Source organism: Weissella paramesenteroides ATCC 33313 (genome assembly GCF_000160575.1).
Taxonomy (GTDB): Bacteria; Bacillota; Bacilli; order Lactobacillales; family Lactobacillaceae; genus Weissella; species Weissella paramesenteroides.
Map to the genome: position 1 here is coordinate 57,672 of NZ_GG697130.1, position 49,217 is coordinate 106,888.

68 protein-coding genes, 2 tRNA genes and 1 pseudogene (1 of these 71 only partly in view) are annotated in these 49,217 nt (G+C 37.3%); 12 read left to right on the forward strand and 59 right to left on the reverse strand.

Going from position 1 to position 49,217, the window contains the following annotated elements:
• The 17 genes from HMPREF0877_RS06150 to HMPREF0877_RS06230 form a co-directional block, all read right to left on the reverse strand.
• A protein-coding gene (locus tag HMPREF0877_RS06150; RefSeq protein ID WP_002828424.1) for a phage tail spike protein crosses the window boundary here: on the reverse strand, positions 1 to 1,438 show its beginning. It extends 3,413 nt beyond the left edge of the window; 1,438 of the gene's 4,851 nt are visible here — the first part of the coding sequence; it begins with the start codon at positions 1,436 to 1,438; its stop codon lies off the left edge, out of view.
• Positions 1,435 to 2,241 (reverse strand): distal tail protein Dit, encoded by an 807-nt coding sequence (locus tag HMPREF0877_RS06155; protein WP_002828426.1) that lies wholly within the window; start codon positions 2,239 to 2,241, stop codon positions 1,435 to 1,437. The genes HMPREF0877_RS06150 and HMPREF0877_RS06155 overlap by 4 nt, the downstream gene beginning before the upstream one ends.
• A gap of 18 nt (positions 2,242 to 2,259) precedes the next feature.
• Positions 2,260 to 5,757, reverse strand: a complete 3,498-nt coding sequence (locus HMPREF0877_RS06160) for a phage tail tape measure protein (protein WP_002828427.1) — start codon at positions 5,755 to 5,757, stop codon at positions 2,260 to 2,262.
• On the reverse strand, positions 5,758 to 6,072 hold the full coding sequence (locus tag HMPREF0877_RS06165; protein ID WP_040760812.1) for a hypothetical protein: 315 nt from the start codon (positions 6,070 to 6,072) through the stop codon (positions 5,758 to 5,760).
• Between the two features lie 110 nt (positions 6,073 to 6,182).
• Entirely contained in the window at positions 6,183 to 6,521 is a 339-nt protein-coding gene (locus HMPREF0877_RS06170; protein ID WP_002828430.1) for a tail assembly chaperone, read from the reverse strand.
• Between the two features lie 123 nt (positions 6,522 to 6,644).
• Complete coding sequence (locus HMPREF0877_RS06175; RefSeq protein ID WP_002828431.1) at positions 6,645 to 7,208, reverse strand: phage major tail protein, TP901-1 family; 564 nt, start codon at positions 7,206 to 7,208, stop codon at positions 6,645 to 6,647.
• A 15-nt stretch (positions 7,209 to 7,223) separates the two neighbouring features.
• Positions 7,224 to 7,619 carry a gp17 family tail completion protein gene (locus tag HMPREF0877_RS06180; RefSeq protein WP_002828432.1) on the reverse strand — a complete coding sequence of 132 codons (396 nt, stop codon included), beginning with the start codon at positions 7,617 to 7,619 and terminating at the stop codon, positions 7,224 to 7,226.
• Positions 7,616 to 7,990 carry an HK97-gp10 family putative phage morphogenesis protein gene (locus HMPREF0877_RS06185; RefSeq protein ID WP_002828433.1) on the reverse strand — a complete coding sequence of 125 codons (375 nt, stop codon included), beginning with the start codon at positions 7,988 to 7,990 and terminating at the stop codon, positions 7,616 to 7,618. The genes HMPREF0877_RS06180 and HMPREF0877_RS06185 overlap by 4 nt, the downstream gene beginning before the upstream one ends.
• Positions 7,980 to 8,294, reverse strand: a complete 315-nt coding sequence (locus tag HMPREF0877_RS06190; RefSeq protein WP_002828435.1) for a hypothetical protein — start codon at positions 8,292 to 8,294, stop codon at positions 7,980 to 7,982. Before HMPREF0877_RS06190 ends, HMPREF0877_RS06185 begins: the two co-directional genes overlap by 11 nt.
• Before the next feature lie 9 nt (positions 8,295 to 8,303).
• On the reverse strand, positions 8,304 to 8,648 hold the full coding sequence (locus tag HMPREF0877_RS06195) for a phage head-tail connector protein (RefSeq protein WP_002828436.1): 345 nt from the start codon (positions 8,646 to 8,648) through the stop codon (positions 8,304 to 8,306).
• A 17-nt stretch (positions 8,649 to 8,665) separates the two neighbouring features.
• A complete protein-coding gene (locus HMPREF0877_RS06200) occupies positions 8,666 to 8,947 on the reverse strand; it encodes a hypothetical protein (protein ID WP_002828437.1) in 282 nt (93 codons plus the stop codon).
• Positions 8,948 to 9,012: 65 nt separating this feature from the next.
• A complete protein-coding gene (locus tag HMPREF0877_RS06205; protein WP_002828438.1) occupies positions 9,013 to 9,840 on the reverse strand; it encodes a N4-gp56 family major capsid protein in 828 nt (275 codons plus the stop codon).
• Positions 9,841 to 9,843: 3 nt separating this feature from the next.
• Positions 9,844 to 10,440: a DUF4355 domain-containing protein gene (locus tag HMPREF0877_RS06210; protein WP_002828439.1), complete on the reverse strand. Its 597-nt coding sequence runs from the start codon at positions 10,438 to 10,440 to the stop codon at positions 9,844 to 9,846.
• Positions 10,441 to 10,607: 167 nt separating this feature from the next.
• A complete protein-coding gene (locus tag HMPREF0877_RS06215) occupies positions 10,608 to 11,573 on the reverse strand; it encodes a minor capsid protein (RefSeq protein WP_002828440.1) in 966 nt (321 codons plus the stop codon).
• A complete protein-coding gene (locus HMPREF0877_RS06220) occupies positions 11,563 to 13,056 on the reverse strand; it encodes a phage portal protein (RefSeq protein WP_002828441.1) in 1,494 nt (497 codons plus the stop codon). The genes HMPREF0877_RS06215 and HMPREF0877_RS06220 overlap by 11 nt, the downstream gene beginning before the upstream one ends.
• 10 nt (positions 13,057 to 13,066) lie before the next feature.
• A complete protein-coding gene (locus HMPREF0877_RS06225; protein ID WP_002828443.1) occupies positions 13,067 to 14,356 on the reverse strand; it encodes a PBSX family phage terminase large subunit in 1,290 nt (429 codons plus the stop codon).
• The gene (locus HMPREF0877_RS06230) at positions 14,349 to 14,855 is read right to left on the reverse strand and encodes a terminase small subunit (RefSeq protein ID WP_002828445.1); all 507 of its coding nucleotides are present in this window, start codon (positions 14,853 to 14,855) and stop codon (positions 14,349 to 14,351) included. Before HMPREF0877_RS06230 ends, HMPREF0877_RS06225 begins: the two co-directional genes overlap by 8 nt.
• Before the next feature lie 178 nt (positions 14,856 to 15,033).
• Here HMPREF0877_RS06230 and HMPREF0877_RS06235 point away from each other — a divergent pair, with 178 nt between their 5' ends.
• A complete protein-coding gene (locus HMPREF0877_RS06235) occupies positions 15,034 to 15,243 on the forward strand; it encodes a hypothetical protein (RefSeq protein ID WP_002828447.1) in 210 nt (69 codons plus the stop codon).
• Positions 15,244 to 15,442: 199 nt separating this feature from the next.
• Here HMPREF0877_RS06235 and HMPREF0877_RS06240 read toward each other — a convergent pair whose 3' ends face one another.
• The 5 genes from HMPREF0877_RS06240 to HMPREF0877_RS09855 all read right to left on the reverse strand — a co-directional run bounded on the left by HMPREF0877_RS06240 (position 15,443) and on the right by HMPREF0877_RS09855 (position 17,932).
• Positions 15,443 to 16,015: a hypothetical protein gene (locus HMPREF0877_RS06240; protein WP_002828448.1), complete on the reverse strand. Its 573-nt coding sequence runs from the start codon at positions 16,013 to 16,015 to the stop codon at positions 15,443 to 15,445.
• A 576-nt stretch (positions 16,016 to 16,591) separates the two neighbouring features.
• Positions 16,592 to 16,798, reverse strand: coding sequence for a CsbD family protein (locus HMPREF0877_RS06245; protein WP_002828449.1), 207 nt, complete (start codon positions 16,796 to 16,798; stop codon positions 16,592 to 16,594).
• A gap of 98 nt (positions 16,799 to 16,896) precedes the next feature.
• A complete protein-coding gene (locus HMPREF0877_RS06250) occupies positions 16,897 to 17,142 on the reverse strand; it encodes a GlsB/YeaQ/YmgE family stress response membrane protein (RefSeq protein ID WP_002828450.1) in 246 nt (81 codons plus the stop codon).
• A gap of 160 nt (positions 17,143 to 17,302) precedes the next feature.
• Positions 17,303 to 17,386, reverse strand: a tRNA-Ser gene (locus HMPREF0877_RS10130).
• An 84-nt stretch (positions 17,387 to 17,470) separates the two neighbouring features.
• Entirely contained in the window at positions 17,471 to 17,932 is a 462-nt protein-coding gene (locus HMPREF0877_RS09855) for a DUF722 domain-containing protein (protein WP_002828451.1), read from the reverse strand.
• Between the two features lie 183 nt (positions 17,933 to 18,115).
• Between HMPREF0877_RS09855 and HMPREF0877_RS06260 the strand changes: the two genes are divergently transcribed.
• A complete protein-coding gene (locus HMPREF0877_RS06260; RefSeq protein ID WP_002828452.1) occupies positions 18,116 to 19,774 on the forward strand; it encodes a glycosyltransferase family protein in 1,659 nt (552 codons plus the stop codon).
• Positions 19,775 to 19,933: 159 nt separating this feature from the next.
• On the opposite strand, the gene HMPREF0877_RS06265 is transcribed toward HMPREF0877_RS06260, so the two are convergent.
• From HMPREF0877_RS06265 to HMPREF0877_RS06335, 15 genes and pseudogenes are all read right to left on the reverse strand, one after another.
• Positions 19,934 to 20,389 (reverse strand): GAF domain-containing protein, encoded by a 456-nt coding sequence (locus tag HMPREF0877_RS06265; RefSeq protein WP_040760818.1) that lies wholly within the window; start codon positions 20,387 to 20,389, stop codon positions 19,934 to 19,936.
• 67 nt (positions 20,390 to 20,456) lie between these two features.
• Positions 20,457 to 21,152 carry a nicotinamide riboside transporter PnuC gene (gene pnuC / locus HMPREF0877_RS06270; RefSeq protein WP_002828454.1) on the reverse strand — a complete coding sequence of 232 codons (696 nt, stop codon included), beginning with the start codon at positions 21,150 to 21,152 and terminating at the stop codon, positions 20,457 to 20,459.
• A 124-nt stretch (positions 21,153 to 21,276) separates the two neighbouring features.
• Positions 21,277 to 21,462 (reverse strand): hypothetical protein, encoded by a 186-nt coding sequence (locus tag HMPREF0877_RS06275; RefSeq protein ID WP_002828455.1) that lies wholly within the window; start codon positions 21,460 to 21,462, stop codon positions 21,277 to 21,279.
• Positions 21,462 to 22,088, reverse strand: coding sequence for a hypothetical protein (locus HMPREF0877_RS06280; protein WP_002828456.1), 627 nt, complete (start codon positions 22,086 to 22,088; stop codon positions 21,462 to 21,464). The genes HMPREF0877_RS06275 and HMPREF0877_RS06280 overlap by 1 nt, the downstream gene beginning before the upstream one ends.
• On the reverse strand, positions 22,088 to 22,333 hold the full coding sequence (locus HMPREF0877_RS06285) for a hypothetical protein (RefSeq protein WP_002828457.1): 246 nt from the start codon (positions 22,331 to 22,333) through the stop codon (positions 22,088 to 22,090). Before HMPREF0877_RS06285 ends, HMPREF0877_RS06280 begins: the two co-directional genes overlap by 1 nt.
• A 37-nt stretch (positions 22,334 to 22,370) precedes the next feature.
• The gene (locus HMPREF0877_RS06290; protein WP_002828458.1) at positions 22,371 to 22,808 is read right to left on the reverse strand and encodes a hypothetical protein; all 438 of its coding nucleotides are present in this window, start codon (positions 22,806 to 22,808) and stop codon (positions 22,371 to 22,373) included.
• Positions 22,808 to 23,332 carry a DnaD domain protein gene (locus tag HMPREF0877_RS06295; protein WP_167528796.1) on the reverse strand — a complete coding sequence of 175 codons (525 nt, stop codon included), beginning with the start codon at positions 23,330 to 23,332 and terminating at the stop codon, positions 22,808 to 22,810. Before HMPREF0877_RS06295 ends, HMPREF0877_RS06290 begins: the two co-directional genes overlap by 1 nt.
• Before the next feature lie 101 nt (positions 23,333 to 23,433).
• Positions 23,434 to 23,847, reverse strand: a pseudogene (locus tag HMPREF0877_RS06300) (conserved phage C-terminal domain-containing protein); the annotation flags it as partial.
• A gap of 8 nt (positions 23,848 to 23,855) precedes the next feature.
• Positions 23,856 to 24,410 (reverse strand): single-stranded DNA-binding protein, encoded by a 555-nt coding sequence (gene ssb / locus HMPREF0877_RS06305; RefSeq protein WP_002828461.1) that lies wholly within the window; start codon positions 24,408 to 24,410, stop codon positions 23,856 to 23,858.
• Entirely contained in the window at positions 24,373 to 25,083 is a 711-nt protein-coding gene (locus tag HMPREF0877_RS06310) for a putative HNHc nuclease (RefSeq protein ID WP_002828462.1), read from the reverse strand. The genes ssb and HMPREF0877_RS06310 overlap by 38 nt, the downstream gene beginning before the upstream one ends.
• A complete protein-coding gene (locus HMPREF0877_RS06315; RefSeq protein ID WP_002828463.1) occupies positions 25,083 to 25,724 on the reverse strand; it encodes an ERF family protein in 642 nt (213 codons plus the stop codon). The genes HMPREF0877_RS06310 and HMPREF0877_RS06315 overlap by 1 nt, the downstream gene beginning before the upstream one ends.
• Positions 25,721 to 25,909: a hypothetical protein gene (locus HMPREF0877_RS06320; protein ID WP_002828464.1), complete on the reverse strand. Its 189-nt coding sequence runs from the start codon at positions 25,907 to 25,909 to the stop codon at positions 25,721 to 25,723. The genes HMPREF0877_RS06315 and HMPREF0877_RS06320 overlap by 4 nt, the downstream gene beginning before the upstream one ends.
• Before the next feature lie 65 nt (positions 25,910 to 25,974).
• Entirely contained in the window at positions 25,975 to 26,181 is a 207-nt protein-coding gene (locus tag HMPREF0877_RS06325; RefSeq protein WP_002828465.1) for a helix-turn-helix domain-containing protein, read from the reverse strand.
• A gap of 3 nt (positions 26,182 to 26,184) precedes the next feature.
• Positions 26,185 to 26,544, reverse strand: coding sequence for a hypothetical protein (locus HMPREF0877_RS06330; RefSeq protein WP_040760822.1), 360 nt, complete (start codon positions 26,542 to 26,544; stop codon positions 26,185 to 26,187).
• Positions 26,545 to 26,567: 23 nt separating this feature from the next.
• Positions 26,568 to 26,774: a helix-turn-helix domain-containing protein gene (locus HMPREF0877_RS06335; RefSeq protein ID WP_002828467.1), complete on the reverse strand. Its 207-nt coding sequence runs from the start codon at positions 26,772 to 26,774 to the stop codon at positions 26,568 to 26,570.
• A gap of 121 nt (positions 26,775 to 26,895) precedes the next feature.
• On the opposite strand from HMPREF0877_RS06335, the gene HMPREF0877_RS09995 reads away from it, so the two are divergent.
• Complete coding sequence (locus HMPREF0877_RS09995) at positions 26,896 to 27,060, forward strand: YjzC family protein (protein WP_002828469.1); 165 nt, start codon at positions 26,896 to 26,898, stop codon at positions 27,058 to 27,060.
• A gap of 187 nt (positions 27,061 to 27,247) precedes the next feature.
• On the opposite strand, the gene HMPREF0877_RS06340 is transcribed toward HMPREF0877_RS09995, so the two are convergent.
• Both HMPREF0877_RS06340 and HMPREF0877_RS06345 read right to left on the reverse strand, forming a co-directional pair.
• Positions 27,248 to 27,469 (reverse strand): hypothetical protein, encoded by a 222-nt coding sequence (locus HMPREF0877_RS06340; RefSeq protein ID WP_002828470.1) that lies wholly within the window; start codon positions 27,467 to 27,469, stop codon positions 27,248 to 27,250.
• Between the two features lies 1 nt (position 27,470).
• Positions 27,471 to 27,665, reverse strand: coding sequence for a hypothetical protein (locus tag HMPREF0877_RS06345; protein ID WP_002828472.1), 195 nt, complete (start codon positions 27,663 to 27,665; stop codon positions 27,471 to 27,473).
• A gap of 117 nt (positions 27,666 to 27,782) precedes the next feature.
• Here HMPREF0877_RS06345 and HMPREF0877_RS06350 point away from each other — a divergent pair, with 117 nt between their 5' ends.
• Entirely contained in the window at positions 27,783 to 27,995 is a 213-nt protein-coding gene (locus tag HMPREF0877_RS06350; protein WP_002828473.1) for a hypothetical protein, read from the forward strand.
• Between the two features lie 405 nt (positions 27,996 to 28,400).
• Complete coding sequence (locus tag HMPREF0877_RS06360) at positions 28,401 to 28,643, forward strand: hypothetical protein (protein WP_040760830.1); 243 nt, start codon at positions 28,401 to 28,403, stop codon at positions 28,641 to 28,643.
• A gap of 37 nt (positions 28,644 to 28,680) precedes the next feature.
• Here the strand turns inward: HMPREF0877_RS06360 and HMPREF0877_RS06365 are convergent, their stop codons facing one another.
• Both HMPREF0877_RS06365 and HMPREF0877_RS06370 read right to left on the reverse strand, forming a co-directional pair.
• Positions 28,681 to 29,418, reverse strand: a complete 738-nt coding sequence (locus HMPREF0877_RS06365) for a Rha family transcriptional regulator (protein WP_002828476.1) — start codon at positions 29,416 to 29,418, stop codon at positions 28,681 to 28,683.
• A gap of 18 nt (positions 29,419 to 29,436) precedes the next feature.
• Positions 29,437 to 29,664, reverse strand: a complete 228-nt coding sequence (locus HMPREF0877_RS06370) for a helix-turn-helix domain-containing protein (RefSeq protein WP_040760834.1) — start codon at positions 29,662 to 29,664, stop codon at positions 29,437 to 29,439.
• Positions 29,665 to 29,928: 264 nt separating this feature from the next.
• Here HMPREF0877_RS06370 and HMPREF0877_RS06375 point away from each other — a divergent pair, with 264 nt between their 5' ends.
• The 3 genes from HMPREF0877_RS06375 to HMPREF0877_RS06385 all read left to right on the forward strand — a co-directional run bounded on the left by HMPREF0877_RS06375 (position 29,929) and on the right by HMPREF0877_RS06385 (position 31,457).
• Positions 29,929 to 30,285 carry a helix-turn-helix domain-containing protein gene (locus tag HMPREF0877_RS06375; RefSeq protein ID WP_002828478.1) on the forward strand — a complete coding sequence of 119 codons (357 nt, stop codon included), beginning with the start codon at positions 29,929 to 29,931 and terminating at the stop codon, positions 30,283 to 30,285.
• Positions 30,286 to 30,355: 70 nt separating this feature from the next.
• Positions 30,356 to 30,841: a DUF4231 domain-containing protein gene (locus tag HMPREF0877_RS06380; RefSeq protein WP_002828479.1), complete on the forward strand. Its 486-nt coding sequence runs from the start codon at positions 30,356 to 30,358 to the stop codon at positions 30,839 to 30,841.
• A gap of 1 nt (position 30,842) precedes the next feature.
• The gene (locus tag HMPREF0877_RS06385) at positions 30,843 to 31,457 is read left to right on the forward strand and encodes a TIR domain-containing protein (RefSeq protein ID WP_040760837.1); all 615 of its coding nucleotides are present in this window, start codon (positions 30,843 to 30,845) and stop codon (positions 31,455 to 31,457) included.
• A gap of 11 nt (positions 31,458 to 31,468) precedes the next feature.
• Here HMPREF0877_RS06385 and HMPREF0877_RS06390 read toward each other — a convergent pair whose 3' ends face one another.
• Positions 31,469 to 31,669 carry a hypothetical protein gene (locus HMPREF0877_RS06390; RefSeq protein ID WP_040760907.1) on the reverse strand — a complete coding sequence of 67 codons (201 nt, stop codon included), beginning with the start codon at positions 31,667 to 31,669 and terminating at the stop codon, positions 31,469 to 31,471.
• Positions 31,670 to 31,927: 258 nt separating this feature from the next.
• Between HMPREF0877_RS06390 and HMPREF0877_RS06395 the strand changes: the two genes are divergently transcribed.
• Positions 31,928 to 33,004 carry a site-specific integrase gene (locus HMPREF0877_RS06395; protein WP_002828483.1) on the forward strand — a complete coding sequence of 359 codons (1,077 nt, stop codon included), beginning with the start codon at positions 31,928 to 31,930 and terminating at the stop codon, positions 33,002 to 33,004.
• 152 nt (positions 33,005 to 33,156) lie between these two features.
• On the opposite strand, the gene HMPREF0877_RS06400 is transcribed toward HMPREF0877_RS06395, so the two are convergent.
• The 5 genes from HMPREF0877_RS06400 to HMPREF0877_RS06420 form a co-directional block, all read right to left on the reverse strand.
• A tRNA-Leu gene (locus HMPREF0877_RS06400) sits at positions 33,157 to 33,240 on the reverse strand.
• Positions 33,241 to 33,298: 58 nt separating this feature from the next.
• Positions 33,299 to 33,805 (reverse strand): antibiotic biosynthesis monooxygenase family protein, encoded by a 507-nt coding sequence (locus tag HMPREF0877_RS06405; protein ID WP_002828484.1) that lies wholly within the window; start codon positions 33,803 to 33,805, stop codon positions 33,299 to 33,301.
• A gap of 93 nt (positions 33,806 to 33,898) precedes the next feature.
• A complete protein-coding gene (locus HMPREF0877_RS06410) occupies positions 33,899 to 34,627 on the reverse strand; it encodes a CPBP family intramembrane glutamic endopeptidase (RefSeq protein ID WP_002828485.1) in 729 nt (242 codons plus the stop codon).
• Positions 34,614 to 34,820 carry a hypothetical protein gene (locus HMPREF0877_RS06415; RefSeq protein ID WP_040760843.1) on the reverse strand — a complete coding sequence of 69 codons (207 nt, stop codon included), beginning with the start codon at positions 34,818 to 34,820 and terminating at the stop codon, positions 34,614 to 34,616. The genes HMPREF0877_RS06410 and HMPREF0877_RS06415 overlap by 14 nt, the downstream gene beginning before the upstream one ends.
• 4 nt (positions 34,821 to 34,824) lie before the next feature.
• Positions 34,825 to 35,661, reverse strand: a complete 837-nt coding sequence (locus HMPREF0877_RS06420) for a Cof-type HAD-IIB family hydrolase (protein WP_002828487.1) — start codon at positions 35,659 to 35,661, stop codon at positions 34,825 to 34,827.
• A gap of 179 nt (positions 35,662 to 35,840) precedes the next feature.
• Between HMPREF0877_RS06420 and mscL the strand changes: the two genes are divergently transcribed.
• Complete coding sequence (mscL, locus tag HMPREF0877_RS06425) at positions 35,841 to 36,233, forward strand: large conductance mechanosensitive channel protein MscL (RefSeq protein ID WP_002828488.1); 393 nt, start codon at positions 35,841 to 35,843, stop codon at positions 36,231 to 36,233.
• 190 nt (positions 36,234 to 36,423) lie between these two features.
• Entirely contained in the window at positions 36,424 to 37,062 is a 639-nt protein-coding gene (locus tag HMPREF0877_RS06430; protein WP_002828489.1) for a deoxynucleoside kinase, read from the forward strand.
• A 72-nt stretch (positions 37,063 to 37,134) separates the two neighbouring features.
• Here the strand turns inward: HMPREF0877_RS06430 and HMPREF0877_RS06435 are convergent, their stop codons facing one another.
• From HMPREF0877_RS06435 to rimM, 8 genes are all read right to left on the reverse strand, one after another.
• Positions 37,135 to 38,559: a C40 family peptidase gene (locus HMPREF0877_RS06435; protein ID WP_002828490.1), complete on the reverse strand. Its 1,425-nt coding sequence runs from the start codon at positions 38,557 to 38,559 to the stop codon at positions 37,135 to 37,137.
• A 354-nt stretch (positions 38,560 to 38,913) separates the two neighbouring features.
• Positions 38,914 to 40,419 carry a glycerol kinase GlpK gene (gene glpK, locus HMPREF0877_RS06440; RefSeq protein ID WP_002828491.1) on the reverse strand — a complete coding sequence of 502 codons (1,506 nt, stop codon included), beginning with the start codon at positions 40,417 to 40,419 and terminating at the stop codon, positions 38,914 to 38,916.
• A 112-nt stretch (positions 40,420 to 40,531) separates the two neighbouring features.
• Positions 40,532 to 40,717 carry a 2-hydroxymuconate tautomerase gene (locus HMPREF0877_RS06445; RefSeq protein WP_002828492.1) on the reverse strand — a complete coding sequence of 62 codons (186 nt, stop codon included), beginning with the start codon at positions 40,715 to 40,717 and terminating at the stop codon, positions 40,532 to 40,534.
• 24 nt (positions 40,718 to 40,741) lie between these two features.
• Entirely contained in the window at positions 40,742 to 41,701 is a 960-nt protein-coding gene (locus HMPREF0877_RS06450; RefSeq protein ID WP_002828493.1) for a YitT family protein, read from the reverse strand.
• Positions 41,702 to 41,957: 256 nt separating this feature from the next.
• A complete protein-coding gene (locus tag HMPREF0877_RS06455; RefSeq protein WP_002828494.1) occupies positions 41,958 to 43,247 on the reverse strand; it encodes a dicarboxylate/amino acid:cation symporter in 1,290 nt (429 codons plus the stop codon).
• A gap of 80 nt (positions 43,248 to 43,327) precedes the next feature.
• Positions 43,328 to 43,684 carry a 50S ribosomal protein L19 gene (rplS, locus tag HMPREF0877_RS06460; protein WP_002828495.1) on the reverse strand — a complete coding sequence of 119 codons (357 nt, stop codon included), beginning with the start codon at positions 43,682 to 43,684 and terminating at the stop codon, positions 43,328 to 43,330.
• Positions 43,685 to 43,804: 120 nt separating this feature from the next.
• Complete coding sequence (gene trmD / locus HMPREF0877_RS06465) at positions 43,805 to 44,542, reverse strand: tRNA (guanosine(37)-N1)-methyltransferase TrmD (protein ID WP_002828496.1); 738 nt, start codon at positions 44,540 to 44,542, stop codon at positions 43,805 to 43,807.
• A 2-nt stretch (positions 44,543 to 44,544) separates the two neighbouring features.
• Positions 44,545 to 45,051, reverse strand: a complete 507-nt coding sequence (gene rimM / locus HMPREF0877_RS06470; RefSeq protein WP_040760846.1) for a ribosome maturation factor RimM — start codon at positions 45,049 to 45,051, stop codon at positions 44,545 to 44,547.
• A 126-nt stretch (positions 45,052 to 45,177) separates the two neighbouring features.
• Here rimM and HMPREF0877_RS06475 point away from each other — a divergent pair, with 126 nt between their 5' ends.
• On the forward strand, positions 45,178 to 45,846 hold the full coding sequence (locus HMPREF0877_RS06475) for a histidine phosphatase family protein (RefSeq protein WP_002828498.1): 669 nt from the start codon (positions 45,178 to 45,180) through the stop codon (positions 45,844 to 45,846).
• A 146-nt stretch (positions 45,847 to 45,992) separates the two neighbouring features.
• Here the strand turns inward: HMPREF0877_RS06475 and rpsP are convergent, their stop codons facing one another.
• The 4 genes from rpsP to ftsY all read right to left on the reverse strand — a co-directional run.
• On the reverse strand, positions 45,993 to 46,265 hold the full coding sequence (rpsP, locus tag HMPREF0877_RS06480; protein ID WP_002828499.1) for a 30S ribosomal protein S16: 273 nt from the start codon (positions 46,263 to 46,265) through the stop codon (positions 45,993 to 45,995).
• Between the two features lie 91 nt (positions 46,266 to 46,356).
• Complete coding sequence (gene ffh / locus HMPREF0877_RS06485; protein ID WP_002828500.1) at positions 46,357 to 47,814, reverse strand: signal recognition particle protein; 1,458 nt, start codon at positions 47,812 to 47,814, stop codon at positions 46,357 to 46,359.
• Positions 47,815 to 47,818: 4 nt separating this feature from the next.
• Positions 47,819 to 48,160 carry a putative DNA-binding protein gene (locus HMPREF0877_RS06490; protein ID WP_002828501.1) on the reverse strand — a complete coding sequence of 114 codons (342 nt, stop codon included), beginning with the start codon at positions 48,158 to 48,160 and terminating at the stop codon, positions 47,819 to 47,821.
• Positions 48,160 to 49,217: signal recognition particle-docking protein FtsY (gene ftsY / locus HMPREF0877_RS06495; RefSeq protein ID WP_002828503.1), on the reverse strand; the 1,058-nt coding region annotated here is incomplete at its 5' end. The genes ftsY and HMPREF0877_RS06490, both read right to left, overlap by 1 nt.

A 49,217-nucleotide genomic window follows, 5' to 3' on the forward strand; every position in this document is an offset into this window, starting at 1 on the left:
CTGCACTACTTAATGCTGCATTAGCTTCTGATTGGAAAACAGCTGCTTCACTGGCACGCACTTCGTCCATAGCAGCTGCTTGTGATTTAGCAGTTTCGATTGTGTCTTCGACAGCCAAGTCTATTTGTTCACTGATATTACTTGAAACCTTTTCAACCCAAATTTCACCATTCCACTCATAAACCACCGTATCACCATTAGGCAGGTACTTAAAAAACGTATCTCCTACTTTTGGATTTTCTGGAGCAACTGTACCAAATGTAACAGGATTACGTCCAACTTGGTTGATAGTCCATTGTGTTTGCTCACTGGCAATCGATTGCGAAGAACTAACACTATTTATTTGTGAAGTGATGTCGTTTGAACTTAAATCGTCACCTAACGATATTTCAGTTTGCGCTGGATCTAGCAAGTCATAATTAACCTCAAACACACGAGTTTTGTAACTTAAATCTCGTTCGCTGTGCATGATTAATACTGTATCACCAAGTGATAAACCGCCAACGTCAGCGACAGTTGCTGAATATTGAATTTTAGGATGGTTGACTGATTGTAATGTCTTGTAAGCTGAATTAATTAACGTATTAACATCATCAATTTCATCGTATGTTTCTAGCAGCAACCGATAGTTACCGTCAATTTGTCCCCATTCAGCATTCGCCGTTGGATCGTACAAAATGATTTCCCCAGCTGGTTTATCCAATGGCTTGCCGGATGATTTTTTCCAAACAGCGTCAGCAATATTCAATCTGCGACCATAGCCATCGGGTGTTGATGCATCCTTATCACCATCAGTCTCAACACCTTTACCACGAGGTAGTATAGCCGTGTAAATACCTGAAGTATCGCTCTGCCGTTCAATAGTCAGCAAGTTAGATCCCTTGGCAAATACCTTAGATGTATCTTCTCCTTGGCGTGCCAAATAGTCCATATAACGACCACTAATCGCATTACCTTCTATTTCTACATAGAATACAATCTCACCACCTAACAGGTCTACAACGTTACTTATTGCCGTTAAATGGTCCGTGTAATAAAAATTAGTTTTAGCAGTACCAGCCACATTGACGTTGTTCAGTTCCCAATTAGATTCATTGAGTGCTATCTCCATTAAGGTCTTAGCATCAGTTTCTGCTGGTCGTTTGTCTTCGATATAACCATAAGTAGCGAGCTCCTGATAAGCCAGTTCGTAGGCTGAATAATCAATCATATCAGCGTTATCCGTACGCTCTGTTAAGCGCAACATTACAAACTTGCTATCATCTAATGGATGCGGTACAGCAACAAATTTAGCGCTACTAGATAATGATTTATTCGCTGGTAATGAAAATTCAAACGTTGTCGCTGTATTTATCTTAAAATCAAGATGACCAGCCGTTAAATCTTCATTGGTTAGTACCTTAATAATCTTTTGTTTATTATCAAAAATGTAAATCATAGTACTTTCACCTTATACGACAACGATATTGAGCTGGCTTGCGTACTAGCAATTTTTGTACCGTTTTTAATTTTAGCTTCAAAAATATCACTGTTGTTAATATCAATCGTTGAATTGACTAACCTTTTAACATTGGTACTGGGTTTCAATTCAGTAATTGTTTTCGCCTTGTAATCAATGGTGTATATGTTACCTGCTTCAAAAGAACCAGTGAGTGTTAATGTATAACTACCAACAGTCAACAAAATTTTAGAAACGTCAGCGCTATTAGTTAAAACAATTGTGTCAAAACCTTGTGCATAACTTAGTGTTTTATCTGAAATGGTAATTGCATTCATACCAGATAAGTTCTTAGTTGCACCATACTTGTAAGGATCAGACATCGTAATTTCAAACACACCTGTCGTTGATAAACGACCAGGATTATCTAATACATTAGATGTCACGGTTCCGTATCGTGTGTAATCAGGTTCATCGGCAAATTTAAAAGCGACCTCATTGCCTTGGAGATAATTGTTTAAACTATCATTCAAGACATTGAAGTCGCTATTTGTTTTAGCAGCTACCATGTATTTCACATTAATCTTATTTGATTCTATCCGTGACGATAGGAATAAATCACCATCAAACAATCCAGTAGCTGTTGACACTGAACGAGTAAAATTCGAACGTCCCTCAACATTGAGAGTTTGGTAACCCACTAATTCACTGTCCAATTTATGACCATTGAACGTGATAGATTCACTTGGCAACGATAGTGCGGATGTTCCAACAGTCAAATCTGTAAATTCATATAAGCTCAATTCGTCCCCTCCTTTCTATTAAAGTTGCACACTATTATTTCTCTTTAATAGTGCTGTCTTTCCTTGTTGATTATTAATATCAGCAACGTATGCTGTGTAACCGTGCTTATCGAAGCCAATTGTAATATTTGCTGGTTGTGTGTTGTTAGTCTGGTCTAGTGTCATTACACCATTGTATGATCCCGATAAATTAGTATTTAACGAGTTAATAGGTGCACTAATTGCATCAGTAGCCAAATTGCCAATACCGTTTGCGGCACTAACAACTGATCTATTCATAGATCCAATACCATTGACAAACCCTTCGGTTACATAACCACCAATTCCAAAGAACACTCGTGACGGTGAATGTATCTTCAAATTTCTACGTGCAGCGGCTGCAGCAGATGCAGCTACAGATGCAGCGGCGGCCATTACTGAACCACGTTGTGCCAAAATTCCGTTGACCATTCCAGCGGCTGCATAACCACCAGCTGATGAAAATTCACCTCTGGCACTTCTTGCTGAACTAGCAGCGCTTCTCATTGCAGAACTTACGGCAGAACGCAAGCTAGTCATTCTTGAACGAACAGCCGAAACCATACCACTGGCTGCAGATGATGCTGCTGATTTCATACTATTAAAGCCACTCGTAACAGATGATTTGGCTGAACTGATTGAACTTCTAATTGATGAACCAACGTTTTTGAACCCACTCGAAATAGATGATTTTATAGCACTCATTGATGAAGACACCCTAGATTGCAAACTAGAAAAACTAGAATTTGCACTCGATGTGAAGCTAGATATTGTACTTCTAGCCGAACTTGCTGTGGAAGAAAATCCTGAAATAGCGCTTTTAGCTGAACCAACATGTCCCTTCATAGTAGCAAAGTTATTATCCATTGAAACAACAGCGGATGACAAAGATTTAATTTTTCCACCTACTAATGCGACCGCTACCCCCATTGCTGTTAAAGCTGCAGCACCAGCCGCAATACCAACTGCTCCTGCAACCATAGCTACTCCAGCAGCAGCTAATTTAGCTAAATTAGTCGCAAGCGTTCCAGTGGGCTTTGATGCCGATGTCACAGCTGTTCCAAACATTGAAACGCCTGTCGCAGCAACAACAATTCCTGTACCAATCAATGTAATGGCAGCTCCTGCAATTAAACCAGCAGCTCCTAATGCTGTAAGTCCAGCAGCAGCAACCACTGCTCCTGCGCCAAATACCACTGCTCCAGCTCCTGCAACAGTTAATCCTGCGCCTAAAACAACCATAGATGCACCAGCAGCAACAGCACTGACTGACAATGCTAAAATGGCTACCGAAGCTGACAAACCATATGTAGCTATCATTGGTAGTGATGATCCTACAATTGTTAATGACACGCCAAATAGTGTCGTTGCAGCAGCAACAACGCCAACAGCTAGTCCCAAAGCTGCAATCGCAACAGAGAACAAAGTAACACCTACTGCGGCTGCCGTTATGGCCACACTTGCTGCCAATATAGCCACTGATAATGCAGCAATTCCAACTGCAGCGATTAATGAAGCTGCACCGAATGCAGCAATTGCTACTGATAATGCCAGTATAGCCACACTCGCACTAAGTCCATAAGTTGCGATAAGTGGTAATTGAGTAGCTAATAATCCTAAACCAGCGGATGCAATTGCAATTGCAGTTCCAATAGCTAACATAGCGACACCTACTGCAACTACAGCGACACTAAAGGCAGCTAATCCAACAACATTGGCTGTTAATACTGGTGCGAGCAAGGCAAATACAGCTACAATTGCAATAATTGCGACGGTCATAGCAGCAATCACTAGTAAACCAGCTGTTCCTGTGCCTGCTAGAGCAGTGAACGATGCTGCCATTAAGGCAATTCCAGCAGCTGCAATTGCAACACCTACACCAATTGCTACTACTGCAGCACCAAATGCTAAAATGCCAACTGCACCTGCTGTCAAACTCGAAGCGCACAAGGCAACTATGACTACTAATGCGCCAACAGCAATTGTAATAGCAGCTAATGTAGCAATCCCTTGTGAACCTGTCTCGGCTAATTTAGCTATTCCCATTGCCATAACACCAATACCAGCAGCTGCGGCACCTATTCCGATACCAATACCAGCCGCTTTAACCCCCATACCAGCTAATTGACTGCCAGTTTTACCAGCTAGAGGTCCAACTGTCTTGGTGGCTTTCCCAAAGCTACTAATTGCCTTTATCGGTGCTGCAAATGCAGTAACAAGCTTACCAATTCCCAAAGCCAAACCACCAAATACTAACAATACACCAGCAATAACTGGCGACCATGCAATCAAGCCTTTGATGAATGAAGCCATTGGTGACTTAGATGTTTGCAACCAAGTCGCAAAATCTCCTACTGCGTTAGCCACTGCTTTAATTTGTGGTGCAATAGAACCAATAGATGTTTTGATAAGTGCATCAAACGCATCCAACATCTGATCAATCGCTTGACCAACGTTTTTAGTCATATTTTGTGAGTTGTCAGTTAGATACTTATTGGCTTTTGCAGTTGAACCAGCGGCTTTATCAATAGAAGAGCTAAAACTATCCCAGCCTTTACCTGACTTCTTAGCTTTAGAACCAACACTATCAATCAAAGGCGCGATCGCTTTGGCACCAGCAGCACCAAACAGTGTATTTAATGCTGCTGTCTTTTGCGCACCACTCATTTCTTTAGTTGCTTTAGCAGTATCTTGAATAATTTGCTTTAATGGTTTCATATTACCTTGCTGATCAGTATATGAAAGTCCTAATTGTTCCATAGTAGCTTTAGCAGCTTTTGAAGGTTTAACCATTTGCGATAATGCATGATTTAAGTCCTGTGAAGCTTGTGCTGCAGGAATACCGGCGTTTGTCATCAAACCAGCAGCAATTCCAACATCTTTAAGACTGAATCCCATATTTTTGGCAGTTGTACCAACGTTGGCAAACACCTGTCCCATGTCACCAATAGTTGCATTAGAGCGGTTTGCAACCACAGCTAATATAGCTGAATCTTTAGCAGCATTTTTAGCACCACCACCCCAAATGTTCATAGCTTGTTGAACGGTTGTGGCAGTTGCCGTCATATCTTCTCCAGATACAGCAGCAGCTTTAGCAATAGCTGGGAATTCTTTCTTTAATTCACCAACAGAAGCACCATTACGTGCCATTTCGACCATGGCTTGTGCAGCATCATCAGCTGATACGGGCAATGTTTTACCAAGTGATAAGGCTACTTTTTCAAGGCCTTTCATATCACCACTCAAAGACTTGTTACTTGAACCACCAATAACAGCAGCTTGATTGATGCTATCTTGAAAATCACCATATGATTTAATTGATTTAGCAGCGAACAATCCAACTGCAGCACCGACAACTGTCGTTGCTTTTCCAACTGCAGCTAATGATTTACCAGAACGCTGTTGAAGTGTCTGTGTGGAATCGGCAGCCTCTTTAAAAGCACTGCTAAAGCCTTTATCAACTGCAGATAGCACAGCTTGCACTGAATAACTTTCCATTTAGTTCCCTCCTTTCCTCTTTTGTTTTAACTCTTGTAGCTTTTCAAAACGTTCCTGAATCAACTGCTGTTCTCTCTTTTTCGTTATGAACTTAGAAGTGTAATCAGGTTCAAATTGTGCTCGTATTTCATCTTCTTGTTCTTCAGTGTTATAAAATTCTTTAAAGTTCTTGTAACGTGGCTTAGGGTGTTTATCACTCCCTTTTGTAGCTTGAACTGTTTGATTAAACCAAGCTTGCATAGCAATGTCTTCACGCCTTAACGTCTGCTTAATTGCGTAAGCTTCCATAGCCAATTGATATTCAGGCAGCGTCATTGTTTCTATCTCGTACATTTGCGATATAGAAAAACCTAGACGAGTTAAGCAGTTTAATACAATTTCGTGATACGTTTGTTCACTAGTTTTGTTTTCCTGCTTTTCATCGTCTAGGCTTTGGCGTTTTTTAGCGCCACCTTAATAGCGTTAGCTTGTGACATTTCCTTGATAACATCATCAAATAGTTTTTCAAGGTCATCTTCATAGTTATCAATAAAATCATCTACGTCATCTTGTGATGGACGAAATGCATTATTGGTTGAAGCAGCAGAATAAATAACATCTGCCAGTACAGCCGGATCCGCCGCATTCAGTGAAGGAATTGACTTAGTTAATCCCATACCAAAAGATGCACCGTTTAAATCAAGTCCTGCTACCTTATCCAATTCACGTACAAACTTAACACCGAATTTCAAATCTACTTGCTTACCATTGATCTTGATTTGCATTATATTAATTCCTTTCGTCAAAGCCGCCCCAATAGGTATTGTGCATTTATCGGCGACAACATTTTATTTATCCAATAACTGCCCGATCAGCTTCACCTTGTCCGACTATATTAGCCGTCGGGTCTACACTTTTGGGTCTTCAGCTACGCCGTTATCAGTATCTTTCCAAGCAGTACCACCACCAGTAGCATCTTCTTCTGTAACCGCATCCAAACCACGGAAGACATAATCCACATCATTTTGTTGTGCAGTTGTTAGCTTAGTCCAACCGTGCTTTGGTGTACCATCAACGGAAAATGACACGTCACGAGTTGAGTTATCATCAGCATCATTATCGTTTGAATCTTCTGATACATGACCTTGCATGTACCATGCTTCATATTCACCAGACGCATTAGAACGATCCATGCGAACAATTTCCATATCCATTAGTTCGTCATCAAAGATTGCTTGCAATAATTCATCAGAAACTGCTGCCGTGTTGTTAATGAACTCGACCTCTAAATCAGTTTCAATTGATGATGAAGTATTTACCGCTCCATCTTTTGTTGCTGTTGAGTCACTATCCCGACTAGGGTCAAATGTTAGTGACGTTTGATAAGGTACTAACTGCATCTCTTTAGTTGCCGCATCAGCATGCTTGCGGGCAAATAATACAGACTTAACACCTTGTAATGTTTTAACCATCTTTTGTTCTCCTTTTTATATAATAGTTAGTTCTAATTTAATTGTTGCTCGTTGATACGTTGTGTTTGGTACAGATGTGTCGATCGACATCTCCAAATTTTGTTGATTAGTTTGACCATAGAATGTATATTCATCTGTCTTCATATATCCAATACCCAAATTGTAGACATAGTCGGCAATATCACTCACAACTTTGCGTTGTTTCTTACTTCCCCATACGTCAATCGTTAAGAATACATGGTCATTGCGTGAATACTTTGTCATTGCGCTGGTTTGCTGTGTCGCACCCATAACAACAATCGGATATTTAACGGGTTCGTCCTCTAATGGTAGATAATCATATACCGTATAACCTTGACTAATTAACAAGCCAAACACTGTATCAAACAACTTCTTTTGTGGACTTGTCATTTGATTAGATTCTCCAAATCTGACTTGAATTTTGTTTTTTGACTATTGAAAGTAGGTTCAAGTAACGGTTCAGCAGCCATGAATCGAGTTCCTTTTTCTGTATATGGATTATATTTCATGCCCATACCAGTTGTTCCACTCATACCGCCATTTTCAAATGAAACACCAATACTTTTCTTTGTATCACCAGTCGAATACGGTTTTCCGTGTTTATCCCTTTTGGTATACGTGCTTGAAGCTTTAGCCATTGCCGTTTGTTGCATTTGAGTTGTATTTCGTTTAACAACGCTAACGATTTTATCTTTAGATACACGTTCCAAAAGTCCTTTTTGTAGTTTACCCATACCATTCAGCTTATAATTAATTGCCATTCATCTCACCTACAATTAATGTATTATTTTTCAATGGTTGGCGTGTTGTAATCGGCTTATATTTCACTTCTAAGCCGTTTACGGTAAGGTATGACCATTTATACTCAATCGAATTTATAAGCCGTATAACTAGCGTTTTAGTAGCTATATCACCAAAGTTTTGTACGCTAGTGTCAGTACCACTTTCAGTCACATTAGCAATCTCTTCATCAACCAAAGTGACACTACCTACATAATCACCAATTTTTGGATCATAGTGACTTTCTGATTCTGAATAAAATTGAATATTATCGTTAAATCGCATATTTACCCCCTAAATAAACAAAAAAGCGCCGGAATTATTATCCTTAACGCTGTTTTCATCTTTCCAGTTGGCAATATCATTTGCGAACTCATCAAAATCGTTCGTACTGAACGTAATACTCTGTCCTTCTTGAGAATATGAACTCATACCCTCATTAGCTAGGCGATTATATCGCTTTACAGACACTTCAAGCAGGATAAAGTCTAATTCAGTGGGAATGTTATCATCAACCTTTAAACCCAATTTAAACGACAATGCTTGTTTTGTATTTTTAATAATAAGATTGAGAATTTTATCACGCTTAGTATCATCTTGCTTGATTTGCAGCATGGTTTTTAGATCATTTAGTTCCATGTCTGCCTCCTATTTGGTTATTCTGCAGTAGATACAGTAATGTCTAGTGTGGAGTTATCAGACAAGGTAGCCGTACCACCAGTTACTTTACCTTCTGCGTCGACTGTTAAGGAAATTGCTTTAACTGACTTACCGTCAGCACCAGCTTTACCAGTAGCCCCTGTATCTCCCCTTGCACCAGCTGCGCCGTCTTTACCAGCTGGCCCTACTTGTTCGTTTTGAACACCATTTTCTAGTGCGTTCAATCGTTCAGCAGTAATCGTGTCACCACTATTCCATGCATGAGCTGTATAAGCCATAAATATACTCCTTTCAATCTATCTAAATTACCTTGCTGTTGCACTGCCTACTTCAGCCGTGCCGACTAGGCTTCTGCTTTTTTTGCAACCACTACCTTAGTAGGATCGTATAAGTAAGCCACATAATGCTCATCAGCTGTTAGAACTGTCGTCTTAGTAATGATATTGCGGTCTGTTTCAACAGAAGCTGACTTCTTCATAATTAACTTAATAGCTGGTGAAGTAGCGTTTACCTTAATAAAGATTGCTTGTCCTGCGGTAACCTTGTTTGATTCGATGATTTGTACACCAAGCACTTCAAACTTAGTACCATTTACCAATGCGTTAGCTGATACTTCTGATCCAGTACCCTCATTACGAGCTGCCTTACGCAAAGCTGCTGCATCAGCTGGTGACATAACTGCAACGACTGGTGAATCATCGTCATCACTATTTGTTGCAAAAACAGTCAAAGCTGATTGCACCATGTCAGAAGTTGCAGCAAAATCGACTGATTGTGTAGCCGTCAAGGCAGCTGCCAAAATATCATTATCAACCTTGTTGGCAATAGATAACCCTAATTGCTTAGTTGACTCACCAACTGGATCACCATATCCTGACAAAACAGCTTCATCAGTGATTTCAGTACCCTTAGCTGCTTTCTTAACGGTTGCGCTGGTAGTTGATGTACCTAGCTTATCCAATGGAATAGGTGCACCTTCAGCAACATCCTGTGCGTCACCAATATAAGTGAATGCTGGGAATGTCAATGTATTTCCTGCTGTACCTTGTAATGTGTTATCAATGCTTGCTAATGGTGTGAAGCGCATTGCGTTCTTAAATTCATATGAAACAATTGGTGCTAAGACTTGTGGATTCACCAAGTCTGCTAGTTTTGTTAATGTATCTGCCATTTTTTATGCCTCCGTAAGCTTATTAAATAGTTCTTTGTTTTGTGCAAATAAAGTTGCACGTTCCGCTGCTGTCATAGCGTCAAACTCCTTCTTGTCAATATCATCACCAAATTGAGTTGCCCCATTCTGTGGTGACTTTTGACGCAAACGTTTTGTGATGCCGTCGTTAATACCTTGTTGAACAGCTTGTTGTAAACCGTCAACCACATTTGAAATCTTATCTGCATCACCAAGCTCAACTAAGTAATCAGCTAAATCAGTTGGTAATTCACGCTCTTTCAAAGTTGAAGCAACTGTAACTTTTAATTCTCGTTGGTTAAGCTCATGTTCCTTATCCTCAAGTTCTTTAAGCCGTTGCTTTGCTTCCTCTTGTGCTTTTTGTTCGGCACTCATTTGAGCCAAACGTTCACCTTCAGATTTTCCTTTTTCAAGTGCATCATTCAGCTTCTTTTCAAACTCAGCCTGTTGCTTTTCCAATGCCTTTGCAGCATGTTTATCCATCAGACGATCTAATTCACTTTGCGTCAGTGTCTTAGGTTCATCTGGCTGATTTTGCTTTTCTTGTTCAGTTGATTCATTATTATTTACTTCTTCTGCCACGATAACATCTCCTTTTAGTTAGTCCATACACGTTAATTAGCGCTTATATTGCCCCATGCACGATTTAACCCACACACGACAACGCTAACAACCCATACACGCTATATAACAGCCTTTTAATGTCATGCTTAGGACAAAATAAAAACACCAACAATTTAATGTGGTGTTTAATCAGTTCTTTCGTAATATCCAGCTAAACTACAGCGACAATTTGGGTGTGCTGGATAATTTGGTACATTATCTAATTTGTAAATACCTTCACTCCGCTTACCACCTTCTGAAATGCCGACACATGTACGACAAGCGCCACTTTCAATAAGCCATTTAACATATTCAATGCCGTTTTCTTTGTAGCTATCTATCTGTGCCTGACCAATAATACGTGTACGCTCTGTTCTAGCTAAGCGTTCAGTGACATATTTTGCATTGTCTTTAAAGTCACCGGTGACTAAATCTCTTAATTGTCTAGCTGCGACATTAGCATTTTGCCCTTGTAACACATTATTAGTTAGTAACACATCCAATCTAGCTTTTAGTTCATCTGTATTCTGCCAAATGCGGTCGCTGAATGTCGCACCATCAATTTGCGCTGACACAATCTTAAATATTTTGTCTGCCTTAGTTGCTTTAGAAGCTACTGCCACTGACGCACCTAAAATACCAGCTTGACGTACTTTTTCATCAATATACTGTTGATTTAATTGCTTTTGCAAATCAACGTCAACTTCAACACCAGCTTTAATCAGTGATAGGGCAACCTCTGCTTTCAGATATTCCAATCGATTAATACGCATGGTTGCATTGTAAATCTTCATACGTTCGTTAGCTTGTGCTGTAAAGTCGTTTCTGCCAACTGTCTTACCTAGTTCTTTGCGTAACTGATTGGCATACTTAACGAGCGCCTTAGCCTCACGTTCATAAGCCTTAATATCAGCATTAGTCACTTTATTCTTACTAATTCCTGATAATTGTAGATGTGCGTATTCGGCTTCAATCTTCTTGTTGATGTCATCAATCGCATTATCATAATGTTCTGTAATATCATCAACATTAGTGGCTTTTTCCATATAGGTTTGTTCTTGCTTAAGACGCTTCTCCCAGTATTCAGAGGTCTGCTTAGGTCTATTCGCCATCGTCCTCATCTCCCTTTTCGGCATCTAGTTGTACGCCATAATCAGCTCTAGACTGTTGTCTTTGGTTAGATTGTTCCTCTGATAACTGATCAATAATTTCACTAGGATCAGTCACATTTGGTAAGAATTGATACAAATATTCTTGTGGCAATGTCGCGCCAGCTTGAACAATTTGTGCAACCGTAGCCACATCATCAACGGGCATGTTATCCGTAAACGTGAAGTGAATCTCATTTGGTTCAACTTTCATACCACTAGCTGATAAGTCTTCCAGCTGTTTAATGATTATGTATCGCTGACGCAATCCAGTTTCAAATGCTTTACGTTTAGTGCTTGCTAACTCAATCGTTCCTAATACTTTATACTTCATTGCAACGCCACTCGCATTACCAGCGAAGTTTTCATCAGTTAAGTCAGGCGTATGTGAGAACTTATGAATATCATGAGCCAGCCTATCCTTGTATGATTCTGTACCAGTCACATCATATTCTTTATGAATATAATCAGCGTCAACGTTTGTCTGTTGACCCGTCATTGAAATTCCAGACTTCAACAGCAACATGTTAGCCGATTTCATGGACTTTAATATTTCCATTTGGTCTTTAGCTAATTTGACAGCTGCATCTTCATCAGTAGGGTCAATACCATTCATCATATTTGAGCCTTGTAGTAATGTATCAATATCGCCCTTGATGACAAGCATTGCATCATTCAAATCAGTCATGTAGTTGGCTGTATCAGATTGTGCTGCATCATACAAATCAATCAGCGGAATAACGTTCTCAAAGTCGCCAATTCTAAACTTATTATTTTTATACTCAATCATTGGAAATGCGTATAATTCAAACGTGTCAGCTGGTACAAGATACCCATCAATAGTCGTTGGTTGATAGTTGACATATTCGTTTTCAGTCCATGTTTCAATACGATATTCATTTGAAATAGCGGTGTCATCAATAGTATCAATCAAATGGTACCGTACTGCCATGATTGGTTGTGGCTCAACATCTAGTGAATAGATGACAAACGTTTCTAATGGGCTTAGAGCAACGCTGTGCTCGATGTCATCTTCACCACGATAAATATACTCATAAGCACGTCCAAAACGTGTCATATCCAAAAATAAGTCACTATTAATATCATCAAAACTATTGGTATCTTCAATAATATCAAGCCTAGTATCATCATCGTGCTTGACCGTTATTGCATTACCAACACTAAATGACGTTTGAAAATCTGCGATATATTTACCAAATGAATGTACTGCTCGATGATCTGACTTGCCCTCATCAATACGACGGGTATCTTGTTCTAAAATACCAACGTTCAAGCCTTTATAATATTCATCTAGTTTTTCAAGTCGTGGTCTCTGATATTGATTATGATGTTTAACAAACTGCATGATACGTTTTGGTGTCAGATTTTCTAATTCATCTTGATAGATTAAATTAGCTTTCTGATTATCGCTAAATATCTGTTTCATCGCTCCTCCTTTATAGTCCTAAATTCTTGACGGCTTGCGCACGTTCTTGATAGCTCATGTAGTGATTATTTGCAACAAACATATATTGCTCCATTGCGTATCGTAGGGCATCGATAGCGTGGTTGTTTTCATCTTTTGGCTTATTCAACCAATTGCCCAGCTTATCCTTGTCATAAACGTAAGTGTTCATTTCACTTAATAGTCCTTGAACCCTCGGGTGGATAACATAGTGATAGCTTTGCATGTATTGCACACCTTGAATGACACTGTCTTTCCCCTTGCCAGCTGTCCTTAGATTAGGGACGTTGTAAACACTTGCTAATTCAGTCGTTAAGCGCTGTTCTGCACTATCAGCAGTAATTGGTAACCCATAAGCTTTATGCTTCGCTAATGACTGCGCAATTGCTTGCGTAAGCATACCTTGTTGATAGAACTCATCATACACATACACAATTCTGTTCCTTTGGTCGATTGCCATGAACTCACCCGCAGTCGGATCGTGTTTGAAACCAAAGTCCAATCCAACTGATTTAGGCAGCTTAGCAATCTCTTCCATGCTGAAGTCTCGTTGCTCAAATAAACCGTCAAAGACAAGCCCTTCTGATATTCCCCAGTCGCCATATACAGCCACTTTGGCACGGTTTGGGTTACGAATAACCATTTCTTCCATGCTGTCGATAAAGTCTTGGTTCAAATGGTGGTTATTTTTGTAAGTCGTTGTGAAAGATAAGACATGATTACGCCTTGTATCAGCGTCAAAGAATTCCCGTTTAAGCCAGTGTCTATCACTCCACGGATTAAATGTAATGACATGCTGATAAAAGCCACCAGCAGGCAATTCACCACGCATAGATTCAATCACAGTTTGAAATGATTCATCACTCTTTAACTCGTAAGCTTCTTCCCACCAACTACGGCATATCTTACCCACCGTGGTTGTGATAGAAGTAATTTTTAATGGGTCGTCCATTGAACGAAAGAACACCTTTTGCTGTGTTGGTTTATATGTGATTTCCAATGGGCTAACCGTGAATTTAAAATAATCATCTAGTCCCATATAGTGAACAGCCCACTTGATAATCGCAAACGTACTATCTTTTTGTGTGTTTTGAAACTGTCGCACTACCAGCCAATTAACATAGGGATAACGTAATATATCAATCACAACTTTAAATGCAGTCGCTACTGACTTACCACTGGCACGAGCACCTTTCAATGCAATGTACTGTTGCTTAGATGTGTACAGTTTGTAATAAGCTGGATCAACCATTTTAGGGACATCAACAATCAATTTATTCATCGTTGTTATCCTCCTGTTCTGGCATTACTATACTTACTTCTATGCTGCTATTCTGTTCATCTGACAGTTCACGCTTCGCATGCGCTTCTGCAATATCAGCTTCAGCAGTCAGCTTGCGCAATTGTTGTTTTGCCACTTGGTCATTGTCTGGATAGCGTTTCAATATCTCTTTGGCTGCGCTTATCCGCGTTTTAACATCAGGCTCTTTCTCAACCTCTTCAGCGCCCATTGGCGTGCCGATAACAACCGTTTCTTTCACATCACCTCTAACTACACTAGTTAGGAATTCAACGGCTTCTTTGGCGGTCATAATGCGGTTATTTTCAATGGTCCGCATACGCTCATCTATGTAACTTTTAATGTCAAGTTTTGTCAAGTTTTGTTGTGCAATAGTTCTAGCTGTTCTCTTGCTATAACCCGCTTTAATCGCTGCTTGTGTAGCATTACCTGACTTGATGTATTCATCTGCAAAGCGCTTCTGTTTCTCCGTCAGTTTCATCACATATCACCCACCTCGCTTTTTCTTTTGCGCATCATTAGTTTTCTTTTTCTTATTATCAATCGTGCCGATAATCTTATCTTCTAATCGGCGATACCATTGGCTACTCATCTACATACCGTACTCCTTTGTATAATTTATTTGTGCTATACTCTTCATAGTTAAATGGAGGCAGGTTATGTTGGAAATTATTATTGATATTTTAGAATTTGTTATGTTCATTTCTGCTATTGGTACTTTTGTTGTTTTAAAGCCATTATTTAAAACGTTTACAAAGTCTCAAAAAGTATGGACAATTATTTTCGTTACATCATCGGTTATCCTATTCTTAATGACAAATATTCCTGATTTTATTAAAGGTTTTACAGATGGCATTAACGGTAAATAATTGGTCACTCACACCATCATTGAAGATGGTGTTTTTTATATTCTCATATCAACGCCCCTTTTCAGTGCAAAATAAAAAGGCAACAATCGTTTGATTGCTACCTGATATTACTTATCTAACTTTCCGTGTTTATAACCAATAGAATACGCACTTATTGATAGTGAAATAATACCTATGAGTAGAGCAATCATTGAAACTATCATTTTTTATCCTCCATTTCTTTAATGGCCAACTTGTCACCATTTTCATATAAATCTTTATGTTGAACTAATTCAGTTTTGTCTCTTTCTAAAATCTTATTCGTAATACTATATCCATATCTAAAATTATTACGTGTAGCTTCTTGGGAATTTAATTTTTCTGAATTATTAATTTTTTTACTTGTATCCTCTCTCATGGCATCAACGTATGAATTTATCATAGTTATGACTGTATTTAAATCCTCACGATACACCTGATAATTAATTGCATCATCTTTAGGAAGCGTTGTAGGATCTATAGATTTGATTGTTGCTAAATTTTGGTGCAAACTTTCCAACTGAATTTCAAGTTGCCCATAATCTAGCGTACCGTCAGTGACATTAGCCACCTTATAATTCATAAGATACAAATCGTACATGCCTAATTTTGCAGAATTAATAAGAACCTGATGCGTATTATCACTGTACCGTGTGCTTTGTTGCCATTGATAACTTGCACTAAGTCCAGCAATCACAATTGAAATTCCCGAAAGAATTAGTGCGCCATAATCAATCCATTTTTTATCAGACATTTTGTCTACTCCCCTTATATATTTATCAATTGATTATACAATATAGGGACGCCAAAATAAAAAGGCTACCCGATTGGATAACCTTTTATAATTATGTATCTGATGAGTATCGAACTCATTTATTACTAAACCTGAATCTTTCATCTCACAGAATGGAGATCAACAATTTACTGCATTACCTAATATGCTACAAATACGTGCCTATTTGCTCAACCTAATCAACATTAATAGATGGACTATCTTATAACAATCATATAATTAATCGTTAGTAGCCTCTCTAAGCAAATAAGCTTAATAAGATTAACTATATCATAATGAACATGATAATACAAATATTTTCAAGTTTATGCAAGCGGTTAGGATTTGCACCTATATTTTCGTTACATCATCGATTATCTTATTCTTAATGACAAATATTCCTGATTTTATTAAAGGTTTTACAGATGGCATTAACGGTAAATAATTGGTCACTCACACCATCATTGAAGATGGTGTTTTTTATATTCTCATATCAACACTCCTTTTCAGTGCAAAATAAAAAGGCAACAATCTTCTGACTGTTACCTTAATTAGTAATTACTTTTTAAGCTTTTCCTTAATATCTTCAGCTACGTCTTCTACTGATTCCTTAGCATCTGAAAGCTTTTCCTTTGCCTTACCTAAAATCCCTTGGGCCTTACCTTCTGCCTTCCGTGATTCATTTCCGGTAGCCTTACCTTCAACTTCTTTAGCTTTACCAGCCACTTTGTCCTTGGTACTATCAAATTTATCTTCTAAAGCCATATCTAAATTCCCCCTATAAATACTTTCTCGAAAAAATTTCAACAAAAAGATAATCCATCAAATAATTGTATATGTCTAAAATATTCAGACAAAACAGTTTATTTCTTTGCTCTAATGCCAAAAATTGCTGAAATAATAAGCACCAGAATAACAGCACCAATAATTGAAGGGATAAGTGCCATGCCTGCTAGTGAGGGTCCCCAAGTTCCAAGAAGGCCTTGACCAATCCATGCACCAACTAACCCCGCAACAATATTTGCAATCCATCCCATAGCAGCTCCACGATTCGTAATTGCTCCAGCAATTGCCCCAATGATAGCTCCTACAATCAATGACCAAATCATAATAATACCTCCAATAGAAAATATGATTTACTATGAATAAAATATAATTCATAAGGTCATCTTAACATAATAAAAAATATGTATCTACTTAAGGATACTCAAGTATCTCTCAAAATAAAATGGTTGCTTGTCAATTTCTAGCAATTAACACTTGAGATCACAGAATTGACAGGGTTCGAACCTGCAACTGTTTTACCAGCAACGATTTAGCAAACCGTCTGCTAACCAACTTCGCTTCAATTCTATCAACGTGGAACAGGAGAGCAACCACAAAATCAAGAAATAAGGGAAATCATACAACTATTTTTCATCTGTTCCACAATACATATTATGCGCCTTTTTCAGCCACTTTTTTGTCAATAACGTGACCTAAAAATGACATGGGTTTTAAGGTACTTAACAAGTGACCTAAAATACCGTCCTTAAAGTCATCACGCCATCTAATAACCGTCCTAATTTCAACATGTTCAGCAAGCGCAATATCAATCCAACTTTCATGCATGCCATATCTAGCCTTAAGTACCCTTTGCTGGTAATCAACTGCTGTCGGATAAAATACATCAATGATATTCTTCTGCAGTATCCAGTTTTGCAGTTGCTCATCCTGCTGCTCTTTAATCATGCGCAACTCAATCGGATTATTGTAGTCGTTTTGTTTGCGCCCACCACCGATATTTTCATCAGGCGTACGATTAACGTTGTATTGTATTTCCATCTTGCGCGATTTGATATTTGCCTCTAATCGCCCTGTAAAATAATCGCTTAACACTTTATCCAACACATCCGCCATGGCGCACCTCTCTTATGTTTTACTATTCCATAATTATAACATATAACTTTTGTATTCTTAAATGGAATGTTTTCTAATGATTTTAACTAATTTTATAGTTTACATACCCTATATATATGTGTAGCATTAAAACGTCTATCAAGATATTTGATATGATTTAAGAATAATTGGAGGTCATACAAGGTGGATTTCTATAGGTTTTTGAAAAACAAAATAAATTATATTGATGTTATATTAGTTTTTGGCTTAGCTATTATTTCGACAATCATTCCATTTTTAAGCCATTTCTATAACATTTCTCCAGATGGTATTTATCATCTTGCTCGATTTCAATCTATCGCAGATTCATTAAAAAACAATGAATTACCTAATACTCTTAATTTTAAATATATCTCACAAAATTCAGCTGCCGGTGTCGCTATTAATTCATTATATCCGTGGTTAACGGGATTAATATTCATAATTCCTAATTTATTTTTTCAAAATCCTATGTGGGGATTAGCAGCTGGTTTTTTAATATTAAATATAATTACAATATTAACTATAAAATCACTTATTAGTTATGTTTCATCAAACAGATTATTCATATATACCGGAATAATAATTTATCAATTTAACAACTACCACTTTATAGATATGTATTCCCGATCTGCAATTGGTGAAGCAATAGCGTATGCTTTTTTGCCTTTGGTAGTACTAGGATTATTACAAGTAAATGATTATAGAAAAAGTGGTTTTTTAACTCTTGGATTAAGCATGGGGCTATTGATTAATACTCATATAATTTCTTTTATATTTGGTATTATCATGATTTTATTTAATATATCGTATAGATGTGTAACAAAAAAAATTAAACTACATGACCTAATCGAAATATGTAAAGCAGGTATCGTTGGACTACTAATTGGCTTGTATTCAATATATAATCTACTTTCTATTTACTTATCAAATAAAATTGTTGAACCATTTAAAGCAATAAAAATGGTTGATATGAACACCATGTTAACAACATTACTTAACAATGATATTAAATCTGAGAATTCAATAGGCTGGAATCTAGGTTTGCCAGTAACAATTTTACTAATTTTCTTGCTAATTATTGCATATAAAAACAATAATAATTCAGATTGGAAAAAATGGATTATTGGTGCCGGTGTTAGTTATCTATTAATATTCAATTGGTGGCCTATACAGAAACTGGTAAACACACCATTAGGTATTATTCAATTCTATGGTAGGTTTCTTGTGGTGATTAGCCTATTAATCAGTGTTGGGTATGTTTTATTTTTAAATCACAGTCAAATAAATAGAAAAAAATTAATTTTACTGAATATAATCATTATGGTATTTTCCTTATCTGCTGTTTATCAAAATCACTATGATTATTGGACTTATCGCAGATCATTAACCTCAAGCAATTACTATTCAACTTTAGAAAATGGATATACTTTTAACGATTATTTACCAACCACAAAATCTAAAAAGAATATCAGTGTATTAAAAACGAATATCACATCACCCAGACGAAAAGTACAAACCAATGACAGTATCACATTTAAATTTGATATAAATAAAAAACAAATAATCTCATTACCGGTAGTTATGTATGTGGGGAAAAAATATGATGTATGGGTAAATAATCATAAATCACAGAGCTTATCCTCAAGTTTGCTTAAAGTAAAGGCAAAAAAAGGCAGTAACATCGTAAAAGTAGTGTCTGTTGAAAATAATAATAAATTATTGTTATTCCTTTCAATTATCAGTTTTATCGCATGTAGTATGTATCTAGCATTTGTAAATCATCAAATATCTTTCAATGATAAAATAAAAACATCTAAATAATTCGAATCAAATCCCAAAAGTTTGCAAAATTAAAAACTTTTGGGATTTTACTACGCCTTCAAAAATCAGATATCTTGCAAAATAAAAGTCGCTACATTTCTGCAACGACTAATCATTTTAATATTTACTTTTAAACTAATGGTATCAAAACCAGAGTCGTTAGACGTGTTCTGATAATACTACAGCTAATTCTTCAATTTCTTCTTGTTCAACACTGCTAAAACGATCTAATGACGGTGAATCAATATCAATAACACCATAAATTTCGTCATTTTTAAAAAGGGGAACTACTAACTCTGACTTGCTATTTGCATCACACGCAATATGACCAGCGAACTCATGAACATCCGGAACAATGATACTTGTTTTTTTCTCAAAAGCTGTTCCTACTACTCCTGATCCTGGTTTAATATGCATGCATGCAACATTACCTTGAAATGGTCCTAAATCTAACTCGTTAGTTTCAGAATTATAGATATAAAATCCTGCCCAATTAACATTTTCATAACTTTGAAAAATCAAGGCAGATGCATTGGCAAGGTTGGTAACGACATTATTTTCTTCTTCTAGAAGTGACTCTAGTTGCTTGGCTACTAAACTTTTAACATTAATCATAAAAATCCTCTTTCTCATTTATACGAAAATTCTAACATACATTGATAATTTGCATATCAACTATTCATCACTTATTGCCTCGCCAAATACTCCAAAAACGTCCGTATACAGCCGTTGCTAGGTAGAAACTCATAGTTAGTAGCATAGGCAAAGAACTTGCTGAATAGCCTGCAAATAGTGCTGACACCCATAAGGCAATATTGACAAAGTCAGACAATAACCAAAGCGTGTAACTATCCCCGTATCCTTTGAAAACATACAAACTAGCAGTTGCTCCAATAATCAACACAATACTGTCCCATAGTGGATTGCTGTCTCCTAGCGCTGTATATGCCATCATCATGGGATACCAAGCGATTAAGATAAAGCCTAATGTCAATATCCAACCTGTCTTGCTTAAGAACTTCACACCGTTCTCAATCTTATGTCCCCATGTTTTCCAAGTGAATATAAGTGGCAAATCAATTAATGCAATAAATACCAACTGATCTAGCACACTAGCATAATGTCCTGCCGTCCAATTGATATAGATGAATCCAATTGCACTGATTAGTCCTAGCAGTCCATTAATTGGCTTACCAATCATCATGTAAACTGTACATGCTGAACCTACCAGTGTTGCGACCAGTGTAATTGTTGATAGTCCTGTAATAGGTGCCGATAGATAGAACGCCAACTGTACTCCAATGATGAATGCCAGCATGATTCCACCAGCTGTATTAATACTTCTTAACTCTTTCCCTAACCACTTTAAATAACTCATTGATCCATCCTCTTTTTCAATTAATTTAACTATAACTAATTTTTAAACCGCACCTACCACAATACCTTAATTGTTACTAATTTTTCAAGAAATATTTTTAAGAGTTACTAAGCTTTATCCACCATTAGCCTTCCTCCTGACCGTTTGCAGCTAAATCAAACGCTACTGGTACAAATCCGTAATTATCGCCATAAATTATCGTACGTTTGTCTAACAAATTTGTTGCTTCTTCAGCTGTCATGTGTACATCTTGATGAATTGAATGTAACTGACCATGTTCCACGAAAGCTGCACTATAAAATCTAATCATTAGTCCACCTCTGCTTGAACCACTTCCTGATGAGCATTAGCCCAACTCTCAGCTTCTTCACGGGTATCAAAATAGGTAGCCCAATTATAGTCAAATTCTACAGATGCATTAGTTAATTCAGATGAACTAATAACCAATCGAACATAGGAATGCCTGTTATTATTGCCTATCTCTTTACTTCGCACAACCCACTTCTTAGGTTTCTCAACTTCGAATACATCTTCGCCGTTTACCCAACGAAGGATTGCGATTAGGCGGTTATTGTTTTCCTCATCTGGCACTTCATCATCTCCCCACCACATAGATACAGTTTCTGGTAGGTTTTTGAGGTTGACCCAACCGACTAAAGGCTTATATTCGTAATCATTTGAATCTAAAGTATCTTTCCACTCCTTTAACTCATTCATAAACTCCTGTGACACCACATATTTCTCGCTCATCTGCTCTTCCTTTCGTACGTCATATACGATTTCTTCATCTTTCTCCACCTCTACATATTCTTTTTTTGAATATTTTTCAAGTTGTTTTACTGGTATCCTTAAGAATTCCTTCTCATTAAACAACACATATCCTTTTCCAACGATAAAAGATACATTATCTGGTAAATCAACTACATATTTAGTCATTAGTAGCCCCTCTTGTTTTTAATTTCATTCAATGCTGCAACGATATCTTCTTTTTTTGAAGTGGTATTTATACATGGTTCATCGATAAAAATATTTTGTTCTCCAATCCATTTGATTGGATGTAGATCGTATGTGTTTGTTGGTCGGTAGTAAGTAACCAATGCACCATATCCATTTCCAAAACGATACTTTTTCTGTTCCAATTGTTCAGGTACTAAATATTTATCAAATTCTTTCATTTTCATACGGGCTCACAGTCTTTCCACCCTCGGCTGTTTGTTGTTAGTTCTCCCAATTTATTTCGACTCGGGGGTTATCTTTATCAATGCCTCTAAAATCGTCATACGTCGCCACCACGAAGTTTAAATTGTCGTTTGGCATAAATACCTGTCCACGAACTGAACTTGCCTGAAAGGCGTCAAAAATAAACTTATGCGTAAACGTCCAGTTGTCTAAATCCGTGCGTCTGTCTGGCAAGTACCAGTCAAACTTAAATTTAGTCTTTGCTCCAATCGGAGCTAGTCCATCGACCATTGCTTGGTCAACTAGTGGCATGATTTTCGCTTGAATTTGATGCTTGCGCTTGTTGGCAATCATTCGCCCAGCACGCATACCATGGATCATGATCCAATTGTTTAATGTCATTTTGACTAACCGCATCTTGCCTTGCTTTTTCATTGGCAAAATAAATGCAGTTAGTGGAATCACTATCTCTGTCATTAAAACCTCTTTAATACCTGATTGCCATTGGCTGTCAATCCTGTTTTGGGTTTACTATCCAATCGCTCTGCACGAGTTTTTCTTAAATTAATCAATATGTCATGAGTCCCTTTCGCCATATCTTCAGCGTTTTTGTACCCTAAACTTATTGCTAATTGTTCATTTTGCTGTAAAACTTCATCGCTTTTAGGTTGTAATATTTTGCTTTCCTGTTTCAATGGACGGCCATAATAACTTTTAGGTTGTGTCTGTTGGGATTCTTGTTCATACTTACCTATTGCTTCAACAGTTGTTAAACCCAATTGAATCCATTGATTAGCAATATTACTAACTGCCCATTGCGTTTTAGCTCCGTTCATCGCTGCTTTACGAATGGCTAAAATAAATATGCCGTTAGCTTCTTTTTCATCGTCCGCATTATGTGCTAATTGATTATAAATATCTTGAATGTCGTTATACGTAAAGCCATTAATTTTAATGCCCGCTTTTTGCCATTCCGTCATAATTTGTTTCTGATTAATCATTTTATTCACCATTTTTGCTTGCTTGAGTGGTTAAAATTGGTTCTCCACTGAGATGATAGCGGATGCAAGCAAGCAAGCGCCCTTACCTAACTTAACTCTTACCTATCCTTACCTAACCTAACCTGGGTCTCCCTTTGGTCAACCATTGGTAAACCATCAATTATTGGTCCGTTAATTTGATATTTGCCAGTCTCATCAAGTCCAAGTTGTTCACGTTCGTTTTTATATATTGTTTCGGCATATCTATCTTTTCTAATGTAATTATGGATACGCCAATCACGAACAACGACAATCCCTGATTTTTCAAAAGGGATAATTAACTGTTTGGCAATTAACAACTTTTCATCATCGTTAGAAGCCCCAACCATGCGCTTAATTGTGTTGATATTTCCAATAAACCCATCATCATCTGCATGCATATTCAAGTGAAAATACAACGCTTGCGCTGATAATGGCATATCCAAAAATATATCTGTATCAGTTACTTTCTTACTAAACATTCTGCGTTGTGCCATACTGCCTCCTAGAATGGTAATTGATCTTCAAAATTCTGATCGTTACCATACATTTGACCAGGGGTAAATCCAGTCTGTTGTTGTCTTGGTTGTGACTGATTTTGTGGCTTGTTTTGGTAATTGCTTTGGTTACCTTGATTGAAGTTATTACCCTGATTAAAATTACCTTGTGGTGCCTGTTGCTGATTGAAGTTATTTTGTTGTGGTTGACTAGCCCCGCCTTGCTTACGTTGATCAGTCACTTCCTTGCTTTCTAATAGCGAGAAATTATTAACGACAACTTCGGTAACGAATACTTTTTGCCCTTGCTGGTTATCATAGCTACGTGTTTGTAGTCGTCCCTCAATACCAACCAACGAACCCTTAGCCGTCATATTTGCCATGTTTTCAGCGCTCTTACGCCAAATAACAAAATTAATAAAGTCGCTACCTCGTTCTCCATTAGCGTCAGTATATGAGCGTTCAACTGCCACTGTTGCACTAGCTACGGCTGTACCTGACGTGGTATATTTCAACTCCATATCTTTAGTTAGTCTGCCAGTTACTACGACGTTGTTTATCATCGATTTCCTCCATTCGTTTGTAGGTCATTATGCCTAGCTGATTTAATGTTTGTGGATCTAATAAAATCCCCTTAACGTGATACTTCTCTTTGAATGTTGGCCAACCTAGTTTGTGGGCCTCTTGATGATGTTCACGACATAAAGCAATGAGATGCTTTTGCCGATGGTCAACTAAATTACGGTCATTACCCATGCCAACTGTGTCGAGATGATGAACATCAGCGTGCTTGCCACAAATAACACATGACCGATATTTCAACGATTGATACATATACATATCCAAATCATCTTGATAAGTAAGTCCGCTATGTGACATTGGTATGTGGTTTCTTATCGCATAATCAAGTAAGAATGTGATAAATTCCCTTGCAGTTGTCATCTCAGCATTAGCAAAACTGAAATATGGTGTCCCAGTTTCAGCGGTGAAATAGTATTTCAACCATTCCTTACACTCTTCTGGTACATACCCTGACCACCTAGCAATTTCACCAATAATCGCATAAGCCTTTTTGCGTTGAACATTGCTCAAATGTCGTTCATCTTGTACATTAACCACAACCTGTGGTTGGTCTTCGGTAGTAAACAGGGACAAGCTTGCCAGCTCTTCACGGCTTTCAAGCGTGACCGCTATTTGATTACCTTTAATCGCTGTAATTCGTCCCCAAAGTTCCATTACTTAATACCTGCGTCATTGATTGCGAATATTGCGGCACCAGCTAATACAGAAGCCTGTGCTGCTGTTAATTTATCCAAATCAGAATTATTATTATGTTTTTCTGTCATATTTGATGTGGCAAAAATTTGTGGTAATTTTTCCTTTGGTACTTCTTTCAATTTTTCCTTAAGCTTGGCAATAATTGCCTTGCGCATATTTTCTTGATTAATTTGTTCCTGCTTCAAAGCTGTGATTGCCTGTCCGTCGTCATCATCATCAGCCACTACTCCGAATGCGGCTGACAAGCTTCCACGTTTAGCATAAGTCAGGTTTGCTAGCGTTTGTGCTGGCGTAGATCCTTGCTCATACGTAACACCATCAATATGGAGCGTTTCTCCTGATGAGTGAATAATATTTGTAATAACCTGATGTGTAATTTTCCCATTTGCTGTTAACTCAGTACTAGTCGACTGATTATAGGTAAGTGGCACCTCCGCAGCTTTAATCGCTGACCTTACTGCACGGTCAATGTCATCAAGCCCTGCGTATGGTCCAAAGTGACCTTGCTTTGTTTTAGCGGGTTGAACTAAGCTCAACTGCATTTTTACTAAATCTTCATTTAATTCTGGTGTTGGTTGCCATTCTATTGATTTGTTCATTGTCGTTCCTCCGTATCAACTCGAATGCTGTTATCTTTGATGTAGCGTTCAAATTCCTCAGGTTTCAAATACCGTCCTGATTCAATTTCTCTCACATCAAGTTCGCCTAACTCGATCTCTTCGCCGTATATGGTGTATCCCCAGGGCAATTCGTCTTCTGGTGGGTCTATTAAATCATTTGGCATGTTGTACTCCTTGTGTTAAATTAGAAGGGTAATAGCAATTACATTTTGTTTACCCGAACACCTAGTCACTCCACATGATTAGGTGTTTTTTCGTGTCCGATTAAGTAATCAACTGATACATCAAAGTAATCAGCTAATTTAATTAACATATCTATACGTGGTTCACGTTCGCCACGTTCATATCCAGCGTATGTAGAACCGGGTATGTTCAGTTCTTTAGCTGCTTCTTGTTGTTGCATTCCCTTACCTTTGCGCAATTCTTTTAATCTCATTTCTCACACCCCCTGTTCTGCTCTCCACTTGTATTCGTACATCAATCCCTTGAGCGTAAGTGGTGAAACACCTGTTTTTTCAGATACTTTTTTATACAACTCTTTGAGTTCGTTACCTCGTGCATCGGGTTGCTTATCACGATATGACTTAAAAATTTTGTAATTAGCTTCCCACTTTTGATGTATTTTTTTATCGTTCCTGCGTGATTTTGCTATGGCATTTTCTTTTTTCCAGCTTAATGTAACGTATCCATTTTTAAGTTGTGATTCATTACCGACTGGTAGCTTCACTAAATCTTTTGATTTTGAAAAACCATGATGTAAGTTGCCTACACCTGTTGATCCGATGTCATAATCTGCCATGTTGTTTCCTTTCTGTTGACCGCCTACTTCCAATCAATCTTTTTCAGTTCGTTTAAATCTAATTCAAGCGCATCAAATATCTTTATTGTGTTTCTTAAAGTCAACACTTTTCGCACACCATTTTTAATGGAATATAACGTATTGAGAGGTACGCCAGATATTTTAGATAGTCTGTAATAAGATAAATTCAACTCTTTCACCCTATCATCAATAATTTTTGCTAATTTCATATAACGCTCCGTTGTCTTATATATCGTATTCGGTTATAATTAGTTTGAAGTTGTAATCGCTTTCTTTTTTGTCAATTCAAGTGATTACAATCTTCAAAATTTTAAAAAGGCGGTATAATATATGCCAAAACCAATTAAACCTGGAACTGATAACCAACGACCAGGTCATTATGTTGAAGTTGGCCCTAGAGGCGGCGAAGTCAGTGGTGGTCATGATGCTAACATAGACCGTGGCGATCGTTTGCCACCTACTAGTAAACCTGGAAATGGTTGGCGACGCGAATAGTCTTTAAACACACTTTCATTTTTTGGAGGTGTGTTTTCCTATTTATCTACGCGTTTACCATTTTTATATTCCTTTTTGCTGAATATATATGACCGGCCCCAAAAATTAATTTGTAGCCAACTGGTGTAGTATTCGTTATCTTTGTTATCTGTATATTTAGTCATGTAATGATGCATTTTATATCTCCTTAAATTTTCTTTACTTTAATACCATCAGCTTTTGCCTTACCATCAACTAGGCAAATAATTAGCCAGCAGATGATGCGCAAAATGCCTTGTAAAATATCGAGTAGTTGCGATCTGTGCGTATAAATCAAATAGATCACGCACATTACACCAATCGTTGGCAAAATCGCTGCTAATGTTGCCATGCCTAGTAACTGAATGAACATTGCTATTTCTGCTAACATGTTATCCTCCCCATTCCTTTAATCGTTTTAAGCTATACCTGTTAGGCATTCGTTCAATATTCATTGCTGTAAATTCTTTGTCGTATCGAACTTTTTCATCGAAATAACTACGTGATACTGACAACAAACCAGCTGCTTCATCTGCTGTGACAAGTATCTTGTCTTTGATTTCAAATTTTGGAACTGGCTTTGCCATGGTTTGTCTCCTTTCTTTATTGCTATGTTATCTGGCATATTTTGCCTACTTTCGTTATTTTGTTATACTGTTCATAACAACATTAATGTTTTGTTATCTTGAAAGGAGCAATTATTTATGGGAATCACACCAAACAAGGAATTAGAGCTTCATGATCTTCGCCACCAATTAGATACAGCACTGCGCAATACTGTTAAACATGTAGGTGGTCAAGCCAGCATTCGACTAGCTGACTATCCATCTTTAACTGCTAATGAAATAGTTTCTGAAGTTAAAAATAGTGGTCATACTGTTCAAAATATTGACAACACCTATTTAACTTTTAATTAATCCTCTATCGAAAAGTAACTTCTAGGGAGTTTATTTTTTCGATAGTCTCACTAACCTGTTCGCACTGCTTTGCTAGTATTTCGGACAGGTTTTTTTAGTCCATCTAAACCAGATGCCGACAATTGAATTGGTTGGATAAAACCAAACTGTATTATCAGACTCTTTAGCTGACTCACGTTTAGTTATATAACTTTGCCGAGTGAATCCCTTGCCGGATTCCTTGGCTTTTTTTACTGCTACATGTAGATACATAACATTTGCTCCTTTCTGTTTATTTATTATCAAGTTGTTATATATTTTTCAGTTAAATAACTTATCATTATCTTTTTGAATGTTAGCTCTTTATAATGTACTTATATAATTTGTATTCGTACCTTTCTAAAGTTGATTAAGAAGGAGAAAATTATGAAAGACCATAACTTAAGATTGACCTCTGATGATGGAATTTTAACTAAGAAGGGGTGTGAAATTTCATCTGGATTTTGGAAAATTAGAGAAACAACCAGTAAGGGTGCAATTATAATTTTTGAAATATTTCCTAATGGAAAAAGTACTATTAAATCAAATTTTAAAATCGCATATTTTGAAGACACATTCGAGATAATTTATGATGCACCAAATGCTGAATTTATTGATGAAGCTTTCTAATATTTTGTAAAAATACATTCTGTTAAGCTTTTCTATCTCATACAAACTCCGACACCTCCAATTCAGTTTGTAAGTTCAAATCACGTACTTGTAATGCTAGGTTAGTTGGTAATTGCCACGCCTTGATGTAACTCATACCTTCATCAAATTTTGATAATGGCAATGCATCATAACGTGGTACTTCGAAGTAATCTTTAAAGTCGCCACCGATTTGTCGGAACGTCTTGCCACTAAGATGTTGATAAGCATTTGACTCAAAGCCACCTAGCAAGGTAACGACATGTCGCTTACGTGCTTGCTCTAATGACTTAGCTTGTGATGCAGGTAACCCGAAACGGTCTTTCAATTCATCGACTGTGGTTTCTACTTCATCAATGCGCCTATTTGTTTCCTTATTAACGTTTTGGATAACTTGAACCATTTCTGCGTTATTCTCTGGCAAACGTAATGCTGATTGATTTTTGAGTGTTTGTTCCATTTCGTTGAATGCTTGAATGTAACGAAGTTTGAATTCAGTTGCCTTTTGTCCTGTATATCCCATTACTAACAATGTGAAACCGTCTTTATCCATTTGATACATTTGGTATTCACGGCCTCTGTCGCTTAAATATGTTGTTTCTTTAAACATATTTTTCACGGCCGAATTTTCGGCCATGAGATTTTTGATTGTTTCAAGGACATGCTTATGTTTCTTTTCGAATGAGTTTGCTACTTGTAATGATGTTGTAGTTGCTACCCCGTTTTGAGGCTCAACTAATTGTTCTGTTTGGGTCATGTTTATATCTCCTTATGTTTATGCCAACCAGTTATCACCGTGGTAACCAGTGTATTGAAATAATGTTCGTAACTTTTCTTTAGCTGACTTGCTATCCTCACGCCCGTTAAGAAGTCGTGATACATATTGCTCTGACGTACCAATAACATCTGCAAGTTCTTTTCGTGAGATTTCGTTCTCATCTAAATGAATTTGAAAGTCACCATATGCTCGTTTCAAAGTTCGCCGTGCTTCTTTAACACTCATGTGCATTTCCTCCTTTTTATAAAGTTAATATCAAGTTATCTTGACTTTAATTATCCATACGGATACAATAAAGGCATAGAAAAATAAGCATTGTAAAAAACCTATATATCAGCATTAGCTCGTCCAAAAGCATTTGATATTTAAGTTCTTTTTGCTTGCTACTTAACTCGATGAATTAACTATAATCCAATTGGATACTTTTGTAAACACCTAATTATCCATTTAGATATTTTTATTTCATCATATTATGGAGAAACCCTTGATATGAATACATTTGAACGTATAAAAGAAATTTCAAAAGAACGTGGATTGAATTTAAAAAAGACAGCTATTGAAGCTGGATTGTCTGAAAATGCAATTTATAAGTGGAAAACACAAACACCCCAGTCTAATGCTTTGCAAGCCGTTGCTGACGTCCTAGGCGTATCAGTCGACTACCTATTAGGTAACACAGACGATATGCACGCTAATAAAAAAGCTGACCCTTCTACCCCTGAACTTATTGCTGCTCACTGGGGCATTGATTTAAGTGAACTAACAGATGAGGAAAAAGGGTTCGTCATGGGTCGTGCACAAGACTACGTTAAGGGTCTTGTTGACGCTATTGAAGGTAGAAAATAAAAAAGCCACCCGTTGAGGTGGCATACATACGTGCAGAAAGGAATCACGTTAAAAGCTTTGGGAGTAGTAGATGGTTAATTCTGAAAATAAGAAGTCCTTTAAGTCCTATGAGTCACTAGACATTGATAAGTATCTTCATCTTCGGTTAGCTGATCAGATAGACTGGTACGATAACAAATCATCAATAATGAAAAATCATTACCTTTTTTGGAAGTCAACCACTTTCACCTCGGGAGCTTTCGTCCCTTTTATGGTTGCGATGGGCATAAATAAATGGGTCACTGGTTTATTGGGTGTCATTGTTGTAATTTCAGAAAGTGTTCTTTCAGTATTTAAGTACCACGATCTTTGGATTGAATACCGAAAGAATACAGAGATGCTTCAAAAAGAATTGGTGATGTTTCAAACGAGGACCGGTGTTTATCGGGATTCTGAGTTTCCGTTTGCCGATTTAGTGGAACGATCGGAAACCCTGATTTCAAACGAAAATATCAATTGGGCTAATCTAACAAAAAATGATAAAGCTCCAACTGAAGGAAATAAGAAAGAAGATTAATATGGCCCACAAAGTTTTTATTTCATATAAAACTGAAGATACTGAATATAAAGAGTTCATTCAAAATAACCTGGATGTTGATATGATTGATAATTCTTTAAACAATGCGATTCCTTCAGAAGATGAAACCTATATAATGCGTTATATTCGTAAACATCATCTTTCAAAGTCCACGGTTACTCTTACGCTAATTGGAAATAAAAGTGCAGAGTCGTTACATCCATGGCTTGAATATCAAGGTTATATCAAGCGTGAAATGCAAGCTTCATTGTACAACGGTGATGGCAATTCAAAAAATGGAATTTTAGCCGTAATTTTACCAAGCATGTACGATTCCGTTTATCCATACCCAAAAACCACTACGAGTGATTATGACGGATCTACTGTTAATATTACAGTGATTAATGACAATACTGTAATCAAAGAAATCAGTGTAAATTATTACCTAGATTCTCCATTGCATGATAAAAATCGTGACTATTGGACTGCCGATGAACGATACGTGATTGCTGTTAAATGGGACAACTTTATTTTGGACCCTAATAAGTATATTGATATGGCATACGACAAACGATCGGCAGCAATTTCTAAGTACACAAAGGTATATCCAAAATAAAAAGACGCGTGTTATGCGTCTTTTTCCAAAATTTTGTATGTCTTATCAAAGATGTCTGGCTTTACCGGGTACTGTTCACCATCTACGCCAGTAACGATCCAATCGCCTGGATCTGCTTTCATAGTTCCTTCTAAGGTTTTGATATACATCGTTTTATCTGTCTTGTATGCTTTAACACGTACTTGTTTTTTTTCTACGATAAATTTTTCCATTGTGTTTTCCTTTTCCATCACCATACTGAATTGTTTTCTTTATTTTGAACCCAAAAACTACGCCCGTCAATTAAGAAAGACCGACATACTAATCAAAAAGCACGCACACCCCTATCGCCAAACAGTAGTGTACGTGCATTCCCATATTAACAAAGCGAAGTTTCCTGCGCTTTTATTTAACGTATCTAGTATAACACGACCTAGGTATGTCGATAAACTATCTATATTTTTTACATGAAAGGTTAGGTTTAAGCTAATATGGCAAGTATCTATAAACGTGGCAAAAGTTACACCGCCAGCGTTTCTGTTAAAGATGGACCAAAGTACCGTAAGAAATCTAAATCTGGTTTCAGAACTAAATCTGCTGCAAAAGCATGGGCAGTTGAAATGGAAAATTACAAAGCTAAGGGTTTTGTTTCTTTCGATGAAAGTCAACCGTTGTCAGAATATTTTCATGACTGGTACACCACCTATAAACTAGATATGTCTCGTGCCACACAGATGTGGTATCACACAACTGAATTGTATATCGAAGAACATATGCAAAACGTTACGCTTGGTTCACTAAACCGCCCTACTTTTCAGCGATTTTTGAATACACTAGCTAAAAAATATTCAGATGAGACTGTTAATAAAGTACGTAATATCATGCACCAAGCTATTAAATCAGCCATATATGACGACATCATCTTTAAGGATCCGATTGATGGTATCTATGCCAAAGGTAAGCAAGGTAAATCTAGCGACCTTAAATATCTTGAAGAACCACAGATGAAGGCATTAGTTGATTATATTCAATCTATCGATTTAAATGTTAGAACTGATTCAGATATGATGATACTACTTGCCTTGAATACCGGTGTCCGATATGAAGAAGCTGCAGCCTTAACTTGGCAAGATATGAATCAAGGTGTTATTTCCATTAACAAAGCCTGGGAACAAGTTGAGCGTGCTATAAAAGAACCAAAGACTAAGTCATCAGTTAGAAAAATTTCGGTGCCTGCAACATTGATTGAACAATTTCATGCATGGAAACGTCCAGAGAAAGCCACAGACTTCGTTTTTGGCATGCCGAGACCAATTACAAGTGCAGCAGTTAATAAGCGCTTAAAAGTCGATTTACAAGCGATTAAATCACCTAAGATAATCACTTTTCACGGACTGCGCCACACACATGCAAGTTGGTTATTATCTCACGGTGTGGATATTCAATATGTATCTGCCAGATTGGGACACAAATCAGTTGGTATGACCTTACGGGTTTACACTCACATGCTGGATAATTTGAAGCGAGAAGAAGATGAAAAGTCAGTTAATCTGTTGGAAAACTTGTAGCAAATTTGTAGCAAATTGTAGCAAAAATGGTGGTAAATCATGGTATCTCATGGTAAAAGTAGATTATTTTTAAACACAAAGAAACCCTGTCATATCAACGGTTTAAGCCGATATAACAGGGTTCTGAACGGGTTATTGAATTTTGACCTGAGTGCCGTCGACAGGAATCGAACCTGCACGGGATAAATCCCACACCGACCTGAACGGTGCGCGTCTGCCAGTTCCGCCACGACGGCATACCCATTACATAACACTGATAACTATATCAGAAATTGATGTAATTGGGTAGTTATTTTATAGACTTTGCTTTGCTAAAGCTGTAAAACTAAGTTGCTTTCTGTGCAAATTATATTGGCTGTGCTCATAGCGACGTAATGGAAAATTCGTCGACGACTGCCAGTCAGTCCAATTCTTTTTTAGTCGCCATGTAGATAAGATGACTAATTCGTGTGAATTTGTTGTACTTTGTAAAATATAAGAACTAATAAAGCCAGGCGCTTCAGTATCTATACTTGTTGACTTATATCGGCGAATAAAATTATCACGTTCCAAATCATTTAGCGTGATAAAGGTAAAACTCATCCAACCTCTTAACTCATCAGTATCCCCGTGACTTGAAATAATTTCATAACTTACTGGTACCGTAAATACAGAATTTTTATCCGTTGTTTTCTCTAGTAACTCATACTTTTCCGGATCAGACTCATCATTCATCAATAGTAATTCTCGTTCTAGATTTTTATTTCGAACCTCTTGTAAAACTGTTCTAGATCCAAATGTTACATGTAAATACTCAGTCATAATATTTTCCCCCGTTCACATTATACGTCACGGTATCTTTACGTCTATCATAATCTAAATTCATTAAAAAACATAGTGAAAAGAATTACAATGCTATGATCCAAATGCCATGCCAATCAAACTAAGCGCTGCGATACTGTTATTCAACATATGTGTTGCCATCGCATATTGAATTTGCTTTGTTTTTTTATAAACAATTGCTAAAACAATTCCCATTAATGAATATTGGATAAAGGCAAAAATTTGAAAATCTTGAAAGACATGAAAATAACCAAACAAAACGCCAGAAATAATCACATTTAACCACCACGGTCCTTCTTTAAAGAAATAATTTAAAATAATTCCTCGAAAAATTAATTCTTCAACCAATGGGGCAACAAAAACTGCCAAAACAACAACAAAAATCAGTGCGGCACCACCTTTTCGAGCCATTTCTTCTAAAGCAACTTGATTACTAGCTGTAATCTGTTGATGAGAAAAAATAAGCTGCAAGGCAACTGTTAAAATGCCAGCTCCAATAATCATAACGTAGCCATATCCGACCCAAACTAATTTATCACCTCGAAATGGATGTAAAGCTGTTTTAGGCGATTTTCGCTTTACTGCATAGCCTAATATCCAGACAGTCAATGCGGTTAAAATAGCAGCAACAAGTAACATTATTGTAATGCCAATTGGATTATTTTTATCGACATGTAACCATTTTACAATGCCATACTTACTGTACGTGCTCCCAAGTTGGATTGCAAAATCCAAAATAATCCCCACAGTGACCCAAATGACACCCGATATCAATGTTCCAATTTGATCAGTCTTCTTCATGCTCATCCTCCTGCTTTTTTGGTTGCAGCGCTAATGATAAGAATGTCATCAAAACAGTGAATAGAACAAACAATACAAATAAAGAAACCCCGATAACCCAGGTTGGCCAATTTGCTATTTTGGCAAACCAAATAAAACCAACAAATATGGTAACGACAATAAAACTTGCACCAATTTGAATTGCAAAACGCATACTATCATTCACCTGCCAATACAAACTGATCCAATATTTCTGCAATAGCCCCTTCATTATTAGTGCGTTGTGTAACAAAATCCGCTGCTGATTTAACAGCTGGAATACCATTAGCCACACTAACCCCTAGACCTACTGCAGTAATCATCTTTAGGTCATTATTATTGTCACCAGCAGCAATTATCTCAGTTGACTTGATGCCTAACTTTTCTCCTAGTAGCAATGAGGCGGTTCCTTTATCTACACCCTTTAAATTGAATTCAACATAACGGCCAGACGAATAGGTTGCTTCAACACTTTCAATACCTACTGCAGTAATAACTGCATCATGAATTTGTTTTTGAATATCAGAATCTTCATTTTCAAAAATCACTTTCATAATAGGTTGTTCACGATTTAAAAATGATAAATCATCATGCGCGATTTCTTCATATTCTACACCTCGTGTTGCCATATAACGTTTATCTGTCTCATTAATATCGTAAATAAATAATTTATCCACTGTGTAAATATGAACATCAACCTGATTACTAAGATAGCCCGCCGCAAATATCTTTTTGGCCAATGTTATTGGCATGTCCTGGGTCGCCATAATTTGATTATCTTTATTTTCAACGATTGCCGCACCGTTATACGAAATAACATATTGATCTTCTTTATCAAATAGGTCTAACTCTTTTAACATATTTTGTACTGATTTAAATGATCGTCCAGTATTAGGAACAAATTTAAATCCTTTTGCAACTGCACTTTTGATTGCACGTACATTTTCTTTATGAATCGTACCATCATCGTTTAGAAATGTTTCATCTAAGTCTGACACTAACATCTTATAACTCATTAGTTACTCCCTCTACGTCATTTATTTTCTTTATTCTACCAGAAAAAATTAATTTGCCCGTAATTATGTTTAATATATCAAAGAATAGTTTAAAATTTTTTAGCATATTTTACTTATATTTTGACTTAAATAAATCACTATGTCATATTTATTACTAGGTTAATAAAAGGAGACATCTTATGCGTAATTTTATAAATGAATTCAAAGACTTCATCATGCGTGGAAACGTTATGGATCTGGCAGTCGCTTTCATTATGGGGGCAGCTTTCCAAACAGTTGTTAAGTCAGTGGTTGATGACTTAATCATGCCTTTAATTGGAATTATTACAGGTTCAATTTCATTTTCAAGTATTGTTTGGCATGTGGGTTCAGCTGATATTAAAGTTGGATCATTCATCGGTACCTTAATAACATTCTTGTTGACAAGTTTTGCTGTATTCTTAATTCTGAAAGCAATTCGCAAGGCACAATCGATGACCAAGAAGCAAGCCGAAGAAGAAGAAATTGCACCTGAAACAGAGTTAGTCGTTCTTCAAGAAATTCGTGATGCATTGGCAGCAAAGAAAGATTAATTTTTATTTTAAAATTAGAACGTCCCTATATATCGGCATTTGTCTGTATAAGGACGTTCTTTTTAATTTGTCAAGATATTGAATTTATTTATTATATTGGCTAATATAGTTATCAGCTGATAAGCTCACTCATGTACTTTATAAGATGAGTATTTAGAGAAAATATAATCCTGAAGGAAGAAGGACTACCATGGTGATTATCACAGCTGGTATGATTGGTGTTGGGAAAACCACACTTACTGATTTGATTGCAAAACATCTTAAAACACAAGCCTTTTTTGAGCCTGTAGGTGAGAATCCTGTGTTACCTCTTTATTATGCAGATCCAAAACAATATGGATTTTTATTGCAAATTTATTTTTTGAACAAGCGCTTCGCAATGATCAAAAAGGCTTTGTCAGATGACAATAATGTCTTAGATCGTTCTATCTACGAAGATGCTTTATTTACCCAAGAAAACCATCGTGAAGGTAATATTTCAGATGCTGAATTAAATGTTTACATGACACTGCTCAAAAACATGATGGATGAGATTCAAACGATGAAAAAAGGACGTCCTGACTTAATGGTATTTGCGGATGCTGACTTTGATACCATCCTTTATCGTATTAAAAAGCGTGGTCGTGACTATGAGCAATTTGAAGATAATGCTGATTTACGACAATACTACTTCAAGATGTGGTCAGCATATCAAAAATGGTATGCAGATTATGATGCTTCACCAAAGATGAAAATTGATTTGCAAAAATATGATCTTGAAAATAAAGACAGTCAAAAGATTGTTTTACAACAAATTGATGACCGCCTAAAGGAATTAGAAAACATTTAATTTTTTACAGAAAAAGGATCTCAGAAATTTCTGAGGTCCTTTTTCTCAATTTTAAGTATAAATTTATCAATCTTAGTGAAAATTGTAAGTTCCAATAAAGTCAGGTAGAACATCTGTATCTGCTAAATTAGCAACTTGTACCTGTTGTCCTGGTTCAGAAGCAATCACATATTGTCCATTACCAATATAAATCGCAACTTGCCAGGTTGCCCCATGACCACCCCAGAATAATAAATCACCAGGTTGGGCCTTGACCAAAATATCTGAATTGTTTTGTACATCTTGCGTCGCAACATAAGCTTCTTCAGCAACTGTATACGCGGGTATTGAAATACCAGCAGCTCGGTATGCTTTAGCTACTAATCCAGAACAATCCAGTCCAGCAGATGTCTTACCACCCCAAACATACGGAATATTTTGTGAAGCATATGTTAATGCTGCAGAAACAATATCATTTCTTTGTGTTTGCGTTAATGTACTACTATCGGTAGTTTGGGTACTCAAAGCCTGTGTATTTGATGACGTAGAATTGTTGGCATCCTGAGATTCATTAGTTTGCTTAGCAGGTAATGCATCAAGAACAACATCACCATTAGTAAGTACATGCAATCCATTAGTTGTGTTTGTATCGTTACTTTGTTCGTTTGGTGTTGACTCACTTTCAAGTGATTGTACGTCCACATCCATGTTTGAATTAAATGTTGCTGGTGCTGTATCAACTGTAAAATCACTCACAGATTGTTGCACAGGCTCAGCATATGTGGACTGTGTACCATCATCAGTTGAAGCGGCCGCATAAGTTGTTGTATCAGATGTCGTATCAGATTGTGCCGCATAAGTCGCTGCTTCAGAAGTATCATTTACTCCAGAAACTGGTATATTAAGTGATTGCCCGATTTGTAACATATTGGTATCAGCACCTGGATTAGCAGCCTGCAAATCGGCAATAGAAATACCATTAGCTGCAGCTACTTGTCCTAATGTATCGCCATCTTGAATCGTATAAATACTGTTTGCTTCAGACTGTGTGCTATCGCTATTTGCCTCAGAAACCACTGCATCTTCAGCTGGTGTCGTCGAAACTTCAGTTTCCGTTGTATCTGTTGATGAATCATCATAATATGCTGTTGTTTCGTCTTCTTGATCAGAGGTAATTAAAGCATCTGTCATTGCTTCAGATGCAACATAATCAATATTGTTTGTTGTTTTGTTATCAGCGTGTTTTGACGCACCTTTAAAAGTCACTATCGCTGGATTTTTTGTTCCTTTTTCACGAAGAACATCTGACTTTGTTGTAATTTGACCATGACTTTGCCCAGTTGCCACTTCTTGAATAAAATTTGTCACATTTTTAAATTGGGAAACATGTTCCGAATCAGGGGACAAGTTGACAGCGCCCCTGACCGCAGCTTGTACAACTGGTACTTGTGTGGTTGCCACAACACCTAGCGCACCAACAATTCCAGTTGCAATCACCTTCGTTGAAACCTCTACCATAGGCACAACTCCTCTCAAATTCTAATTGTTAAAGCCAAATTTAAATACACAGACACCAGCATATATTTAAACTTCATTTAACATTTATATCATACCTTAATTTTCCTTAAATTTTTAGGGGAACGTATGTTCTTTTTTATAAGTGCCCATAAAAAAGAACATAGCACCTAAGACATAACTAATTAGTTACAGACTAAAAAGCCATCAATCCACCTAACAATTAGTGGATTGATGACCTTCTTAAACGTATTTCAAAGAGACTTAAGTTGTGCCAAAAATAGCGCATATCATGTTACACACCCACCAAAACAACTTTTGTCTCGCTCTCAGTCTCTTTAACCTAAATTAATACTACTAATTCGTTGGAAAAAGCCGTGTTGCTTGAACCGCACGTTGCCACCCCTTATATGCAAGTTGGACTTGCTCTTGCCGTTCTGTTATGGGTTCTTTTAATTCCAAATGGTTAGTCTTTGGCAAGCTAGTCATATCTTCCCAAAATCCTACACCTAAACCTGCTAGATAGGCTGCACCTAAAGCAGTTGTTTCTAGTTGCTTAGGTCGTTTGACCACCGTGTTGATCAGATCTGCCTGGAACTGATGTAAATAATCATTTGCTGCAGCACCACCGTCAATCACTAAGTTAGTTACGGCAATATTCGTATCATCTTGCATGGCATCTAAGACATCACGCGTTTGATAGGCAATTGATTCCAGAGTTGCTCGTACAAGGTCTTCTTTCGTCGTTGCACGCGTCAAACCAAACATAGCACCTCTGGCATTTTGATCCCAGTATGGTGCCCCTAAACCTGTAAAAGCAGGTACTAAATAAATTGGATCAATATGTTGTTCACGAGCAATTTCAGCTAATTCTGAGGTTTCTTTTGCATTTTTAATCAGTTGCAATCCATCTCGTAACCATTGAATTGCTGCTCCAGCAATAAACACAGAACCTTCAAGGGCATAGGTCACTTGGCCATCAATACTGTAGGCAATTGTTGACAACAACCCATTCGTTGAAGTTGCAATGTCTTGCCCTGTATTCATGACAATAAACGATCCTGTACCATATGTATTCTTAACGTCACCCTGATTAAACGCTTGATGGCCAATTAGCGCTGCCTGTTGATCTCCTGCAATTCCCGCAATCGGAACTTGAATACCAAAGAAAGCATACTCAGCTGTATAACCAAATATTCCCGAAGAATCCCGAACTTCAGGTAACATTGTATCCGGAATACGGAATTTTTCAAGTAGCTCTTTATCCCACTCTTTTGAATGAATATTAAACAACATCGTTCGCGATGCATTTGAATAATCGGTTGCATGAACTTGACCATTGGTTAATTTATATAATAGCCAACTATCTATTGTACCAAATAATAAATCGCCTTTTTCAGCACGTTCACGCGCACCAGGGACATTATCTAACAACCACATAATCTTTGTTGCCGAAAAATACGCATCGACCCACAAACCGGTTTTTTGATAAATATAGTCTGTCAATCCTTCAGACTTTAATCTTTCAGCAATTTGAACACTTTGCTTTGATTGCCAAACAACCGCTGGTGCAATTGGCTCACCTGTCAATCGATCCCAAATAACTGTCGTTTCTCGCTGATTCGTTAGTCCAATTCCTGCTATTTTATAAGGTGGTATATTGGCCTTGATAACAACCTCTGCCATTACTTGGCGCGCATCTTCCCAGATACCATTTGCATCATGCTCTACCCAACCTGGATTTTTAAAAATCTGAGGTAATTCTTTTTGCGCCGTGGCAACTACTTGCCCATCTTTATCAAACAACATTGCTCGGGTACTAGTTGTACCTTGATCGAGCGCCAGTATATATTGCTCAGCCATCTATCTCCATAGCTCCTACTCGTATTTTTTCAATAACCAATCAATGGTTATGCCCCTCACAACAAAAAAAAAGATGAAACACATGACATGCTCCACCCTCCATTGTACGAAATTATTTCTCAGAACGCAAAACGCCACCGTCCATAAAGCGATTAGGTTGCATTTCATTTACAACCACTTTAACATTTTCACGTGGAACCCCAATGTGCTTTTCAATAGCGGTGGTGACATCAGTCATCATTGCTTTTAACTGTTCATCACTACGTCCTGCAACCAAATCAATATGAACTAATGGCATTATATATGTTCCTCATTAACTTTCTTATTTGTCTAGGTTAATTTTATCAGCTTCCTCACCGATATTCAACGCATCTGTAATTTGGGCCTTAGCAACTGTTCGTTCACGTCTAATTTGGGATTGTAGATCTTCGTTCCAAAAATTATTAGACACTTCAACCGTGCTGACAATGTTAATAAAGGCATTAACATCCACAGATTTAACCAAATTTTGCATTTCTGTTAACTCGTAACGAGATAATACCATCATTAATGTTGTATTAGGTTCTTGGGTATAGGCACCACGTGAGGGCATAACTGTAATCCCACGAATCAAGGCCTCTTGTAACGCTTTAATAACTTCATCGGGATGACTCGTAACAATAAATGCTGTTAACTTTTGATGACGTGTATGAATAGCATCAACAGAAACAGATGTGGCATAGATACCAATAATTGTATACATCGCGTTTTGCCACCCAATAAATGCACCAGCAACAACAACAATAAAACCATTGATAAACATATTAATTGATCCAATTGATTTTCCTGTCGTCTTTTGGACAATCATAGCAACAATGTCCATTCCACCTGTCGAAAAGCCCATCTTAAAGGTTAAGCCAATTGAAACACCTAATAATAAACCACCAAACAAACCAGCCAATATGGGTTCTTGGGTTACAAGGGAAGTCTTTGGCAATACAATTTGCATAAACGAAGCAGTAAAGTTATTCAAAAAAGATAAAATTGTAAACTCTCGTCCGGCATATATCCAACCTGCAATAGCTAATGGAATATTTGTTGCCATAATAATTGCACCAACTTCAATATGTATACCAAATACTGAATCAAAAAATAAACTTATTAGTTGAGCCACACCATTGAATCCACCTGAAAAGATGTTGTTGGGGATGAAAAAACTATTCATTGAGATGGCCACTAAAACGGCTGCTAAAATAAATACAATCGCCTTCATACCATACTCTCGTACACGTGCCGTTATCACAACAACTGCCTCCTATCTTAAACCAAAATCATTTTTCTATTATCACACAAAAATAGGTATTATTCCATATAGAACAGTGATTTATCGCGTTTTTTTCAACTATACAAATTAACAGTTTGTAGGTAAAGACGACATAAGTTCTCGTCAATAAAGAAAAAATCATCAAGCTACCGATTGAATCCAATAGCTTGATGATCTTGATTTTAATCCAAAAAATTGCGGATTATTTTTACAATTTCTAAACGTTGCTTTATAGTTAATCGTTTAATTTTGCCAAATATGTTATATTTTTCTTTTCGTCAAAATCTTTTTCAGATTTTGAAATAACAATTGATGCTGTTGAGTTACCAACGACATTAACGACAGTACGTCCCATATCAATCAATCGATCAACACCGGCAATAAACGCTAACCCTTGTGCAGGCACACCAATTGAAGAAACTGTGGCCAAAAGAACAACAAACGATGCACCTGGTACACCAGCCATCCCCTTTGAAGTAATCATTAATACGACTAATAAGGTCAATTGCTGCATTACCGATAGATGAATATTATATGCTTGAGCCATAAACAACGCGCCAATGGCCTGATAGATTGCCGAGCCATCTAAATTAAATGAATATCCAGTCGGTACGACAAAAGAAACAATTCCTTGGCTAACACCAAACTTCTCCATTTTAGACACAATTCGTGGCAGTGTCGCTTCTGAAGAAGCAGTTGTAAAGGCTAAAATCATCTCATCACGTAACACCTTAAATAAGTTTAGTATATTAACATTGTAGATTTTTAATACCCCGCCTAGAACGACAATCATGAAAATTATCATTGTGAGGTAGGCCACAAATATGAAATATCCTAATGACTTTAATGAGTTTAATCCCATCTGAGCAACCGTAGCACCAATAAGCGCACCAACACCGATTGGTGCCAATTGCATCACCCAATTCGTTACTTTAAACATCACTTCAGCAACTGCATCCAAGACATCAATAATGATTTGTCCCTTTTGACCAATTGCAGCAGTTCCTAACCCAAAAAATACTGAAAATACAATAACTTGAAGCATCTTACTATCTGCTAATGATGCAAAAAAATTAGTTGGTACGACATCCATCACTGTTGACCAGATACCACCAGAACTGGCTGATTTTGCTGTGGACAAATAGCTACTAATATTAGTTGCTTGCAAATTATGCACATTCACATGGGCTCCTGGTTCAAAAACATTTCCAGCAATCATCCCTAATACAATTGCAATTGTCGACAATATTTCAAAATAAATTAAAGTCTTTAGTCCCACGCGACCTAATTTACGTATATCACCCATTTTTGCAATACCTACTGTTAGACTAGATACCACAATTGGTAAAACAATCATTTGAATGAGGCCAATAAACATTGTACCGATATTTTGCATCGCAGTGATAGCCATTTTATTCTTGAAAAATAAAACGCCCAGAACAATACCAATTATTAGCCCAAAAACAATCCGCCAACCTAATCCAATATTACGTTTCTCTTTTTTTGTTTTCCTACCAACACTCACAGACTCAATCCCCCTAAAAATATATCTGCAAAAAAAGCCAACCCATGAAGGTTGGCTTTTTCACTAATAGTTTACCCTTATTAGCCGCGGCGTGCTTCTGAAATACGAGCAGCCTTTCCGTGCAATGCACGCAAGTAGTACAACTTAGCACGACGTACACGTCCATGACGAACTACTTCAATTTTGTCAACACGTGGTGAGTGCAATGGGAACGTACGCTCCACACCAACACCACTTGAAATCTTACGAACAGTATAAGTAGCTTGGATACCAGTACCCTTACGCTTAATAACAACACCCTCAAAAATTTGGATACGTTCGCGTGAACCTTCGACGATACGTGCGTGAACACGAACTGAATCTCCGGCACGGAACTCTGGAATGTCTGTACGTAATTGGTCAGCAACCAACTTCTCTAGTAAAGCGTTTTGACGCATAATCAAATCTCCTCTTCGACAATCATTACACCACTCGGCCAGCGGATTATCGGGTTTTATTTTGTGCTAATAAGCACTGAATAAAATAGTAACATATTTTTAGTCACTTAACAAGTGCTACTAATCATTTTGCTCTTCCTGCTTGATTTCTTTTAACAGTTTTTGATCCTCAGTTGTTAACACATAATCCGCTAATAAATCTGGTCGTCGTTGATATGTTCTACGTAGGGCCTCTTTATGCTTCCACTTAGCAATATTTGCATGATGACCAGACAAAAGAACATCTGGCACCTTTAACCCCCTAAAATCAGCCGGACGTGTATACTGTGGATATTCAAGTAGTCCAGTTGAAAATGATTCATCAACTGCAGAACGCTCATCCCCTAGTGCTTCATCTAGTAATCGTACTGTCGCATCAATAACAGTCATCGCACCTAATTCACCACCAGTTAGAACAAAATCTCCCAGGGAAATTTCATCATCAACTAAAGTTCGTATGCGTTCATCATATCCTTCATAATGCCCGGCAATAATCGTTAAATGCTCTTCTTTGGCTAATTCTTCAGCAATGCTTTGGTTGAACGTCTTACCCGCAGGATCCATCAAAATCACTCGACCACGATTACCTGCTTCTTTTTCCACTGCATCCATTGCATCAAATAATGGTTGCGGCATTAACAGCATTCCTTGCCCACCACCATAGATTTCATCATCAACTTTATGATGTTTATTATCTGTATAATTTCTGAAATCGGTCACATTAAAGTCAACCAAACCACGTTCGACTGTTTTACCAATAATAGATTCTCGCATTGGCGCAAACATGTTTGGAAAAAGGCTTAATACATCAATTCGCATGTTTAAATTTCCTCTAACAAATTTACTTTGGCAGTGCCAGTATCTAAATCAATTGCCGTCACAACATCTTCAATGAATGGCAGCAATAGATCTTCTTTACCCTTTGCATGCACAACCCAAACATCATTTGCGGGCATTGGCATAATTTCACTAACCTTACCAATTATTTCATTAGTTGCATTATCAATAACATCGAGACCGATAATTTCATGATAATAAAATTCATCATCAGGCAATGCCTGTTGTAACTCATCAGCAACAAAGACTTCGCAGTCCTTGTATTGCTCAACATCATTAATATTCCCCATACCGACAAAACTAACTAACATAAATTGTTTGTGCTGACGCGAGGTAGCAATTTGAACTGTTAAATTACCTTCTGGTGTTTGAATAATCAAGTTTTTGTTCTTTTTAAAACGTTCTGCAGGAAAATCTGTTGTTGGTACAATACGCACTTCACCACGAATACCATGTGTATTGACAATTTTACCGACTTTATAAAGTGCCATGTTTTCTTCCTTTTCAATAGTTCTATTAATTGTAGTATACCAGTAAAATAAAGCTAACTGAATAGGCAATATCTGGAATTATCTGATAAACTTTAACTAATAATTGCAGTACAAGGAGACCAATCAATGAGTATTAATCTTTATATTGTCAGACATGGTGAAACGTATATTAATAAGTACAAACGTATACAAGGATGGACTAATGCCCCACTAACAAAAAAAGGAATTCAGGATGGCAAATCTGCTGGTAAACGCCTACAAAATATCAAATTCAATAACGCCTATTCTTCTGATTTAGAGCGTGCCACGACTACTGCCGAGATTGTGTTAAATCAAAATAAACACACTGATTCAGAATTATTGCAACCATTGCCTGAACTCAGAGAACAATTTTTTGGCTATTTTGATGGCATCCCTAACTCCATCGCCGCTCAAGCAATTGCCAAAAAACGCTCACTACCCGAAAACTCTACTTTTGCTAATTTAACCAGTGAATTGGGTCCTTTTGAAATCATCAATGCCATTCATGAAGCTGATCCAACTGGGGATGCTGAGACAGCAGACCTTTTTTGGCAGCGGCTAATGACCGGTTTTAGGAAAATTAGTAAAGAAAATAATGATAATGATAATGTGCTTTTAGTCTCACATGGTAGATTACTTAGTACATTAGGTCAGCATTTTGCTCAACTTGATGGTGATCAAGCAGAACCTGACAATGGTGCAGTAAGTATTTGGCATCTTGATGATGATCAACTAGAGCTGCATGTTTTTAATGACTTAAAAACAATTTGGTAATGCGTCGTAGCATCTCACAAAAAAAGGAATCCACTTAATGGATTCCTTTTTTCTATATTACTTTAAATATTCTAGGCAATGAATAATTGCTTGGGTAACCAAAAGTGACCAAAACTCCTATGAATGCCTATATATCAATCCTCAAATTACTTTGAGTACTTAGCATTATGGTACTTTTCCATAATACCAGCGTTTGACAACAAGTTTTTAACAGTGTCTGATGGTTGTGCACCATTGTTCAACCATGACAAAACTAGTTCTTCGTCCAATTTAACTTCTGATGGTTGTACAAGTGGGTTGTAAGTTCCCACAGTTTCAATAAAACGACCATCACGTGGTGAACGTGAGTCAGCAACAACGATACGGTATACAGGGTGCTTCTTTGAACCCATGCGCTTCAAGCGAATTTTAACTGCCATATTTTAATTAATTCCTCCAATTGTTTTCTACATTTACAACTATAACAGACTTAACAAATGCTGTAAAGTGTTTTCCCTTTACACTTTATAATTAACGACGCTTTTTCTTGTTTTTACGAATTTTACGAGCCATTTGCTTCATAGCGATATTAGCCATCTTGCCTTTCATACCACCACCAGCTCCTGGGAAGCCAGCACCGTTTCCGCTGCCACCCATTGCATTCATCATTTGTTCCATACCAGCCATGTTACCGTTCATCACACCGCTCATCATCTTTTTCATTTGGTTAAATTGCTTAACCATTCGATTAACTTCAACAACCGGGCGACCTGCTCCTGCAGCTAAACGACGCTTTCGTGATGGATTCAAAACATCCGGATTTTCTCGCTCTTCGGGTGTCATTGACATCACAATAGCGCGAATATGTGCCATATCTTTTGGATCAATTTTTGCATTCTTTAAAGCTGGATTGTTTGCCATCCCTGGGATCATTTTCATAATGTCTTCAAGCGGACCCATGTTTTGTAACTGATCCATCTGGTCAATGAAGTCATTGAAATCAAAAGTATTTGATTTCATTTTTTCCATGGTTTCATTCGCTTGCTTTTCATCATAATCTTTTTGGGCTTTTTCAATCAAAGTCAGCAAATCACCCATACCAAGAATACGACTAGCCATACGGTCTGGATAGAATATATCCAAATCCGTCATCTTTTCTCCTTGACCGACAAACTTAATTGGTTTTCCAGTCACAGCACGAATTGATAACGCTGCTCCACCACGGGTGTCTCCATCTAACTTCGTCAAAACAACACCAGTAATGTCCAGACGATCATTAAATCCTTCAGCAGTTTCCACGGCATTTTGACCAGTCATTGCATCAACAACCAGCATAATTTCATCTGGATGTGCAATGTCTTTGACATCCGCCAACTCTTGCATCAGTTCTTCGTCAATCTGTAAACGACCTGCCGCATCAATGAAGACATAATCTGACTTTAGTTCAGCTGCCTTCTCCATTCCGGCTTTTACAATCTCACGTGGATTAACATCAGTCCCCATATCAAATACAGGTACATCAATTTGTTCACCCAAAGTCTTTAATTGTTCGATTGCGGCAGGACGGTAAACGTCGGCCGCAATCATTAATGGGCGTGCGTTCTGTTCATTTTTTAACTTTAGGGCTAACTTTCCTGCTGTTGTCGTTTTACCAGCACCTTGTAACCCAACCATCATAATAACTGTTGGTATTTTGGGTGATTTATTAAGTGCTACAGCTGACTCACCCATCATTGCCGTCAATTCATCGTTAACAATCGAGACAATTTGTTGCGCTGGGTTAAGTCCTTCTAAAACCTTTGCACCAGATGCTTTTTCGCGTACATTACGTACAAAGTCCTTAACAACTTTAAAGTTAACATCGGCTTCCAATAAGGCTAACCGAATTTCACGCATGGTCTCACGTATGTCTGCGTCTGTAACTTTTCCTTTACGACGTAAGCCACTCAAGGCTTTCTGTAATCGATCTGTTAAACCTTCAAAGGCCATTACTTTACTCCTCTTCTAATGTCAATAATTTTGATGCTAAACGAACCAATGTCTGATCATCCGGATACTTTCTCTGAATATATGCATTTAAATGATCCGCTGCTTGTTCTCTATTGTGATAATCATCGTACAAATGTAATTTTTTTTCGTAATTCTCTAGCAGTTGTGTACTTCTTTTAATATTATCATACACAGCTTGTCTAGAAACTTGATATTCATCAGCAATCTCACCCAAAGAGTAATCGTCAGCATAATATAGTTGTAAATAGTCATTTTGCTTTGTCGTAAGTAATGGTTGATAGAAATCGAATAACATATTTAAGCGCATGCTTTTTTCTAATTCCATTACTCTGACTCCGTTAACAGACTACCAAACAGGCTCTTTGCAAAATCATTTGCTTCAAAAGGTTGGATATCTGTGACTTTTTCGCCCAAGCCAACCCACTTAACCGGTAAATGTAACTCGTTTCGAATTGGCAAGATAATACCACCTTTGGCTGTACCATCCAACTTTGTCAGTACAATACCTGTTACATCTGTCGAATCTTTAAATAGTTTTGCTTGTTGCACTGCATTTTGACCCGTTGTTGCATCAAGTGTCAATAACACTTCTTGTGGTTCATTTGGTAGTTCACGCGTAATAATGCGCTTCATCTTTGATAATTCCTGCATTAAATTAACATTATTTTGCAAACGACCTGCCGTATCAACAAATAAAATGTCTGCTTGCGTATCGATAGCTGTTTTTACACCATCAAAAACCACCGATGCAGGATCTGCTTTTGAAGAACCTGTTACGACTGGAATATCATTACGCTCACCCCAAGCAACCAACTGCTCAGTCGCCCCTGCTCTAAAAGTATCGGCTGCAGCTAGAACAACTTTTTTACCAGCATTTTTATAATACGCCGATAATTTTCCAATTGTTGTGGTTTTACCAACACCATTTACACCAACCAACAAAATCACAGTTGGACCTTCTGGTGCAAAATGCATGGATGCGTCTTCATTAACTCCTTGACTACGGTACAAATCAACGAGCTTATCAACAATAACCTTAGAAACATCTTGTTTACTTTTAGCGTTTTGTAGTTTTACTTCATCACGCAATTCATCAGTTAATTGCATCGCCGTTTGTGCACCAACGTCTGCCCCAATAAGTGTTTCTTCTAGGTCGTCAAAGAAGTCTTCATCAACTGAACGGAAGTTTGCCATAAACGCATTCCATCGTTCAGACCAAGTTTTCTTAGTCTTTTTCAAACCAGTATCTAATTTTTCACTAGCATTTTCTGTTTCTGTTTCTGTTTCTGTTTCTGTTTCTGTTTCTGTTTCTGTTTCTGTTTCTGTTTCTGTTTCTGTTTCTGTTTCTGTTTCTGTTTCTGTTTCTGTTTCTGTTTCTGTTT

Coding starts and splice junctions, on each gene's coding strand:
- HMPREF0877_RS06390 (WP_040760907.1), bottom strand. CDS start 31,669: ATGGAAAAATTTATCGTAGAAAAAAAACAAGTACGTGTTAAAGCATAC.
- HMPREF0877_RS06230 (WP_002828445.1), bottom strand. CDS start 14,855: ATGAAACTGACGGAGAAACAGAAGCGCTTTGCAGATGAATACATCAAG.
- HMPREF0877_RS06430 (WP_002828489.1), top strand. CDS start 36,424: ATGGTGATTATCACAGCTGGTATGATTGGTGTTGGGAAAACCACACTT.
- HMPREF0877_RS06340 (WP_002828470.1), bottom strand. CDS start 27,469: ATGTTAGCAGAAATAGCAATGTTCATTCAGTTACTAGGCATGGCAACA.
- rimM (WP_040760846.1), bottom strand. CDS start 45,051: ATGGCACTTTATAAAGTCGGTAAAATTGTCAATACACATGGTATTCGT.
- HMPREF0877_RS06245 (WP_002828449.1), bottom strand. CDS start 16,798: ATGGCTTTAGAAGATAAATTTGATAGTACCAAGGACAAAGTGGCTGGT.
- HMPREF0877_RS06395 (WP_002828483.1), top strand. CDS start 31,928: ATGGCAAGTATCTATAAACGTGGCAAAAGTTACACCGCCAGCGTTTCT.
- HMPREF0877_RS06435 (WP_002828490.1), bottom strand. CDS start 38,559: ATGGTAGAGGTTTCAACGAAGGTGATTGCAACTGGAATTGTTGGTGCG.
- HMPREF0877_RS06165 (WP_040760812.1), bottom strand. CDS start 6,072: ATGACGCTGCCTGAATATCAATTGGCTATGGAAGCTTACGCAATTAAG.
- ssb (WP_002828461.1), bottom strand. CDS start 24,410: ATGATAAACAACGTCGTAGTAACTGGCAGACTAACTAAAGATATGGAG.
- HMPREF0877_RS06295 (WP_167528796.1), bottom strand. CDS start 23,332: ATGATTAATCAGAAACAAATTATGACGGAATGGCAAAAAGCGGGCATT.
- ffh (WP_002828500.1), bottom strand. CDS start 47,814: ATGGCCTTTGAAGGTTTAACAGATCGATTACAGAAAGCCTTGAGTGGC.
- HMPREF0877_RS06195 (WP_002828436.1), bottom strand. CDS start 8,648: ATGGAACTAAATGATCTAAAAACCATGCTGCAAATCAAGCAAGATGAT.
- HMPREF0877_RS06310 (WP_002828462.1), bottom strand. CDS start 25,083: ATGGAACTTTGGGGACGAATTACAGCGATTAAAGGTAATCAAATAGCG.
- HMPREF0877_RS06240 (WP_002828448.1), bottom strand. CDS start 16,015: ATGTCTGATAAAAAATGGATTGATTATGGCGCACTAATTCTTTCGGGA.
- HMPREF0877_RS06280 (WP_002828456.1), bottom strand. CDS start 22,088: ATGACTAAATATGTAGTTGATTTACCAGATAATGTATCTTTTATCGTT.
- HMPREF0877_RS06420 (WP_002828487.1), bottom strand. CDS start 35,661: ATGAGTTATAAGATGTTAGTGTCAGACTTAGATGAAACATTTCTAAAC.
- HMPREF0877_RS06380 (WP_002828479.1), top strand. CDS start 30,356: ATGGTTAATTCTGAAAATAAGAAGTCCTTTAAGTCCTATGAGTCACTA.
- HMPREF0877_RS06275 (WP_002828455.1), bottom strand. CDS start 21,462: ATGATTAGATTTTATAGTGCAGCTTTCGTGGAACATGGTCAGTTACAT.
- HMPREF0877_RS06345 (WP_002828472.1), bottom strand. CDS start 27,665: ATGGCAAAGCCAGTTCCAAAATTTGAAATCAAAGACAAGATACTTGTC.
- HMPREF0877_RS06490 (WP_002828501.1), bottom strand. CDS start 48,160: ATGGAATTAGAAAAAAGCATGCGCTTAAATATGTTATTCGATTTCTAT.
- trmD (WP_002828496.1), bottom strand. CDS start 44,542: ATGCGAATTGATGTATTAAGCCTTTTTCCAAACATGTTTGCGCCAATG.
- pnuC (WP_002828454.1), bottom strand. CDS start 21,152: ATGAGTTATTTAAAGTGGTTAGGGAAAGAGTTAAGAAGTATTAATACA.
- rplS (WP_002828495.1), bottom strand. CDS start 43,684: ATGCGTCAAAACGCTTTACTAGAGAAGTTGGTTGCTGACCAATTACGT.
- HMPREF0877_RS06290 (WP_002828458.1), bottom strand. CDS start 22,808: ATGACAGAGATAGTGATTCCACTAACTGCATTTATTTTGCCAATGAAA.
- HMPREF0877_RS06175 (WP_002828431.1), bottom strand. CDS start 7,208: ATGGTTAAAACATTACAAGGTGTTAAGTCTGTATTATTTGCCCGCAAG.
- HMPREF0877_RS06285 (WP_002828457.1), bottom strand. CDS start 22,333: ATGAAAATGAAAGAATTTGATAAATATTTAGTACCTGAACAATTGGAA.
- HMPREF0877_RS06385 (WP_040760837.1), top strand. CDS start 30,843: ATGGCCCACAAAGTTTTTATTTCATATAAAACTGAAGATACTGAATAT.
- HMPREF0877_RS06360 (WP_040760830.1), top strand. CDS start 28,401: ATGAAAGACCATAACTTAAGATTGACCTCTGATGATGGAATTTTAACT.
- HMPREF0877_RS06220 (WP_002828441.1), bottom strand. CDS start 13,056: ATGAAACAGATATTTAGCGATAATCAGAAAGCTAATTTAATCTATCAA.
- HMPREF0877_RS06335 (WP_002828467.1), bottom strand. CDS start 26,774: ATGAAATTAGCAAAAATTATTGATGATAGGGTGAAAGAGTTGAATTTA.
- HMPREF0877_RS06405 (WP_002828484.1), bottom strand. CDS start 33,805: ATGACTGAGTATTTACATGTAACATTTGGATCTAGAACAGTTTTACAA.
- mscL (WP_002828488.1), top strand. CDS start 35,841: ATGCGTAATTTTATAAATGAATTCAAAGACTTCATCATGCGTGGAAAC.
- HMPREF0877_RS06410 (WP_002828485.1), bottom strand. CDS start 34,627: ATGAAGAAGACTGATCAAATTGGAACATTGATATCGGGTGTCATTTGG.
- HMPREF0877_RS06475 (WP_002828498.1), top strand. CDS start 45,178: ATGAGTATTAATCTTTATATTGTCAGACATGGTGAAACGTATATTAAT.
- HMPREF0877_RS06170 (WP_002828430.1), bottom strand. CDS start 6,521: ATGCAAATCAAGATCAATGGTAAGCAAGTAGATTTGAAATTCGGTGTT.
- HMPREF0877_RS06320 (WP_002828464.1), bottom strand. CDS start 25,909: ATGCCAAATGATTTAATAGACCCACCAGAAGACGAATTGCCCTGGGGA.
- HMPREF0877_RS06315 (WP_002828463.1), bottom strand. CDS start 25,724: ATGAACAAATCAATAGAATGGCAACCAACACCAGAATTAAATGAAGAT.
- HMPREF0877_RS06370 (WP_040760834.1), bottom strand. CDS start 29,664: ATGAGTGTTAAAGAAGCACGGCGAACTTTGAAACGAGCATATGGTGAC.
- HMPREF0877_RS06365 (WP_002828476.1), bottom strand. CDS start 29,418: ATGACCCAAACAGAACAATTAGTTGAGCCTCAAAACGGGGTAGCAACT.
- HMPREF0877_RS06225 (WP_002828443.1), bottom strand. CDS start 14,356: ATGAATAAATTGATTGTTGATGTCCCTAAAATGGTTGATCCAGCTTAT.
- HMPREF0877_RS06190 (WP_002828435.1), bottom strand. CDS start 8,294: ATGCGATTTAACGATAATATTCAATTTTATTCAGAATCAGAAAGTCAC.
- HMPREF0877_RS09855 (WP_002828451.1), bottom strand. CDS start 17,932: ATGGCGGATGTGTTGGATAAAGTGTTAAGCGATTATTTTACAGGGCGA.
- HMPREF0877_RS06415 (WP_040760843.1), bottom strand. CDS start 34,820: ATGCGTTTTGCAATTCAAATTGGTGCAAGTTTTATTGTCGTTACCATA.
- rpsP (WP_002828499.1), bottom strand. CDS start 46,265: ATGGCAGTTAAAATTCGCTTGAAGCGCATGGGTTCAAAGAAGCACCCT.
- HMPREF0877_RS06250 (WP_002828450.1), bottom strand. CDS start 17,142: ATGATTTGGTCATTGATTGTAGGAGCTATCATTGGGGCAATTGCTGGA.
- HMPREF0877_RS06375 (WP_002828478.1), top strand. CDS start 29,929: ATGAATACATTTGAACGTATAAAAGAAATTTCAAAAGAACGTGGATTG.
- HMPREF0877_RS06445 (WP_002828492.1), bottom strand. CDS start 40,717: ATGCCATTAGTTCATATTGATTTGGTTGCAGGACGTAGTGATGAACAG.
- HMPREF0877_RS06330 (WP_040760822.1), bottom strand. CDS start 26,544: ATGGCAGATTATGACATCGGATCAACAGGTGTAGGCAACTTACATCAT.
- HMPREF0877_RS06185 (WP_002828433.1), bottom strand. CDS start 7,990: ATGGCAATTAATTATAAGCTGAATGGTATGGGTAAACTACAAAAAGGA.
- HMPREF0877_RS06205 (WP_002828438.1), bottom strand. CDS start 9,840: ATGGCAGATACATTAACAAAACTAGCAGACTTGGTGAATCCACAAGTC.
- HMPREF0877_RS06325 (WP_002828465.1), bottom strand. CDS start 26,181: ATGAGATTAAAAGAATTGCGCAAAGGTAAGGGAATGCAACAACAAGAA.
- HMPREF0877_RS06350 (WP_002828473.1), top strand. CDS start 27,783: ATGGGAATCACACCAAACAAGGAATTAGAGCTTCATGATCTTCGCCAC.
- HMPREF0877_RS06200 (WP_002828437.1), bottom strand. CDS start 8,947: ATGGCTTATACAGCTCATGCATGGAATAGTGGTGACACGATTACTGCT.
- HMPREF0877_RS09995 (WP_002828469.1), top strand. CDS start 26,896: ATGCCAAAACCAATTAAACCTGGAACTGATAACCAACGACCAGGTCAT.
- HMPREF0877_RS06235 (WP_002828447.1), top strand. CDS start 15,034: ATGTTGGAAATTATTATTGATATTTTAGAATTTGTTATGTTCATTTCT.
- HMPREF0877_RS06265 (WP_040760818.1), bottom strand. CDS start 20,389: ATGATTAATGTTAAAAGTTTAGTAGCCAAGCAACTAGAGTCACTTCTA.
- glpK (WP_002828491.1), bottom strand. CDS start 40,419: ATGGCTGAGCAATATATACTGGCGCTCGATCAAGGTACAACTAGTACC.
- HMPREF0877_RS06215 (WP_002828440.1), bottom strand. CDS start 11,573: ATGGCGAATAGACCTAAGCAGACCTCTGAATACTGGGAGAAGCGTCTT.
- HMPREF0877_RS06180 (WP_002828432.1), bottom strand. CDS start 7,619: ATGACAAGTCCACAAAAGAAGTTGTTTGATACAGTGTTTGGCTTGTTA.
- HMPREF0877_RS06160 (WP_002828427.1), bottom strand. CDS start 5,757: ATGGAAAGTTATTCAGTGCAAGCTGTGCTATCTGCAGTTGATAAAGGC.